The sequence below is a fragment of the Sphingobacterium detergens genome, assembly GCF_003610355.1.
In the GTDB taxonomy this organism is placed as follows: domain Bacteria; phylum Bacteroidota; class Bacteroidia; order Sphingobacteriales; family Sphingobacteriaceae; genus Sphingobacterium; species Sphingobacterium detergens.
The window spans coordinates 57,672-115,342 of sequence record NZ_RAPY01000006.1 but is presented as its reverse complement, the minus strand read 5'-3'; the positions used below and the strand labels follow the sequence as shown (position 1 = coordinate 115,342).

The 57,671-nt window shown below is 40.9% G+C and carries 45 protein-coding genes (2 of these 45 cut by a window edge); 20 read left to right on the top strand and 25 right to left on the bottom strand.

Annotated elements, in window-relative coordinates:
- Positions 1 to 420, bottom strand: partial view of a polysaccharide lyase 8 family protein gene (locus DFQ12_RS23255; RefSeq protein ID WP_120261450.1) — the beginning only. It extends 1,680 nt beyond the left edge of the window; only the first 420 of its 2,100 coding nucleotides appear in the window; the start codon lies at positions 418 to 420; the stop codon falls past the left edge of the window.
- 20 nt (positions 421 to 440) lie between these two features.
- The gene (locus DFQ12_RS23250) at positions 441 to 1,850 is read right to left on the bottom strand and encodes a sulfatase-like hydrolase/transferase (protein ID WP_120261449.1); all 1,410 of its coding nucleotides are present in this window, start codon (positions 1,848 to 1,850) and stop codon (positions 441 to 443) included.
- 123 nt (positions 1,851 to 1,973) lie between these two features.
- On the opposite strand from DFQ12_RS23250, the gene DFQ12_RS23245 reads away from it, so the two are divergent.
- Both DFQ12_RS23245 and DFQ12_RS23240 read left to right on the top strand, forming a co-directional pair.
- The gene (locus DFQ12_RS23245; RefSeq protein WP_244211831.1) at positions 1,974 to 2,594 is read left to right on the top strand and encodes a barstar family protein; all 621 of its coding nucleotides are present in this window, start codon (positions 1,974 to 1,976) and stop codon (positions 2,592 to 2,594) included.
- A 42-nt stretch (positions 2,595 to 2,636) separates the two neighbouring features.
- Positions 2,637 to 3,722, top strand: a complete 1,086-nt coding sequence (locus DFQ12_RS23240) for a Gfo/Idh/MocA family protein (RefSeq protein ID WP_120261448.1) — start codon at positions 2,637 to 2,639, stop codon at positions 3,720 to 3,722.
- A gap of 125 nt (positions 3,723 to 3,847) precedes the next feature.
- On the opposite strand, the gene DFQ12_RS23235 is transcribed toward DFQ12_RS23240, so the two are convergent.
- The 7 genes from DFQ12_RS23235 to DFQ12_RS23210 form a co-directional block, all read right to left on the bottom strand.
- Positions 3,848 to 5,092 (bottom strand): YdcF family protein, encoded by a 1,245-nt coding sequence (locus DFQ12_RS23235; RefSeq protein WP_120261447.1) that lies wholly within the window; start codon positions 5,090 to 5,092, stop codon positions 3,848 to 3,850.
- A gap of 11 nt (positions 5,093 to 5,103) precedes the next feature.
- Positions 5,104 to 6,624, bottom strand: a complete 1,521-nt coding sequence (locus DFQ12_RS23230) for a RagB/SusD family nutrient uptake outer membrane protein (protein WP_120261446.1) — start codon at positions 6,622 to 6,624, stop codon at positions 5,104 to 5,106.
- Between the two features lie 136 nt (positions 6,625 to 6,760).
- The gene (locus DFQ12_RS23225; RefSeq protein WP_120261445.1) at positions 6,761 to 10,012 is read right to left on the bottom strand and encodes a SusC/RagA family TonB-linked outer membrane protein; all 3,252 of its coding nucleotides are present in this window, start codon (positions 10,010 to 10,012) and stop codon (positions 6,761 to 6,763) included.
- A gap of 138 nt (positions 10,013 to 10,150) precedes the next feature.
- Complete coding sequence (locus DFQ12_RS23220) at positions 10,151 to 10,468, bottom strand: hypothetical protein (protein ID WP_120261444.1); 318 nt, start codon at positions 10,466 to 10,468, stop codon at positions 10,151 to 10,153.
- 29 nt (positions 10,469 to 10,497) lie between these two features.
- Complete coding sequence (locus DFQ12_RS23215) at positions 10,498 to 11,208, bottom strand: hypothetical protein (RefSeq protein ID WP_120261443.1); 711 nt, start codon at positions 11,206 to 11,208, stop codon at positions 10,498 to 10,500.
- 19 nt (positions 11,209 to 11,227) lie between these two features.
- Entirely contained in the window at positions 11,228 to 11,380 is a 153-nt protein-coding gene (locus DFQ12_RS28225) for a hypothetical protein (RefSeq protein ID WP_167457341.1), read from the bottom strand.
- A 44-nt stretch (positions 11,381 to 11,424) separates the two neighbouring features.
- Positions 11,425 to 13,209 (bottom strand): hypothetical protein, encoded by a 1,785-nt coding sequence (locus DFQ12_RS23210; RefSeq protein WP_120261442.1) that lies wholly within the window; start codon positions 13,207 to 13,209, stop codon positions 11,425 to 11,427.
- Between the two features lie 845 nt (positions 13,210 to 14,054).
- Here DFQ12_RS23210 and DFQ12_RS23205 point away from each other — a divergent pair.
- Positions 14,055 to 15,149 carry a DKNYY domain-containing protein gene (locus DFQ12_RS23205; protein ID WP_120261441.1) on the top strand — a complete coding sequence of 365 codons (1,095 nt, stop codon included), beginning with the start codon at positions 14,055 to 14,057 and terminating at the stop codon, positions 15,147 to 15,149.
- A gap of 37 nt (positions 15,150 to 15,186) precedes the next feature.
- Here the strand turns inward: DFQ12_RS23205 and DFQ12_RS28690 are convergent, their stop codons facing one another.
- Positions 15,187 to 15,309 (bottom strand): hypothetical protein, encoded by a 123-nt coding sequence (locus DFQ12_RS28690; protein WP_425275604.1) that lies wholly within the window; start codon positions 15,307 to 15,309, stop codon positions 15,187 to 15,189.
- 290 nt (positions 15,310 to 15,599) lie between these two features.
- On the opposite strand from DFQ12_RS28690, the gene DFQ12_RS23200 reads away from it, so the two are divergent.
- Complete coding sequence (locus tag DFQ12_RS23200) at positions 15,600 to 17,063, top strand: hypothetical protein (RefSeq protein WP_147420467.1); 1,464 nt, start codon at positions 15,600 to 15,602, stop codon at positions 17,061 to 17,063.
- A 105-nt stretch (positions 17,064 to 17,168) separates the two neighbouring features.
- On the opposite strand, the gene DFQ12_RS23195 is transcribed toward DFQ12_RS23200, so the two are convergent.
- From DFQ12_RS23195 to DFQ12_RS23185, 3 genes are all read right to left on the bottom strand, one after another.
- The gene (locus DFQ12_RS23195) at positions 17,169 to 19,061 is read right to left on the bottom strand and encodes an alkaline phosphatase (RefSeq protein ID WP_120261439.1); all 1,893 of its coding nucleotides are present in this window, start codon (positions 19,059 to 19,061) and stop codon (positions 17,169 to 17,171) included.
- On the bottom strand, positions 19,055 to 20,608 hold the full coding sequence (locus DFQ12_RS23190; RefSeq protein ID WP_120261438.1) for a RagB/SusD family nutrient uptake outer membrane protein: 1,554 nt from the start codon (positions 20,606 to 20,608) through the stop codon (positions 19,055 to 19,057). The genes DFQ12_RS23195 and DFQ12_RS23190 overlap by 7 nt, the downstream gene beginning before the upstream one ends.
- Before the next feature lie 85 nt (positions 20,609 to 20,693).
- Positions 20,694 to 23,780, bottom strand: a complete 3,087-nt coding sequence (locus DFQ12_RS23185; protein WP_120261437.1) for a SusC/RagA family TonB-linked outer membrane protein — start codon at positions 23,778 to 23,780, stop codon at positions 20,694 to 20,696.
- Positions 23,781 to 24,053: 273 nt separating this feature from the next.
- On the opposite strand from DFQ12_RS23185, the gene DFQ12_RS23180 reads away from it, so the two are divergent.
- The 3 genes from DFQ12_RS23180 (at position 24,054) to DFQ12_RS23170 (ending at position 28,493) form a co-directional block, all read left to right on the top strand.
- On the top strand, positions 24,054 to 25,847 hold the full coding sequence (locus DFQ12_RS23180) for an alpha-L-fucosidase (RefSeq protein WP_120261436.1): 1,794 nt from the start codon (positions 24,054 to 24,056) through the stop codon (positions 25,845 to 25,847).
- A gap of 364 nt (positions 25,848 to 26,211) precedes the next feature.
- A complete protein-coding gene (locus DFQ12_RS23175; protein ID WP_120261435.1) occupies positions 26,212 to 28,086 on the top strand; it encodes a PAS domain-containing sensor histidine kinase in 1,875 nt (624 codons plus the stop codon).
- Entirely contained in the window at positions 28,086 to 28,493 is a 408-nt protein-coding gene (locus DFQ12_RS23170) for a response regulator (protein ID WP_120261434.1), read from the top strand. The genes DFQ12_RS23175 and DFQ12_RS23170 overlap by 1 nt, the downstream gene beginning before the upstream one ends.
- Before the next feature lie 167 nt (positions 28,494 to 28,660).
- Here the strand turns inward: DFQ12_RS23170 and DFQ12_RS23165 are convergent, their stop codons facing one another.
- Positions 28,661 to 30,436, bottom strand: a complete 1,776-nt coding sequence (locus DFQ12_RS23165) for an aminopeptidase P family protein (RefSeq protein ID WP_120261433.1) — start codon at positions 30,434 to 30,436, stop codon at positions 28,661 to 28,663.
- A gap of 315 nt (positions 30,437 to 30,751) precedes the next feature.
- Between DFQ12_RS23165 and dacB the strand changes: the two genes are divergently transcribed.
- The 8 genes from dacB (at position 30,752) to DFQ12_RS23125 (ending at position 42,695) form a co-directional block, all read left to right on the top strand.
- Positions 30,752 to 32,176, top strand: a complete 1,425-nt coding sequence (gene dacB / locus DFQ12_RS23160; protein WP_244211830.1) for a D-alanyl-D-alanine carboxypeptidase/D-alanyl-D-alanine endopeptidase — start codon at positions 30,752 to 30,754, stop codon at positions 32,174 to 32,176.
- A gap of 93 nt (positions 32,177 to 32,269) precedes the next feature.
- On the top strand, positions 32,270 to 34,552 hold the full coding sequence (locus DFQ12_RS23155; RefSeq protein ID WP_120261432.1) for an NADP-dependent malic enzyme: 2,283 nt from the start codon (positions 32,270 to 32,272) through the stop codon (positions 34,550 to 34,552).
- A 33-nt stretch (positions 34,553 to 34,585) separates the two neighbouring features.
- A complete protein-coding gene (gene ruvA / locus DFQ12_RS23150) occupies positions 34,586 to 35,167 on the top strand; it encodes a Holliday junction branch migration protein RuvA (RefSeq protein WP_120261431.1) in 582 nt (193 codons plus the stop codon).
- A gap of 660 nt (positions 35,168 to 35,827) precedes the next feature.
- Positions 35,828 to 37,684: a beta-N-acetylhexosaminidase gene (locus DFQ12_RS23145; RefSeq protein ID WP_120261430.1), complete on the top strand. Its 1,857-nt coding sequence runs from the start codon at positions 35,828 to 35,830 to the stop codon at positions 37,682 to 37,684.
- Between the two features lie 193 nt (positions 37,685 to 37,877).
- Positions 37,878 to 38,354, top strand: a complete 477-nt coding sequence (locus DFQ12_RS23140) for a GAF domain-containing protein (RefSeq protein ID WP_120261429.1) — start codon at positions 37,878 to 37,880, stop codon at positions 38,352 to 38,354.
- Between the two features lie 275 nt (positions 38,355 to 38,629).
- A complete protein-coding gene (locus DFQ12_RS23135) occupies positions 38,630 to 40,501 on the top strand; it encodes a type VI secretion system Vgr family protein (protein ID WP_120261428.1) in 1,872 nt (623 codons plus the stop codon).
- A 16-nt stretch (positions 40,502 to 40,517) separates the two neighbouring features.
- Positions 40,518 to 42,101, top strand: a complete 1,584-nt coding sequence (locus DFQ12_RS23130) for a polymorphic toxin-type HINT domain-containing protein (protein WP_120261427.1) — start codon at positions 40,518 to 40,520, stop codon at positions 42,099 to 42,101.
- Positions 42,102 to 42,104: 3 nt separating this feature from the next.
- Positions 42,105 to 42,695, top strand: coding sequence for a hypothetical protein (locus tag DFQ12_RS23125; RefSeq protein WP_120261426.1), 591 nt, complete (start codon positions 42,105 to 42,107; stop codon positions 42,693 to 42,695).
- Between the two features lie 108 nt (positions 42,696 to 42,803).
- On the opposite strand, the gene DFQ12_RS23120 is transcribed toward DFQ12_RS23125, so the two are convergent.
- The 11 genes from DFQ12_RS23120 to DFQ12_RS23070 form a co-directional block, all read right to left on the bottom strand.
- On the bottom strand, positions 42,804 to 43,703 hold the full coding sequence (locus DFQ12_RS23120) for a WD40 repeat domain-containing protein (RefSeq protein WP_120261641.1): 900 nt from the start codon (positions 43,701 to 43,703) through the stop codon (positions 42,804 to 42,806).
- 424 nt (positions 43,704 to 44,127) lie between these two features.
- Entirely contained in the window at positions 44,128 to 44,712 is a 585-nt protein-coding gene (hisIE, locus tag DFQ12_RS23115; protein WP_120261425.1) for a bifunctional phosphoribosyl-AMP cyclohydrolase/phosphoribosyl-ATP diphosphatase HisIE, read from the bottom strand.
- Between the two features lie 112 nt (positions 44,713 to 44,824).
- Entirely contained in the window at positions 44,825 to 45,577 is a 753-nt protein-coding gene (gene hisF / locus DFQ12_RS23110) for an imidazole glycerol phosphate synthase subunit HisF (protein ID WP_120261424.1), read from the bottom strand.
- 1 nt (position 45,578) lies between these two features.
- Positions 45,579 to 46,331 (bottom strand): 1-(5-phosphoribosyl)-5-[(5-phosphoribosylamino)methylideneamino]imidazole-4-carboxamide isomerase, encoded by a 753-nt coding sequence (locus tag DFQ12_RS23105; RefSeq protein WP_120261423.1) that lies wholly within the window; start codon positions 46,329 to 46,331, stop codon positions 45,579 to 45,581.
- A 12-nt stretch (positions 46,332 to 46,343) separates the two neighbouring features.
- Positions 46,344 to 46,943, bottom strand: coding sequence for an imidazole glycerol phosphate synthase subunit HisH (gene hisH / locus DFQ12_RS23100; protein WP_120261422.1), 600 nt, complete (start codon positions 46,941 to 46,943; stop codon positions 46,344 to 46,346).
- A 123-nt stretch (positions 46,944 to 47,066) separates the two neighbouring features.
- Positions 47,067 to 48,206, bottom strand: coding sequence for a bifunctional histidinol-phosphatase/imidazoleglycerol-phosphate dehydratase HisB (gene hisB, locus DFQ12_RS23095; protein WP_120261421.1), 1,140 nt, complete (start codon positions 48,204 to 48,206; stop codon positions 47,067 to 47,069).
- A 4-nt stretch (positions 48,207 to 48,210) separates the two neighbouring features.
- Positions 48,211 to 49,269 carry a histidinol-phosphate transaminase gene (gene hisC / locus DFQ12_RS23090; RefSeq protein ID WP_120261420.1) on the bottom strand — a complete coding sequence of 353 codons (1,059 nt, stop codon included), beginning with the start codon at positions 49,267 to 49,269 and terminating at the stop codon, positions 48,211 to 48,213.
- 110 nt (positions 49,270 to 49,379) lie between these two features.
- A complete protein-coding gene (locus DFQ12_RS23085) occupies positions 49,380 to 50,291 on the bottom strand; it encodes a ribonuclease Z (RefSeq protein WP_120261419.1) in 912 nt (303 codons plus the stop codon).
- A 1-nt stretch (position 50,292) separates the two neighbouring features.
- Complete coding sequence (locus DFQ12_RS23080) at positions 50,293 to 50,673, bottom strand: STAS domain-containing protein (RefSeq protein ID WP_104385068.1); 381 nt, start codon at positions 50,671 to 50,673, stop codon at positions 50,293 to 50,295.
- Positions 50,674 to 50,706: 33 nt separating this feature from the next.
- A complete protein-coding gene (locus DFQ12_RS23075) occupies positions 50,707 to 51,657 on the bottom strand; it encodes a phosphoribosylaminoimidazolesuccinocarboxamide synthase (protein WP_120261418.1) in 951 nt (316 codons plus the stop codon).
- A gap of 35 nt (positions 51,658 to 51,692) precedes the next feature.
- The gene (locus tag DFQ12_RS23070; RefSeq protein WP_120261417.1) at positions 51,693 to 52,658 is read right to left on the bottom strand and encodes a PhoH family protein; all 966 of its coding nucleotides are present in this window, start codon (positions 52,656 to 52,658) and stop codon (positions 51,693 to 51,695) included.
- Positions 52,659 to 53,081: 423 nt separating this feature from the next.
- Here DFQ12_RS23070 and DFQ12_RS23065 point away from each other — a divergent pair, with 423 nt between their 5' ends.
- The 5 genes from DFQ12_RS23065 to DFQ12_RS23045 all read left to right on the top strand — a co-directional run.
- On the top strand, positions 53,082 to 53,870 hold the full coding sequence (locus DFQ12_RS23065; RefSeq protein ID WP_120261416.1) for an SAM hydrolase/SAM-dependent halogenase family protein: 789 nt from the start codon (positions 53,082 to 53,084) through the stop codon (positions 53,868 to 53,870).
- Between the two features lie 176 nt (positions 53,871 to 54,046).
- On the top strand, positions 54,047 to 54,598 hold the full coding sequence (locus tag DFQ12_RS23060; RefSeq protein WP_120261415.1) for a hypothetical protein: 552 nt from the start codon (positions 54,047 to 54,049) through the stop codon (positions 54,596 to 54,598).
- Between the two features lie 171 nt (positions 54,599 to 54,769).
- On the top strand, positions 54,770 to 56,605 hold the full coding sequence (locus DFQ12_RS23055) for an ABC transporter ATP-binding protein (RefSeq protein WP_120261414.1): 1,836 nt from the start codon (positions 54,770 to 54,772) through the stop codon (positions 56,603 to 56,605).
- Positions 56,606 to 56,708: 103 nt separating this feature from the next.
- Positions 56,709 to 57,104, top strand: coding sequence for a hypothetical protein (locus DFQ12_RS23050; protein WP_120261413.1), 396 nt, complete (start codon positions 56,709 to 56,711; stop codon positions 57,102 to 57,104).
- Between the two features lie 77 nt (positions 57,105 to 57,181).
- Positions 57,182 to 57,671, top strand: partial view of a heme exporter protein CcmB gene (locus tag DFQ12_RS23045; RefSeq protein WP_120261412.1) — the 5' portion only. The gene runs 170 nt beyond the window's last position; 490 of the gene's 660 nt are visible here — the first part of the coding sequence; its start codon is at positions 57,182 to 57,184; the stop codon falls past the right edge of the window.

The following is a 57,671-nucleotide window of genomic DNA, read 5'->3' as shown; positions in this document are numbered from 1 at the left end:
CATCAGGATCAGGCAGACACCTATTGCTTTGGGAGAAGCGATTTCATTGTGCCACCAGTTGGCTGATTCAAATCGGTTATTTGCCCAGTACTGAGCTGCCCGTACAATCTTGTCATACAGCAACTTTTGCTGATAAGATTTACTCTTGGGCGATACATAAGCTACGATCAAAGCTTTCAAGCGATCCAAGTGTTCTCCTGGAGGCCAGAGTGAAATTGATTTACTCGTGTAATCTATATCAGACCAAGTACCAGCTTCAGTCAGCTGATTACTCCAGATTATGGTTTTATCACCGTGCGTGGCCGAACTTTGCAATTCGTCCTCGTACACATGTTTTTTGATGCGATCAAATGTATGTTTGTCCTGTGCCCTTGTCATGACCAGTCCAAATGATAATAAAAATATAAGTATAGCTTTCATTCTTTTCCAATTAAATCCGATTAAGGGTATTTCTTTTCTGCTGCCCGTCCAATGACATCCATTCGATGTTTCATTATTTGGTTCTGATCATTATCCAAGACTCCACTCAACCATTTGGGAGCAGCCATCTTTTTTTCCCACTCAGCCAATTGACCCAACATTTCCTTCACGTTATCGGGATATTTTTCAGCGAGATTATGTTGTTCTTTCAGATCGTTTTTCAAGTTAAATAACAATATCGGATCATCCTTGACAACAATCAGTTTCCATTCGGCATGACGGACCGCTTTAGCGACTCCCCGTCGCCAAAATAAATATTCATGCCCATTCTTCGCCGCCTTATAGGATGATAACAGGCTTAGCCCATCGATCGCTTGTCCGGGGATGTTTTTCCCTTGTATGGCATCTATACTTGTTGGCAAGATATCCATACCCGATACCATGGCATTGACTACTTTTCCTTTCGGGAGCTTTGCTGGCCATTGCATAATCATCGGCACCCGTATCCCGCCTTCCCATTTCGACCCTTTCAGACCGCGCAGCTGGCCATTATCGGCACCATTATTTGTGGCCGCACCATTATCATTCATAAAGATAATCAGCGTATTATCATAAAGTCCATCGCTTTTCAGTTGTTCTATCAAACGGCCGATATTACTGTCCATATTCTCCAGCATTGCCAGATAAGCGCGGCGCAAAGGATCTGCAACATGATTATATTTACTATTCTGCGTCAGCGGAGCCTCCACAGGAGTATGTATAGCATTAAAAGCCAGATACATAAAAAAAGGCTGTTGGCGATAACGATGAACATAGGAGATTGCCTTATCGGTCAATGTCTCTGTCAGATAGCGAATGGAATCTTCGGGAAAAATGCGCCCATCATCGACCAACATTTGTGTTGGTTTTACCTTTCCGGGGATTGGAAAATAAGAGCGATCTCCGCCGATAAAACCAAAGAAATGATCAAAGCCACGCTTAAGCGGATGAAATTGGGGACCGTCCCCCTGATGCCACTTGCCGATGCCAACGGTTTTATAGCCGTTGTATTTCATAAAATCAGCTATGGTTGCCACCGAGGTATCCATCCCAATATCTTCCAGTGCCGTTCCATTGGTCGGCCGTTTGGAAATATTGTGTTCGAAGCCAAAGCGTTGTTGGTACCGACCCGTCAGCAGACCGGCACGTGAGGGTGCACAAACCGATGCAGATGCATAAGCACACTGAAAACGAATACCCTGTTTAGCCAGCTCGTCGATATGCGGTGTATACACCTCTTTACCACCATAGCAACCAAAATCATCGTAACCGCCATCATCGCTCAAAATCACAATGACATTGGGCCGCTGCTGTGCAAAAACAGAAATTTCAACTAGAGAAAGTACACTCAGCAAAGTAAGTATACGATAGAACGTTATCCGGTAGATCATCGCATTAGATTTATCCCTAAATGTAAACCTAAATGTATTGGATTTTTTGTAAAAAAACCGAAAACGATTTCGTTAAGTCAATTTTTTTTAGTCCTTTAGCGGGGAAAATCCAATCCGAAGCAGATGGAAATAAACGAGAGAAATCAACTAGCAGCTATTGCTAAAATTTTGGTCAGGAATGATTATGATAAGGCATTAGATGAACCCCTGATGCGGCTCCTCCAAAGTGGGCAAAATACTGTTCGATCCGACCTTTTTAGCTTTGCAGAAAAATGGTCAAAAGCGACGTCTCCAGGAGCATTAGCCGAACTCTGGGAAGAGTTCAAAATCCTCCTAGCCCTTCACCCTGATCTTGGCTTTGTTGTTATTGAAGGCGCACGTATTGCGGATATCCCGAGCTTTTATGCTGAAATCAATCGAGTCTATATGGCTGATGAGAGTTGGCAAATTGGGAGTCTGGATGGTTTTGATGATCTACTTTATGGTGGCTTTGGAAAAGTACAGGATGCAAAAAAACAGACGATCATTTGGAAAGACATCGCCCATAGTAGAGCGGCGTTAGGAGTAACAACCACCCTCGCCTACTATCAGGAAAAACTTGCCGCCAATTCACCATTCAATCATGCCTATTTCCAACAAAAGTTAGCCGATTTACAGGCTGGAAAAGGACAGACTTATTTCGATATCGTAGCGGAAATAATACAATCGCATCCAAAGATTGACTGGATTTACGAAAGGATTTAAAGATTTCAAAATGGTATCTTTATCGAACCTAAACAGAATACCATGAAACATATAGTAAAGATATTTTTTTTGTTGACGATGCTATTTCAGCATGTTGCTTATGCGAATAGTCCACTTAAAGTCGCTGTTGCGGGACTCAATCACGACCATGTATACCTCTTATTAAATTTATACAAAGAGAAGAAGGTTGAGATCATTGGAATAGCAGAAGGCAATAGTATCCTCGCGGACAGGATTCAGACACAATACAACCTTCCGAAATCCGCTTTTTACCCAGATCTCCCTTCGTTATTGAAAAGAGTAAAACCCGATGTTGTTCTCGCTTACAACCCCACCAATGAGCATATCAATGTAGCGGAAATCTGTCTACCGCTCAAAATACCTGTCATGGTAGAGAAGCCGATGGCAACCACATTGGCCGATGCCAAACGCATAGCAACTTTATCCAGGGAAAACAAAACGGCTTTTTTGGTCAATTATGAAACGACCTGGTACAAGAGCAACCAGCAGCTCAAGCAATTGATTGATCAAAATGCAGTGGGCCGTGTGACGCGGATGATTGTAAAAGATGGACATGAAGGGCCCAAAGAGATCGGCTGCAGCAGCTATTTTCTCGATTGGCTAACAGATCCACAGAAAAATGGCGGTGGTGCATTAATGGATTTCGGCTGTTATGGGGCCAATCTCATGACCTGGCTCAAGAATGGTGAACGGCCTATTTCTGTCAGCGCAATTACACATCGACTGAAGCCAGAAACCTATCCAAAGGTTGAGGATGACGCGACGATTATCTTAAATTACCGCGATGGCAGCACAGGTATTATCCAGGCATCTTGGGCTTGGCCTTACAGTGTGAAAGACCTACAGGTATTTGGAACGAAGGCTCAACTCTATGCACAAAACGATAAAACATTGTTAAAATACGTCCAGCATAACGATAAGCCAACAGTCATTCCAACAGATCAACCTTATTTTGAAAATCACATCCAATATTTAGCGCATGTTTTAAGCGGAAATCAGCTGATGGAGGGTGATCTAGGCTCCATTAGCAACAATGTGACTGTCGTTGAGATTTTGGAGGCAGCCAAGCGTTCCGCAAAGGAAGGAAAGACGATTGTATTAAATTGATATTTCACAGAAAAAGGTAGGTGGATAACCATTTCCACCTACCTTTTTCAATATATACCAACATTATTGACAAGGACATGTCGGATTTGTTTCATATTGTTCAATCGGAGTTCTGAGGCAAACCGTTAGGGATCCAGCGGTTCGTCCGGATCGATTGTGAATGCTTCATCTTTCGCCTGAAATTCGATGATAACATCCGAAATTCGTTTTCCAAGGCTATAGGGTACATAACCCAATTCGCGAATACAACGGTCGGCCATTTTTTCTACCGCATCGATATGTGCCTTACTGCTGTTGACAATGGCAAATTTATCTTTGGGAAATCCATAGTTCAATAGTATACGGGCAGTATTACGCAGATTTGTTGTTGTATGGCGGGCATGCGGATCGATCAAGATCGCCTGTTCAGGGACTCCCATGACATTGATCAAGTACTTTTTCATCTCGATTGCCTCGATATACGTCGTTTTATAAGGGTGTACCTTTCCACCGGAAAGTACAATAAAAGGGGCCAATTTTTCAAAATAACTACGGGCAGCCATACGTGCTCGCAACATACCGCCGGGACTGATCGGTTGTCCATAGATTTCAGGGCCCGCACCGAGGGTCAACAACAGGCTGTAAGGGTAGGCTGAAAAATTCGTTTTTTTCACTTGTTCAAACGCCTTTTTATTTTCCAGTGCTATTAGTGGCTCCAATTGTGCAGCGTCCCAACGCTCATTGATCTCAAGCAGTCTTACCGCTGTCATCATTGTCATAAAAAGCGCCTCCTTGCCAGTCGGAATATCTATTAGCACATCCTGACGTACATCATCTAAAAGCTGAAAATAAGCCTTACGATTCACATCAAAAGAAATTGAATCAATCTTGGGATAGTTGGGCCTCTTGCCGCCACCATAGACATTAACAACATAGTTCATTGCGCCAAAGTCCTGTAACAGTGCTTTCTTAAGATACACTTTTGCGGTCTCATCCCTTGGTATACCATAAGTCTTTGATGGCATCAACGTTGATTCAACCAGTTCTGCCAATTTCCTGTTGCCCTTGATCTGACTTGAAATTTGTTCAGCCATGAGTTCGATCTCAGAATCTTTCCATTTAAAAGCTTCCAGAAAACAGCCGAGATTCGCGCAATGATCACTACCCTTGAACCGGTCAAATCGCTGTTTCAACAATGTTGAAACAGTTTGGGATGCACAAAGCTGCTGTGTTAAGGCAGGATCCTTTAGCAACAGATAAGTCGCGTAATAATTCTTGCGAATTACCCAATCCTGCGGACCGGCAGGATTGGGTTGGGGTTGGCCTTTGGAAATGTACATTACGCATATTCCCAAAGTCAACAAAATGATCTTTTTAATGATACCGCTCATATCCGATTCTATTAATAGCCAGGATTTTGATACATACGCTGTGGATCCAATTTATATTCATCAAAAGGAATTGGATAGTACCGATCCTTTGTAGTTATATTGGAGATTTTAGCATTCCCATAATCCGCCTGGTTTTTAGTTTTAAAGTACGTCACCAATTCCTGTGGATTATAGTTCCGGATTAAGTCAAACCAACGTTGATTTTCGAAAGCCAGTTCCACTCGACGCTCGTGCAAGATCGCTAACTTTAATGTTGGGTATTTTGTACGATAGTCATTGTTTAACATTGAGACTGCATAAGAAGGCAAGCCTGCACGTTCGCGCACCTGATCCAATAGCGCAATTGCTTCCGCGTCTTTACCTAAACGATATTTCGCCTCGGCCAGTAATAACATGACATCTGCGTAACGGATCAAGATCCAGTCGTTTCCACCCCAGCCATTGGTACCCGCAGCGTCACTATTATCCCTAAATTTGGTTACAAACCAATCGTTAACTTGCGTATTGGTGGCAAACTTTACGGAGAAACCTTTTCGGATATCGTCTTGCTCGTAATCTTTAATCAAATCTAGTTTTGCTACTTCACCAGCACCTGTCGAATTGTAACGTGAGTTGATAGTTTCTCCTCGCGCCTGGTAATTACGGGCGATACTCGAGCTATAGTTTTGGTCTCCCTGTTTGTACTGAATCTGAAAAACGAGTTCTTTACAGCTATTTTTCTTAGTCACATCGAAAACATCCGCATAGGGGATTTCGTTTAGCTTGCCAAAAGTTCGCATTTGGTAAGCCGCATTGAGGTACTGTTCTGCCTTCGCAAAATTTTCTGCACTCCCCGACGTCTGCGTTGCACCCAACGTTAAGTATACTTGCCCCAAAATCGCATTAATGGCCGATTTAGACGCTCTACCAATGACGTAATCTTTCTGTGTATTGGGAAGATTGCTGGACAATGCCTCCGTCAAATCCTTAATGATCTGTTCGTACACAACCGACTCTTTTTGCCGAAAAGCCAATTCATTTGCTTGCTCTTTACTTGTCACCTGTACCGTAGACAATGGAATATCTCCAAATTTGCGTACCATATGGAAATATAGCAATGCACGAACGAATTTCGCTTCCGCAATATAACGGCCTTTTAATTCTGCACTTGTAAAGGTCACATTATCGACATGTGAAAGAACCACATTACAACGGCTGATGGCAGCATACATGGCAGACCAATGTGTCTTGAGATAAGTATTACTCGGCAGCAACGAGAAGTCATTGAACTGGAATGGTTCCCCGGCATTGGATTGGTTATCATTACGTCCTGAGTTGTCCGAACGTTCTTCATTGTATAAAGTGCTCGATTCGCCGAGTGTACTTCCCGAGCGAAGGGACTGATAGAGCCCGTTGACAGCCAAGAGCACATCGTTTTCTGATTTGAAATAATCATCGATCGTGACGGCATTGGGATTTTTCTGATTTAAAAAGTCTTTGGTACATGAAGACAATGCCAACAAAACAAAGGGTAATATATATCTTTTTTTCATCCTGTTATTTTTTATTTTTTCCTGCCTACCTCCTTTTAAAGCGAGGTTTGCAAGGCTATTATTTATAAACACGAAGCTACTGATAGGGGTTTTTTCCTAATATGCCTATATGCACAATAGCTCCTTGGTCAAACCATTAGAACGTTACTTTCACACCAAGGTTATACGATCTCACCAATGGATAGAGCCCATAATCCACACCTGGTGTCAGGTTGCCGCGTTGATTATAATCCGGTTCCGGATTGTAGCCTTTGTATTTAGAAATCGTAAATGGATTGTCCACTGTAGCATAGACCCTTACCCCAGAAAGTGTTAACTTTTCTGCAATGCTTTTGGAAAGATTATACCCCAGAGCAATATTTGTCATACGCAAGAATGAACCGTCCTGCAGATAAAAATCGGAGAGACGCGTACTGTTACTTTGCGTACCGCCACGCGATGCACGGTACACTTTTCCATTTCCTGGATTTTGAGCCGAACGATAGCGTTGTGCGACATCCGCATATTGATTGCCGGAGCCCTCCATATTGTAGAGGTAATAATCATAGCCATCCAGCACTTTATTCCCTTGGGAGCCATTAAATGATGCGCGTAGATCGAATGCCTTATAGCGTGCGTTGACTGCAAAGCCATAGGTAAAATTAGGATGCGGATTGCCGATCACCCGTTTATCGGCATCATTGACTACACCATTGCCATCTACATCTTCAAAATAAAGGTCTCCGGGTTGTAGCGGAGTTGTTGAAGCCGCTGAAGGTGCGACAGCTTTATAGTTTTCCTCAGTTGCAACACCGAGAACTTTAAAACCATAGAACATACCAATCGGACTTCCTTCTTGTGTAATATGCGTTAGGTATGAGCGTTCAGCGCCATTCGTTAAGATTGTAGAAGCACCTCCTAGATCAAGCACCTTATTTCTGTTGACATTAATGTTTCCGCTGAATCCCAATTCAAATTCATTTTTTCGAATCAGTGTTGCATCAATCTGTACATCAAAACCTTTATTCTGCACCTTTGAATTTGGCAGATTGGTCAAGATCGCTGTTGATCCAGATACAGCGGAGAGTGGCTGGTTGAATAATAAATTAAAGGAACGGCTCAGGTAGAAGTTGGTCATAATGTTGAGTCGGCCTTTTAATAAACCGAGGTCCAGACCGGCGTTGTATTGCGAAGTTGTTTCCCAGCTCAATTTTGGATCGAGTAGATCACCTGCGGTATAAGAAGTCTCCACTTTATCGCCAAGAATAACTCCGGCCGACGAGTTGATAATGGATATCGCGCGATAATCACCAATATTATTATTTCCACTACGTCCCCAGCTCGCTCTTAGTTTGACTGTCGATTGTTGTCCTAACCAATCCGTATAAAACTCCTCTTTGGAGACCGTCCATCCAGCTGAAACCGATGGGAAAGTTCCCCATTTGTTATTTGGCCCGAAGCGCGATGAACCATCTGTACGAATGGATGCCGAAAGGAAATATTTCGAATCAAAACTGTAGTTTACGCGGCTAAAATAAGACTGGAGCGTTGTCGTACGTTTGAAAGTATCGTCTTTTAACAATTGGAAATTAGAAGGATCGGCTCCCTTATCGGTAATTTCGCCAATCGCATTGTTATTAAAGCCGTTGGCCCGCACACCTTGATAATCGTAATCTGTTCGTTGAGCCGAATAACCCAATAATGCAGATACCTGATGTTTCTCACCGAAAGTCTTGTTATAGTTTAATGTTGTTTCTAGCAATTTATCCAGTTCATTTTTTGTCTTGGCATCTGCGTAGGCTGCAGAAATTGCCTGCGGTGAAAACGGTTTGTTGTTTCCATCGGATATACTTGTCGGACGGAAATAATCATACTTCTCGTCATAAGTAGACAATCCACCGTTTACTTTCAGATTTAGGCCATCAATAATGGAAAAATCAGCAAAGACATTATATATCCCCCTCTTTCCACGGCGGTTGTTTTTAATCTCAGTAACATAGGCCAGTGGGTTTTCTGGATTCTGGATACCAAAGTTATTTGCCGACAGATCAGCCATCAGGTATTTGGCATAGGTTCCATCTTCGTTATAAACAGGGAGGGTCGGCAAATAAATTAATGCGGCCATTGATGGGCTTCTGTCGTAACGCCCTGTCGTCACCTCGTTGTTGTCATTATATGTAAAGGAAACATTTGCGCCGACGGTCAATCTTTTGCTTACCTTGCTATCAATATTGGCGCGGAAATTAAAGACTTTTTGATCCGTCCCAAGCATGATCCCTTGCTGATTCTGATACGAGCCACTCAGGAAGTAGCGATTTTTTTCGTTACCGCCATAGGTAGAGAGATTATGACGTTGGAAAGGTGCATTACGGTATAAGGCATCCTGCCAATCCGTATCATATTTCGCTTTTTTTGCGGTGCCGGAGGCAAAGTCATAATAGTCTTCAGGAATACTCACCGAGCCTGCATTTCCGACATTGGCGATACGCGTTTTATTATCATCAAAGCGCCGACTATCACTCCAAGCGATCCCTTTCGCGGCCAGAAGGTCTTTATAGGAATTATTACGGCCATCAATCAGGAGATCAATAAACTGTTCTGAATTTAAGACGTCTATTTTCTTGGAAAGCTGACCAAAGCCTCCCAATACTTCATAATCCACATTACTTTTACCTTCCTTGCCACGTTTGGTTGTAATCAATACGACCCCGCCAGCACCACGGGATCCATAGATCGCAGCAGAAGCAGCGTCCTTTAAAACATCGAAAGATTCTATATCATTAGGATTGATATTTAAATTGTTTCCAGATGGGTAACCATCGATTACGTACAAGGGATCCGAACCTGCGTTGATCGATCCCATACCTCGGACACGCATTTTGGTTCCATCGTACGGAGCCCCGCTTGTTTGCATCACTTGCACACCTGCTACTTTACCAACTAAAGCCTGAGATAGTTTCGGCGCACTGAGATTTAGTTCTTCGGCTTTTACACTGGCGATTGCACCGGTAACATCGGACTTCCGTATTTTCTGATAGCCGATGGAAACCGTCACTTCCTCAAGCGTATTTTCATTGGGCTGTAAGACAAAGATCTGTCCATTGGATTGCGCTATAGGCTGGACAAGATTGTTAAATCCAACATAGGAGATACTGAGTCTATCACCGACCTCCGCATCGATATGGAAATTTCCTTTTTCATCGGATTGAACGGACTTTTTACTTTTTAAATTTTGAATTGTTGCTCCTGAAACTGCATTGCCCTGCGCATCGACCACACGGCCGCTAACGGGATGCTGTACCTGTAAGAAATGCGGTTTGGTTAGCGATAGAGGTTTAGCTTGAACAGCCGATGAGCTCGCTGCAATGGCACATAACAACCAAAAGACATTGTTGGCTTTAATTTTCATAAGTAGTGCATTTGATTTATGGGTACAAGGTTACAAATGCAATATGAAGGTAGTATCAATAAAAGGTTAATAGTTTTTAACTAAACCGCGTTAGCATATAAAATAGTCTTAACAAAAGGCTAACAATAACGACAGAAATTAGCGCTTATTTTTTCCAAAAAGAGGGCGAAGAGACAGGTGTAAAACAAGGTATATAGCTAGTGCGATAAGGAAATTACCGATCAGTTTAAGTGGTTCAAAATTTTCGAAACTGGCGTATTCATCACGTTCAAGATTATAGCCTGTACCCTCTGAATAGAACTCCCAGGGAAATCCAATCACCAATTTACCATCCACGGGTAGATCATTTTGATAAGAAATGGCCGTCAAAAAAGCAAAAATAAAAATGGTACCAGCCAATCCTTTGAAAATGGCTGGTACCATTGATGTTCTATTTGTAGGAATCATTTTATTCATTGGGATAAATATAATGATTGTTTTTTTACTCAACGCCAGCCATTTAATAAATACTGTTTGCGACTAGCTTGCTGAAAAGCCGTTAAGAAAAATGAAAAGCTATTTTCTATATTTCTGACAACGAGTTTGTTTTGTTGAATAAGGCTATACAAGACATTTTTAAGATGTCGAGGAAAAATCTGTAAATGAACAAGACCGGTAGGTGCGACTTTACGAAACATTTGCAACGCCGTAGCACCGTTTTCAAAGTAATTACTGTCCAATAATACGTCCAGTTTTTGCCGAACATGGAGCATAGCATCCGATTCAAGTTGAAGATCTTTCTCGGCCTTCCATTCCTCAAATTGCAATTCTGGTGCAGGAGGAAGTTCCTCTCCCTTCTCAAACTGCCAGGGTAGTTCAATAGTATAGTTCCATTTCACCTCATCTTCTTCAATTTTAAGACGCACCAGACGCTCCTCGGAAACCTCATATTTTTCCCGGTGGAATTCCATCGCCTCGATCCGAGAACTCGTATATATCCGATCCAATAAAATAGATTCTTGCGTTAAAAACTTTTGGACTTGAAACATCCGCTCAAAATCGAGATAGGCATGATCGGGCTTGCCTAGTAAGAACGAAAGCTCCTCGGGGCGCCACTCTTTTTCTATCCGTCGCTTGAGATAGGTATACCAAAGTTGGAAATCACGTGAATACATCATTCCAGCGTGAGAAGTTTTTATTGTAGATTCGGTATTCATACGTTAAGTTTATAATTGGTTACTCGAATAATTTAAGTAGTTCTTCTTTACTAATGGATTTCATCAGATTGGCTTCGTCCAAGATTATACCCTCAGCCATTCTTTTTTTACTGGCCTGAAGTCCTAGGATTCGCTCTTCGACAGAGTCTCGGCAAACAATCTTATAGGCCATAGTCTACCCTACTTAAGTGAGAACCTAGCATTTCATAGCAAGCTTCAATTTATTTTAATCCCCGATTTCGCTTCCAAATATTTCAAACTCTGCTGGCAGAGATCCAAGAAAATATTGCCGATATCACTTGCTTTCGCACTAAAAACGCTCATGTCCAACTGGGTCAATTCAGGAGGTAACTCATAGATCCGTGATTTGGTCTGCCGCATTAGTTCTGCATTTAATATCCCATCAATATCGTTTTTAGCGATAAAAAATTCTTTCAACCTATTATCGCAGATACAAGTCCAATCAATCAGTTCTTCCAAATTCGCATTAAGTGGCGCATGGCCGATACGCAGATAGAGATAAGTATATACCCCAATCGATAGCAACTGATTAAGCAATGAAACTGCCAATAATCTGCTTGAAATACGCTCATCTGTAAAAAGCTCTACCGTATCCTGCATAAGCTTTGAATTACGCTCACAACAATTTACGGTTTTCAATAAGGTATCGGACCAAGCTATTGGCCTTACAAAGTAACATGGTTTATACTGCGGATCACGGAAGAGAACGATGGAGTCAGTCCAAATCGTATTCGAAAAGCGACTTCCTTTGTTCAATTTTGTTTCGATAAAATTGCTGCTTAAAAAAGAAATAACTGCCGTAACCCGTCCAAAAGAAACTTTACGAAAATGCACTGGTCCAATCCGTTTTTTAATGACAACTAAATAGAGAGTCGCATTGCCTATTTCTTTGGGTGGAAAGTCGAACAATCCGCCCCCATTGGCGTTACTCACATAGTAGTTGAGCAACATAATCTGTTCGGGTTGATTGTCCTGGCAGATCTGTTTGAGCAGCTGCTGTATATCGGACTGATACCGATCCGGCCAAGGGAAAGATTGGAGAATAGGATTATTTGAAACAGCCGGCTGTGCTGTGGTTACAATCTTCTTGTCAGCGGGCGAAGCAGCATTCTTTTTCATTATTTCCGGAACCTTCGTAACGGTGGTAACCGTCGGTTCGGTCTCTGCTTGCGGAATATCGATCTGTGTGGCCGTGATCTGCTCATATTCAGAGCGAAGAGCCCCTATAAAATAGTGAAATAATTGATCGATCGCATCCAACATTAACCGACTATGATCATATAGGCTAGAGGCTTCAAAAGCCGAAATTTCCAATTCCTTATTTTGCTTTACTGCATCAAAGGCTCCATCTAACAATTTAAAGCGCTCTCTTGCCAGTTCATTATCGCCTATAAAATGCGTATCCAGTGTCTCAAAATGCTCGCTTAGATTTCTAATTCTATTATTTAACCGGTGTACATTATTCGCTCTCCCTTCGACCATAACCTGTAACAACCGTAAGTGATTTTCTAGTCCCTGATGTAGCATAAATACCGCTTTAAGGTAGTTTCCTGCAGCAGCAAAAGCTTCCGCTCCCTTTAGGAAATCGGCTGATAAAGGCAGTATTTTCTTATAATATTCCTCAGCGAGTTCCAATGCACTTCGCAATTCTTTATGTCCCTGCAGCTTATTATTTTTGCCATCAGCAAGAAAAATGATGTGCTTAGGCAACGAAGCATAGGCATAATATATGCTACCGATCTTTATCTTACTCTTCAAATCCCCAATTAGAACGATCTCATAGGTAATATTCTCCTGATCCATCAGACATAACTCCACAATAGGCTTCAGGGCCTTGGTGGAAAGCCCGCTCACTGGCTTAAGCGCTAAAAGTAAGTGGTGGTGTTCCTGATTTAAGAACTGATATTTGAAGAAATAAATACGATCGAGATCCATACGCAGGGATAAACGTTCAATAATCAACTGACTATTAATTTCCATAATAAATGATTGAATGGTTAAAAAATCCCGCAAAAGATAGTCTTCAGTACAACAAATCGTTAAAGACTATTATTGCAAATAATAAACAGTTTTTTTGTAAAAAACACAGAAAGACAACCAAGATGACTAAATAGATAATCAACAGGTAAAATGCATATACGTTTGCACCTTGGTTTATTAAGAAAAGGCCGGCAATGAAAACAATTGTATCGAAGTTTCAGCTTGACTGCGAAAAAATACCTACCTGCTTGCCGACTAAGATACAGGTAAGGCATTTGTGTTATTTACACAAAAACACCATTACGATACAATAGTATAGTTTATATATACAAACGTAATAATTAATAATATAAAAAACAAATATTATTAAGAATAATAGTCTTTCAGTTATACAAAAAGATAACCATCCTTTATTACAGGTAATCATAGTAGACCAGTAGGCCAACTACAGCACGGAAATAACACTGGCTAGCTATCCAAAATCTATATTGTACAAATACTATAGCAATACTTAATCTATACTTTATCAATACTTAAACAATACTGTAAGGGTGCCTAATCCGACCTTAACAGCGCCCATATTCCTTCCCCTTGGACAGGCAACTGTTTTCTAAATTATTACTAAATTTAAGTCCCAATTGCGCCGAACAAATCTGATAAATAGGATCAGTCCTTCCCGCTCCACAATTGGATGTAAACGAATCATAAATAGCCATAAGCGAATCGTAAATTCCCTCCGCACACATGGTTGATGTATTGTATTTTTAAAATACAGTGGATTATGCAGTTCATTATATTCAGGAATAGCAAAACTTCATCAGGGCACAAATCATAGAAATGAAAGCATGAAACATATTTTTAAAATGGGAATTATCGGCACATGTATAGGTTTGTTCTTTTCCTGCAAAGAGCAGCTCAGTCCTTTGTCTGAAGACTACTATAAAAAAAGTGGGGCGATCTATTTTATCCCCGGAGGCAATGGTTTTGAACGTGGTTCAAGAAAAATGGACGCAGATGTAAATAGTTTTTCTGTGATCAGAGGTGTCTATGGACGTGATAAAGACAATATCTATGTTATGGGCTGTCCACAACAATTTGTAGACACAAAAACTTTTCGATTGAAAGGAAATATTCCCGTCGATCAGTCTCATGTATTCGTTTTCGATGGTTCGACGACTTCAACTACACGAAAATGTAGCGAGCAACAACTCATCGCCATTACGGGTGCTGATCCCGAAACGTATATTACCTTGTATGATACGATCGCATCCCTAGCGAAAGATAAATCACATTATTTCTACAATGCCCAACCATTACTGGTTGACTATGCTTCATTTAAAATTTTGAATGAAAATTTTGTAAAAGACAAAAATAGACTCTATGTGGTCACACAGAAAAGTATCAATCCGCTCAATTACACAACGGACAAGATTGATGTGCTCAATGACGAATACATCATTTTGGATGGCAAAAAATTACTTTATTACCAACCCTATCAGGGTATGGGTGTGCTCGAAACGACTTTGCCTTCAACCAATAACATCAAATTACTTGACAGAAAAACGGTAATCATTGATCAACTGGTGCTGATCGAAGGAAAGAAATTTGAATTCATGGATGTCGATGCCGCCAGTTTTAAACTATTGGAAGGCATTGGTGGAAACTCTTTTTGGTCCGGTGACAAGAATCACATCTATTATAACCAACAGCTATTTGCGGAAGCGGATCCAAAAACTTTTGAAGTCCTTAGACGCGCTGTCGCCAAAGATGCCAGACATATTTTCGTCGGCAATAAAATCTTTGAAGGGCCCGATGTAAAAAGTTTTAGAAATGTAGATAAAGCAAAAACAAATCATGATTTTGAAGATGATCTGGGCCACAAGTACTGGTACCGGCCCAACGAGGGAGGCGCAGAACTTATTCCGGTAGACAAGAAATAATGATATCGCTTGAATCTATTATTTTAAAATCGGTCGTTTAACTAAGTATAAGTTCATAATGTACGGATCTTCCAAGCCCAATTTGTTCAAATATACCCTGCTCTTGCAGGTATTGCAGGCACCTTGTTGCAGTAGCTTTTGAGGTCTCCGCAATGGACATATACTTTTTTGCGGTCATGCATTTGAGCTGCTCCTAAACTCTAATCGGCTCATCGAAAAAAATAATGCAGGAACAAACGGGCTTAATATGGCTATCCAGCAACCAATCAAGTCGCTTCATAATCACTGAATTCGGCTATTTTTCCAAAGGCAATTTTCGTCTACTTTAGCCTCAGGATCCCTGTATTTAACATGAATCCTGTCATAAAGCGTTGCATTGGCATAATGAGCATATACGTAACTTTTCGTTGCTCTTTTAACAGCGAACGCTTTCAATTAAAAAGAAAAAAGATGATCAAATCAATATTATTAGGTTTAATAACCATTCTTTGTATGACAGCCTGTGCACAAGAGTCTACCATAAATTCATCGTTAAAATCTATCCATTGGATTCCGATGCAGACCCAGGACAAACAATTCGTCTATGTGGACAGCTTGCTCCGGAAGCAGCTGACACAAAAATTCTATGGAGCCGAACCTTTTACCCACACTGGGTACGCTATCGTCTCAAACGAGAAAAACCAGCAGGCTTTAATTAATTCAAAGGGAGATTTTATCGAAAATTATTCTGATACTGATCTTGGGTTACAACCACTAGGTTCAGTGACACTACTGATGAAACGTCTGGAGCATGAGAAAAAACTGCCCTTCTGGAATTGGGACTGGAATATCATGGGTGGTGGCGTAAAGAAAACAGCGACCTATGTTAAGGTAGAAATCCGTGTGCTTGAAACCGACCAGATCCTCTTGGACAAAGATGTTCCCTACGACGAAAACGAATACAGTTCGGCTGCATACGATCTGGATGATAAACATTTCGTCCTAAATGGGAATCTTTATGAACTAAAAAACCAGCATCTAAAAAAGCTTAGTACAAAAATTGATATGCTTTTGGAAAATGGCCGATACATTCCTCCTGCTGAAAATCGTTTTGAGATCTACGATATTCAACATAAGCGGCCTATTTTTTCCAATTTGGTTGGTGTCGATAAAATAGACTTGCTTTGGAACGGCCAGCCCTTACAGTTGGATTCCATCAATCAGGATCGCTACAAACCAACAGTGCCCAAATTGTTAAAAGACAACAGTACAGGGGCCATCTATGTTTTCCCGCAATATGAGAAAGCTTTGCCAAAACAGATCAAACAGGCTACTGCAGCACAACTGGCTTTCCTGAAAGAAGTTTCTCTCGTGTATTCTGTCAACAATTCACCTTACTTTATTTTGGGAAGATTTAATTATGACCACGAGGTATGGGCTTATGATTGGCTGTATCTTGACAAGGATGGCAATTTATTGGATAAAATCAACGTTAAGGATTTCTTTATTTTGGATCAGGTAGGTTATCTGGTCTGGCCGGATAAGCATATGTTGTTTACAAAGAACACCCTTGAAAAAGATTGGAAAACGGGAAAAATAAAATACGTCTATCAAACCGAAGCATTATACCTCATCAACGTCAAAAAAGGTGAGCAGGATCCCACCATGGGCCTCTGGAATGCCGAAACCAAAACATGGGATCTACCGCCAAGTTTTCGGTATATTGATATCTTGAATGGCCAACAACAGATCTTTGCCTTACAGACGCAAAAAGATGGCCCTTTTACGTTGTACAATAATAAAACGAAACAGCAGATCGGGACCAAAAGCTATGACACGATCAACCCAAATGGTCTGGTACGGGTAAAAGGCGAGGAAAATAAAGATAATTACTATTACATAGACATCTATACCGGAAAAGAGTACAAGGAGTAATCTCAGGTGGAGGAGCAGAATCGGGCTATTACTTAAGGGATAAAAAATGCCCCGTTGTGATTTGATACACAAACGGGGCGAAAAGTGTAAAGGAAATTAAAATTTTTACTTCGCAGCTTCCAGTAGTTTATGGAAAATAGCTGTATTATCATATACCCCCCTGAATAAAAACGAGCGGGCTCCGTAAGCAAATACGGGAACGAAAGCATTCGTATGATCGTTGCTGCTAAAATTAACCATCACACGTCCTGATTTACGGTCAGAATCGAGTAATGTAAGTCCGCCAGTTTCATGATCTGCAGTTACAACAACAAGCATCTCTGGATCCTGATCGGCCAACTTTAAGGCTTCTTCGATCGTTTTGTCAAAATCCAATGTTTCCATGACCGAATATTTAAGGTCATTCGCATGACCAGCATAGTCAATCTGCGCAGACTCTGCCATCAGAAAGAATGGTTTATCATCACGGGACAGAAACTTTATGCCATCCAGCATAGACTGTTTTAAAATCGTTGATCGACCATCTTTCACAGGCTTAAGAAGCTCGTCTGACAGGAACACAATCTGCTTACCACCGGATTGATTGATCTGATCTTTTACAATCGAAACACCGGCATATCCTTTCCAGTCACTTTTCTTCTGCAACCATCCGGGTTTTCCGCCCAGAATAAAATCCATTGTGGAATGTTGGAACTGTCCTAAAATGGATTCGCTCTCATTCCGTTCCTGCTGATGGGCATAGAATACTGCGGGAGTGGCGTCAGTCACATCACCGATGCTGATCACCCCTGTTTTCCACCCCTGATCGGCCAGTACCGCAGCTACGCTGGGCAATGGCTTACCGTTTGCATCGACAGCAATTGCGCGGTTATTTACTTTCTGTCCTACAGCGATAGCAGAACCTCCAGCGGCGGAGTCGGTATTGTCCGAATTCAATGCCTCGGTCTGCGAAAGTCCGACTGTTTTGATCTGTGTCATATTGAGCGCGCCCCCATTGGCCAATGTCGCTGCTTTTACAGCGGCCAGCCCCATACCGTCTCCAATCAAAAGCAGAATCCGCTTCACCTTACGGTCCTGACCGTCATATTGAAAACTCGGTGTATAGATCGCCTGTGGTTTTGCCGACTGGAAAGATGACCGTTCACGCTGCTCAAGAAATAACTCTAAGGTCTTGGGATGATCGGTATTGATCCAGTAAACGCCGAGATTGATAAGCTGCTGCCAGGCATTGGGACTGTCGTGTGTTCCGTAAAAACGAAAACGAAGTCCCAGCGAATCTGCCTTGGCGACCGCCTTTTTGATGGCTGGAATATTTTCAGGTAATCCCTTACCATTCCAATCCGTATAGTCCTTTAGATCAGCACTGATCAATCCGGTCTGTGCCAGGCTTGCTGCATCGTAGTTCCAATTGACTTCGCCGTCAAAAAACATCCATTTGGGATAATCCTTAAATCCATCTGGTTTAGGTCTCCCACCTGTTACGATTACTTTAATGGCATTGGCATTTTTAAGTGGATTGAACAGATCACCATATTGTTCAAGCGCCTTGATAAGAACGGGCAATACCTGTTTATAGTTTTCTTTGACGTCAATCAGCAACTGTAGTTTTTTTGCTTTGTCAGCAAAGGCTGTTCCGCCATTTTTGCGGTATTGCTTAGCAACAGGATCCAGATAAAGCGCATTGAGCGTATTCTCCGTTTTCATTTCCTTTGCGTCATGCGCAACCATCAATTTACCATTGCGCAGGAAAATATCTGCTTCAATGGATTGCATTCCCGCGTAATAGGCCGTATAGAAAGGCTGACTCTGCCAGTAATCATTATGACTATGTCCAGCATAGTTGATCGCCCCTACCTGTCCTTTTTCACGGTTGAACATCAGCTGCTCAAATTTCTCATTGAGTGTTTGTGCGGAAGACCCTAAAGGTCCTCCGCACAAGCCAGCGATTATCAATAAGCCGCCCAATTTATTTCGGGAGACTTTTGGAACTTTTACCATCCTTGATTCTGTTTAATCAGACCTGCACTATTATCCACTTCCTGTTGAGGTACTGCCCACACATGGTGAATTTTTGGGTCAAACTTACGACCGGCGAACTCTATTGGCATGCCTGAACCATTCTTCATCGCATAGGTATGAAGCGGCTTGGCATACGTTGCCTCGGCATCACCCCAACGTACTAAGTCACGATGACGGTCTGAAAATTCGCCCGCCAACTCATTACGGCGTTCGCGTTTCAGATCAGTCAATGTCATCCCTGTCTTTTCGATAAGGTTGGCACGTTTACGTATCATATTCAATTCTTTATCTCCTGCACCAGCACCATTCAGCATAATCTGAGATTCGGCTTTGATTAACAAGATCTCCGCAAAACGGATCAAAGGTACATTTAGATCCGTAGCCATGTGATTTCCATTTGGACTCACATGAGTACCGATCGGAGATGGATGCGAGAACGGCTCCATATATTTGTTGAACTGCATATCACAAGTCGCCGAACCTGCTGGAGCAAATATCCGCTCGCTTCCAAAGAACATAAACTTATCCCCAGGCTTCAAGATCGTTGCTTCCCTACGGGCATCACCTGTTTCATAAGAATCATAAAGTTCTTTGGTTGGCATATAGTACCCCCAGCCATTGTATAATCCCCAGGCACCATTGGTCAACATCACACCTGGTAAAATAGATCCCCAGCCATCGGTACCAGCAGGGGTACTTGTAACAGACCAGATGTACTCAGGTCCCCAGTTATTCGCAGCTTTAAAGACATCCGTAAAAGATTTTTCTAAGCCACGTTTACCCTGATTGATCACCATATCGGCATAAAGGATCGCATTTTTATAATCTTTCTTATACAGGTACATTTTGGAAAGAACTGCCCATGCGGCTACTTTATGTGCACGGCCATAATCGGCCACATCTAGCTCATCAAAAAAGGGCAATTGATCAGCAGCCGACTTGAGCAACTTTTCAATATGAAGATAATTTTCTTCGACATTAGCCGCTCTTGGTGTTGCCTTTTCGTTGTCCATATTTTCAACGGTAACAATAGGGACCCCAGCGCGTTCGTCCGCATAATTCGCCGCCAGTTGGAAATACATATAACCTGCATTAAAATTTGCTTCGCCCAAAATGCGGTTCTTAAGCTTCTCATCCATAGCAATGGAAGGGACGTAACGTAGGATTTCATTGGCCTGTTTGATAATCGCATAGCGCATTTGCCATTGTGATTCGGTATAGCCACCACCGATATAATTGCGATTAAATGTGCGAATATTTTCTGCTTGCGCATTATTTCTTCCAGTGACCATATCATCACTTGCGTTTAGAAACCAGGCAAATCCACGACCATAGAAATCCTCATCATCATAAAGATTGTAGAGTCCATTAGCCCCTTTTACGGCATCTTCTTTGGTTTTCCAATAGCTAGCCTTAGATGGTGCTCCTTCCGGCAGGATATCTAATTTATTCGTACAAGATTGAAAAGACACCCCCATGCTTCCTAAAAGCAGGGCAAAACATATATTTCGAGTTATTTTTTTCATTGGAGTATTTTTTTTACAGGATAATCAAGTTGAACCATTCGATTATAAAATCCCATACAGTTTCCTATTTTATCCAAGTTTGAAATTAAAAAGTAACAGCCGCTCCAAACAAGAATGTACGTGATTGTGGATAACGACCCGCATCCACACCATAATTGTTTATTCCTACCTCAGGATCCATTCCCGTATATTTCGTCACAGTAAACAGGTTGGTTGCCGAAGCAAAGAACCGCAGCTTCTGTATCTTATACCTTTGTGTTAATTCCCGTGGTAGCGTATATCCAACGATCAGATTTTTTAAACGTAGATACGAACCATTTTCAATGTAGAAGTCTGAAACGTTAGAGAAATTACCATTTAGATCTTTTACAGAAACACGTGGTATATCCGAATTCGGATTGGACTCTGAATATGCATTTTTTATTTCCTCAAACATATTATAAGGTTGTCCTGATGCTGCATTTAAACCTGTATATTTCAATGCATTGAACAGCTTATTACCTTGCACACCCTGAAAAAAGATATTGACGTCAAAGTTCTTATAGCTACCATTGAAAGTCACACCATAGTTAAAGTCAGGGTAAGCACTTCCTAAAAATACACGGTCCTTTGCGTCTATAATACCATCACCATTCTGATCCACAAACTTCATATCCCCTGCCTGCGCATTTGGTTGTATTTTCGTTCCGGCACTGTTTTTATATTGCTCAGCTTCTTGATTAGATCTAAAAAGACCTGCGGTCTCCAAACCATAATATGAATAGAGTGCTTGTCCAGGTTCTGTTCGTAAAGGTTTTAGTATTCCGCGATAATCGACTTGAGAAGGAATACTTGGATACTGATCAATCAAAGATTCCACATTGTTCGTGATCTTGTTGACGGATGCCCTGACATCATATTGGAATGCCGCGTCGGCTTTACTACTGTAGTTCAAGGCGATCTCTAATCCCTTATCTCTTACAAGACCACCATTTACATATTTATTTTTCACACCTGTCGTACCTGGAAGTGTGATTTGCATAATCATATTGCTTGTATTCTTAACAAAATAATCCGCATTTAAGGTTAGGCGGTTGTTCAAAATACCCAGATCCAAACCAATATTGGTTTGTTTGGATTCCGCCCAGGTTAAATTCGGATTACCCATTGCCTCTTGAATATATCCAGGTAATAGAGCTGGTGTTTTTCCAAACCAAGCGTCCACTCGTTTCAGCAAAGGACTAACTGCTGTAGAAGGTAATGTGGCCAAATCACCCAAAATACCGTAGCTCACCCTCAATTTTAAGGTATTAATTACTTCTGAATCCGAGAGAAATGCTTCCCGATGGATCGCCCAGGCTCCAGAAACCGATCCATAGTTTTGGAACTGATTCTCTTTAGCGACCAAGGAAGTACCATCGCGACGACCAATCAACGTCAACATATAACGGTTGTCATAATTGTAATTTGCACGCAATAAGTAAGACAACAAGGCCGTTTTTCCCAAACCATCATCAACAGGCTGGATACGACCTGCATTGACCAAGTAACGGTAGTTTTTAGCTTCATCATCAAAGTTTTCACCAATGACATATTGATAATTCATTTTGGTCTGTTGATACATAAATCCGGCCAAGCCCTCAATATGATGTTTGCCAAAATCCTTCTCATAAGTCAATGTTTGCTCCGCCAAGATATCTGTTGACCGCTCGGTCCTTATCGTAAGGGAATTGGACATATTGGGTTTTCCAATTTCTGGAATGCGTGCTGTAAACTCTTTGAAATCGGTGAATTGCTTGGTGTAGGCAAAATTTGATCTAAATTTCAACCCCGGAAGCAATTTGAGTTCTACATATGGATTGATCAACAGGTTATGTACAGGGTTATCCACGTCCAATCGACTTAAATAGGCCACCGGATTAATCACATCTCCATAAGATCCCGGACCATACTTTTCTGGAAGTCCTGAAAATTTGCCTGCATCATCATAAACAGATACATTCCGTGGGTAATGAATTGCGGACAAAACAGCCCCTGTATAACCCGAGCTTGTATTTGCGCCCTGTCCATTGGTAAAGGAATAGGAAATATTTTCGCCCAATTTTAACCATGGTGTCAACTGCGTTTGCGAATTTATACGGAAATTGTAGCGTTTTCCATACGTATTAATCAATATACCTTCAGCATTACGGTAGTTGAAACCTGTATAAAAAGAAGACTTTTCATTGCCTGCACTTGCAGATAGATTATAATCCTGTGTGCGCGCTGTACGAAAAATCTCGTCTACCCAATTGGTACGGGTAATCTGCCCATCGGGATATTTGCTTGCATCAAAAGCGGGGTCGCGTGCTACTCCTGCATTATCTGCCGCCTGATTGGAAATCATGGCACGGTCTGCCGCATTCAACGATTGCAGAAGGTTATGTGCTTTTTGCAATCCATATTTCGCCTCAAAATCGATTTTTAATTCCCCTGCTTTTCCACTCTTTGTTGTCACTAAGATAATACCACCAGAAGCACGGGCTCCATAGACAGCCGCGGATGCATCTTTCAAAACACTGATATCCTGAATATCATTTGGATTCAGATCTGGCACCCCATTAAAAATTACCCCATCAATGACATAAACAGGTTGTTGACCATTCAAACCGCCCATTCCACGGATATTGATACTTGGTTTAGATGTTGGATCCCCGCCTTCAGCTGTTACTGTAACCCCAGGAGTTCTTCCCTGCAATACTTCCCCTATCCCTGCCATTGAACGGCTGTTTGTACCTTTCAAATCTGTTGTAGCAACAGCACCAGAGACTGTACTCTTTCGTTGCGTACCATAACCAACCACCACTACTTCCTCCAATTGACTGGAATCTTCCGTCAGGGTAACTGACAGACTATTCCCTGTCACCTGTTGATCCAGTGACTTGTACCCGACAGAACTAAAGCGAAGGGTCTCGCCTTGTTTGGCTGACAATTGAAATTGTCCCCTTGCATCCGTTACTGCTGTTTTTCCTGATTGAACGTTTTTAACTGTTACTCCTGAAACAGGCACGCCATTGTTCGCGACAACTGTTCCTTTAATCTGGTCCTGAAAGACACTACTTCCAACAATGGAAGAAAAAGGCTTTTTTACGGGGAATGCTTGTCCCTGATAGGCAATCCCAAGCGCGAGTGGTAGAATTAGAAATTTATTCATATGATTGATAATGTGTGGCGAAAGTAGAAATTAAGGGTTATTAAAATTTTAACATCATGTTAACAAAATGTAAACCCGTCCTCAGTTCGTTTAATTGGTATATTTTTTTGGTTTTCATAAAAATATAATTTTTTTTCATATCTTCAAATGTATGTACATAGATAAAAATTCGATTTAGCAGACTATTTTTCCAACCCTTTTGTATTCCAATAGAATTGGATATACTATTCCTACTTTTTTACTTATCTTGTAATCCAAACAACAACAACCTTTATGATACCACAACTCAAAAGAATCGCGATCTTATGTTTGTTACTGATCAGCGCTTCCTTACGACTTTTTGCTCAGGACAATGGAAAGGCGGATTGGTTTAAAGATGCCCGTTTTGGCATGTTTATCCACTGGGGCTTATATAGCGCTGCTGAAGGTATGTGGAAAGGTGAACCTTTACGATATATGAATAATTATGCGGAATGGTTACGCTACCGCAACCGTGTATCGAAAGAAGAATATGGTAGCTTGGCCAAACGCTTTGACTGGAACAAGATAGATCCAGAACAATGGGTGCTCCTCGCAAAAGAGGCCGGAATGAAATATATGATCATCACGACCAAACATCATGATGGTGTCGCGCTATGGGATACCAAAGTGGGAACCTACAGTTTACCTAAACTGAGTGGATCCAACCGCGATGTGATCAAAGAAATCGCAGCGGCCTGTAAAAAACATGGCATGAAACTCGGCTTCTACTACTCACACTGGATCGATTGGGAACATCCTTATGGCTGGAATCATCAGCAAGAATTGTCCGGACACGTAACCGATGCCCAATACAATCAGTATTGGCAAGAGAAGGTAATACCACAGCTTCGTGAACTTATGAGTAACTACGGCGATATTTCGCTGATATGGTTCGATATGTGGATCCCTTATCAAAAATCAATCATCAAAAAAGAGCAGTTACTTCAGGTCGTAAAATTAATCCGCGGGCTACAACCGAACTGTCTGATCAATTCACGTCTTGGTCTTCCGACAGATGCCGAAAATGTAGATTTCGAAACCCTTGGTGACAATCAATTTGGCAGCAACTATATTGCCCACCCTTGGGAAACGCCAGGTACCATTGCCCACTCCTGGGGATATAACGGTCAGGAAAACGAATGGAAATCAACAAGCCAGATCTTCCAATCATTGATTTCCAATGTCAGTCTCAATGGTGGATTCACCCTTAATATTGGTCCGCGAGCCGACGGAACTGTTCCTTATGAAAGTGTAAGCCGTTTACATGATGTAGGCTCCTGGCTAAATTCCTATGGCAAAAGCATTTATGGCGCCACTGGTCTTTCTTTAAAAAACAACCATTTTGACTGGGGTTACCTGACCACAAAAACCGAACAAAATAAAACGGTTGTGTATGCGCATGTATTTAACTGGCCTTTGGATCATAAACTTCGTATTACAGGTATCAAATCCAAACCGTCCAACATAGCAGTAGTGAAAGGTAACAGTTCGACTACTTTGAACTATGAGCAGAAACTGAGCTCAATCCATATTGACCTACCTGTGGATCAACCGGATCATTATGTTTCGGAAGTAAAATTAACTTTCGATGGTCCCCTGGAACTGGACAAAAATACCGTCCCTGAATCCACTTTTGGTGGTTTTTCTCTAAAATCAACCAATAGCCTCAACAATGAACTGAAAATCGTACGTTATAATGGCAAAAATCCAACCTATGCTGTCCTCACAGGAAATACGAAGATCGACTGGGAAGTAACAGTTACAGAGGCGGGAACATATGCACTAGATTTCTCTGCGCACAATCCCAATAAAGAAAACATTCCCTTCGAAATTAGTGTAGCTAGTCAACAACTGAACGGAACTTTTGAACCTACAAATAAAATGGTTGTCGAACCAAATGAAAATAACTACACCGAAGAATTTGTAGAAAAACGTATCGGAACATTAAAATTTGATAAACCGGGTAAATATATCTTGACCTACAAAAGTCAACAACAGCTTCCACTCTGGTTTAATTGGTTATGGCTGGAAAAAACAAAAAATTGAGCTGTTTAGATCAATAACTATTAAAAAAAGGGCTTATGATGTTTTGTCTTCATAAGTCCTTTTTTTATAATTGAAAACTGTTTTATATTCTTTTTCATAAAACCTTCCTCAACAGTTTAAATCCCTATTTTCAAATCATTTTTGACTGGATTAATTTTACAAAGGATTTATTTAAAACCTTCCAAAACCATTTGCTCTTTTCCGTGTTACACATAATAACCTACTCAGCAACCCGTTATATAAAAATTACCTATTTTAATATTTTTTTATTATTTTGTGGTAAAAGTTACCAATTTTGTAAATTGAGACCAGACCAGTCTCATATCTTATAAATGAGTAAATTAATCCTAAATATTGTTGGATAATGCATCTGCAACGGGACTCTTTATCTACACCTTCCGCTCAAACGCAACGTTCGGGATTAGAAGGATTGATTACAACTTCGGAAGATGGAACCATGTTACATCTCAACGCACGCGCATGCGAGCTTTTAGCCTTGGACGAGAATGGAGCTAAAGGCAAGAAATTACATGAATTAATCACATTCTATTCACCCGAGGATGCATCCGCTCTCAGCGCGAAACGTTCCCCCTTCCAAATCGCTCTCAACAACAATCAAGTCCATCAGGAAACAATCCTGGGAATCGCAATAGAAGACTCCTTTAGGTGGTTTGTATTTCATATTACGCCATTCACCGAAGAAAATAAGCCCCACCTGCTGCTGTCTTTCATCGATGTCTCCAAGCTTGTCAATCAGAATCAGGCATTAAAAGATAAACAACATGAGCTTCAATTACTGGTTGCCTCGCTCAATGATCTCGTTTTTGAAGTCTCCGACATAGGGGTATTTAAAAATTATTGGACAAACGATCCAAGTTTGCTATTCTATCCACCGGAGGAATTTCTGAATAAAAGCCTGATCGAACTTTTCCCGGCAGATCTAGCCATACCGACAATTCAGCTGATCCAAAATTCATTAAAGCTTGACCGTGAGTTTAAAATGGAGTTTCAGTCTCCTTCGGAAAAACATAAAGACAGGTGGTATAGTTTGCAGATAAAGCCTATTCACCGAACACAAAACCGGGTCGCCTTGGTTATTTCAGATATAACCAAACAGATAGAATCAACAGAAAAAATAAGATTTAACGAGCATAAATTCAATCAGGCATTCCATTTCTCGGGTCTGGGTATTGCATTGACAAACCTCGATGGCTCTTGTATTGAGTCGAACAATACATTGACAAAAATCGTGGGCTATACACAGGAGGAAATGTCGAAAATGAAATTCGCCCAAAAAACACACCCAGATGACATAGAACGCGATATTGAGCTTCGCAAAAAGCTTATTCAGGGTGAAATTGATAGCTTTACCGTACAAAAACGTTTTCGACATAAACTAGGCCATTTTGTATGGTGCTCTGTCACCATGGCTGCTGTCTTCGACAGCGCCAATACGCCATTGTTTCTGATCAGCCAGATCCAGGATATTTCCGAATCCAAGAAAAATATCGAGATATTAAAGCAACAGAAAATAGAATCCGATCTAGTTAAAATTGATCTTGAGACCAAAGTCAGGCAGCTGGAAGAGTTTGCCAATATCCTGGCACATAACCTAAAGGGCCCCTTGAGCAATATGCCAATGCTTATCGATGAACTCAAAATTTCGAAAGATGAAAAGGTGAAGGCTGATTTTTTAGATCTTTTAAAAATTAGTAGTGAGCAACTCACCGAAACCTTACACGACTTAGGCGATATCCTTGAATTACGTTCAAATAAATCGCTCGTATTCGAGAACTGCAATTTCCTCGATGTATATCTGAAAGTAAAACAACAGTATATTCAGGAAATACAATTGAAGAATGCGATGATTTCAGTAGAATTCAATGTAAAACATATTCATTACCCCAAAATCTATCTGGAGAGCATTCTAAGTAATCTCATCAGCAACTCCCTTCGGTTTACAGCGCCAGGCAAAGCACCACATATTGAAATCAGCACTTCCATGGTAGAGGACGGCACATTGCTAACTGTAAAGGACAATGGACTAGGCATCAATCTACCTAAATATAAATCGCAGCTTTTCATGTTCAAGAAAGTTTTCCATCGTGGTTTTGAGAGTAAGGGTATCGGATTATTTCTCACACGCTATCAGGTGGAGTCACTGGGAGGTAAAATAGATGTACAAAGTGAACCAAACGAAGGCAGTATCTTTTCCGTCAAATTTTTAGAAAGAACGTAATGAATCAGGAAAATAAAAGAAAAATCATCCTCATAGACGACAATGCAATATTACGCACTATTTTCGGCTATATGCTTCAAGGATTCTCGGATTACCCTATTGAATTTCACCCTTTTAAGAATGCATTGGATGCATTGGATTTTTTAGACACGCATGATATCAGTACATCTTTGGGGCAACCCATATTATTTGTTGATATCAATATGCCTTTTATGACGGGTTGGGAATTGATGGACGTTTTAGAAGATAAGCCCGATTTCATTAATCAAACCAAGATTTTTATCATCAGCTCTTCCACAAGTAAAAGTGATCAGGAACAACTGGCAAACTACCCTTTTATAAGTGATTTTATCTTGAAGCCTTTTGGTAAGGAATTGTTATATGAAATTCTGAGACAGAGCAATTAAAAAATTCTCATACTCAACAGAAGCAATTGCCTTCAGAGGTTTGTTTAGTTAGGGACATTATTACTTACCCGAATATGCTATTAAACCTTTAATTATGGGCAACCTATCTTAGTTGAAAATAGAAATAGGACCCCGCAAGATACAGGTTCCTATTTCTATTTAAATTGTTATATCGCCTTACATTTGTCGGCCAGCCAATTCTTTTCTTCACTTGAGAGATGCGTTGATAATTGATCAAATACCCATTGATTATAATTATTCAGCCACGAAAGATGTCTTTTTTCCAACAGCGATTTCTCAATCAAGTCTGTCGCAATATAACATATTGTCAATGTCTCAAAATCCAAGAAGTCGCCGAATTCCGAGGAACCTGCCTTACGCGTCAACACCAAATTCTCGATGCGGATACCATGCTTGCCAACACGGTATAGACCAGGTTCAATGGAGGTGATCATACCCGGTTCAACAGCAACATCTATCGCAGCAGCATTAAATGTCTGCGGTCCTTCATGTACATTTAAGAAAAATCCAACGCCATGGCCTGTACCGTGACCATAATTGCGCAAGGTCTCCCACAATGGACGGCGAGTAATCGCATCGATTTGATAACCACGGGTGCCTACAGGAAAAATTGCCTGCGACCCCTCTATTGTACCTTTCAGCACCAAAGTATAGTCCTCCTTTTCCTCCTGGGTAAGTCCGCCGAGCGAAACAACTCGTGTAATATCCGTTGTACCTGTTTTATATTGGCCACCAGAGTCCACTAACAACAAGCCCTTTGGACGTAAAGTATAATTGGATTTCTCATTCGCCGAATAATGTGGCAATGCACCATGGTCCAGGTAGCCTGCAATTGTTGTGAAAGAAACATCAACAAATCCCTCTTGGCTCTCACGAAATCCACGCAATTTATCTGCAATAGAAAGTTCAGACAGCTCTTCGCTGGCAACGTTTTCTTCCAACCATTTAAAAAACTTGGTAAGTGCAACACCGTCTTTTACAAAAGTATGCCTGTTATTTTCAACTTCTACTTTATTCTTAATTGCTTTTAAAGTCGTAGAAGGATTTATTTTTTCGACTATTTTAATGCTTTCTGGAACGCTATCAAACATCGCAAAGCAGGTGCGTTTTGGGTCAATCAAGATAGCCTTTGCCTGCAATGTCTCGATCGTGTGATAGATATTGTCGTATGCAGCGATTTCAACGCCATAGCTTCCTAATTCAGCAACGGTTTCGGCGCTCAATTTCGATGGTTCGATGTAAAGTGTCGCAGTATCAGCAGTGATCAATACGAATCCCAAAACAACTGGATTGCAAGGTACATCCTGACCACGGATATTAAGTAGCCAAGCAAGATCATCTAAAGAAGATATTAAATGTGCATCGGTCCGATTTTTCTTCATTTCAGCCCTTACAGCTTCAATCTTCGCCACGGTAGATTGTCCTGTTGTACTTTCCGGCAACAAGTAGGCCTGCGCTTTTGGCAGCTCTGGTCTACCTTCCCATAAATCAGCGAGTAAATCAACATGACCATCCACCTGAATATCCAAGGGTTCCAAGACTCCTTTGACGGATTGAGCCACCAAGAGTGACGCCAGATTTCCGTCAAAAGCAACCTTCGCTCCTGCATTCAATTTCTCTCCTAACCAATCCGCATACTCCGCCGCTGCCTGGACTTTCAGTTTAACCAATTCAAAACCGGTTCCTTCCAATTGCTCCACTGCCTGGACAAAATAACGGGAATCTGTCCAAAGACCCGCAAAATCTTGTGTGATTGCCAAGGTACCTGCAGATCCTGTAAACCCTGATGCCCAAGCAATACATTTGTAACGTTCTGGTAAATATTCACTGATATGAGGATCTGATGATGGGATAATATATCCATCGATTCCTTGAATCTTCATAGCCTCACGAATAGCAGCTAATTTTTCGATATGCTTCATGTCGTCTATACAATTTTATGCAAGTTAGGATTTTTTAGGGTCGAATGCCTAACTTTAAGCCAAATAAAACAAACAAGTCAACGCGTATATGCATACATTAAAGTTGTACGCCCATCGCACCAAATGTAGAATATCAAATAACCGGACCGTATAAGGTCCGACGAAATTACATGTTAATGAAACCATCATGATTTATTCAAACCGAGCGAAACGAGTTCATGAATGCAATTAAAAAACAAATTATGAATGAATAATCCCATAGGGGAATGAGTAAATCTGATAGCTTCATCGCAAATGAAAAACAAATTAAAACGGATGAAAAAATTTGCATTATATTCCATTGCACTATCGACCTATGCACTGACCGGCATGACAAGTTCTTTATTTGCACAGGATATCCGAGCCAAAATCCAAGACGCATTCAATCAGTTTCAAAATCAGGAAAACGTAAAAAACGGTATCAGTTCTTTAACGGTATTTGACGGAAAGACAGGACAGACTATCTATGCTGTCAATGAAAATATCGGGCTAGCCACAGCTTCCACCATGAAAGTGATTACCGCGGCTACGGCATTAGATTTTCTGGGCAAGAATTATCAATTTAAAACCACCCTATACTATACCGGTACCATAGATGAAACCGGCGTCCTGAATGGCAACATCATTGTAACAGGGACTGGTGATCCTACCTTGGGCAGCGACCGTTACCCGGAGACCAAAGCGGCTATCGTGCTGAACAAATGGATCGCAGCTATTCAAAAAGCTGGGATACGAAGTATCAATGGAGCAGTTATTGCCGATGACCGCCTCTATAACGGCAATCAACTCCCTGGAGGATGGATCTGGACAGATATGGGTAATTATTACGGTGCCGGCATTTCATCACTCAACTGGCATGAAAATGCTTTTGGAATTGATTTTAGTCCAGCAGCCAAAGTTGGTGCAAAAGCTGAAATTATCCAAGACACGACACGAGCTCCTTACCTGAACATTATCAATGAAACCACAACAGGCAGAGCAGGCAGTGGAGACAATGTCTATGCCTATGCAGCGCCTTATTCTACCAAGATATTTGTCCGCGGTACTTATGGTCAGGATTTGAAGAAAACCATCGAGCTCGCTTCTCCCGACCCTGCATACGATCTGGCTTTTCAACTGAATGAAGGTCTCAACAAACAGGGCATCCTTGCAATCCAGCCACCCGCAACAGGGGCGAAGATGGATTCAATAGACGTATCCCAAAAGCAAACACTGGATGTGCACCTATCTCCTACCATGGATAAAATTGTCTATTGGTTTAACCAAAAAAGCATCAACCTCTATGGGGAAGCCCTATTAAAAGCGATTGCCTATACCACTGCAGGAAAAACAGGAACGGATGATGGGGCCAATTACATACAGAAGTATTGGAACGCCAAATTAGGAATCAAGCCAAGTGAACTCAATAGTATGGATGGTTCGGGGCTTTCGCCGCAAAATAGGGTCACCACACTCGCCATGAACAAAATCATGCAGTATGCACAAAAGCAAAATTGGTATCCTGTATTCTACGAAAGTCTGCCGACCTACAACGACATGAAGATGAAGAGTGGAACAATCGGTGGCGTACTGGGCTATACCGGTGTTCACACCAATAAAAATGGGCAATCATTTACTTATACGCTATTGGTCAATAATTATTCGGGATCAGGGTCCAATATGCGCAAGCAAATGTTTAAATTGCTGGACATTTTAAAATAACATATTATTGTCTATTTATAATAAGATATTGGCAAATATTTCCAAATATCAAAAAGAATGATAGATTTGTAGCCTTAAATTAATAAAATCGTAATGAGTAACACTAATCGTAAACAGGCAGCGTTAAATTACCACTCAATGGGTAGACCTGGAAAAATAGCTGTTGTTCCGACAAAACCAACAAATTCGCAAAGAGACTTATCATTAGCATATTCTCCTGGCGTAGCGGAGCCATGTTTGGCTATTGCCGAGAATAAAGAAGATGCTTATAAATATACCGCAAAAGGGAACCTTGTTGCTGTTATCAGTAACGGTACAGCTGTATTGGGCCTAGGTGATATCGGCGCTCAAGCAGGTAAACCGGTCATGGAAGGAAAAGGTTTATTGTTCAAAATTTTTGCTGACATCGATGTATTTGACATTGAAGTGGACACCAAAAATGTTGACGAGTTCGTGAAAATTGTAAAAGCATTGGAGCCAACTTTCGGAGGTATCAACCTGGAAGATATCAAAGCTCCTGAATGTTTTGAAATTGAGCGTCGCCTGAAAGAGGAAATGACGATTCCCGTTATGCACGATGATCAACACGGTACAGCGATCATTTCGGGTGCAGCCTTGATCAATGCCTGTGAAATTATCGGAAAAGATATCTCCAAAGTAAAAATCGTCGTTAATGGTGCCGGTGCTGCTGCAATGTCTTGTACAGCAATGTATATTTCTGTAGGCGCAAGCAAAGAAAACATTGTGATGCTAGACAGTAAAGGTGTTATCCGTACAGATAGAGAAAATCTGGATAGCATGAAAGCACAATACGCTACTGATCGCGATATCCATACCCTAGCAGATGCTGTAAAAGACTCGGATGTATTTATCGGATTGTCGGCTGCGGATGTCATGTCAGCAGAGATGTTGTTATCAATGGCTCCTAATCCAATTGTTTTGGCAATGGCCAATCCAAATCCGGAGATTGCTTACGATTTAGCGATGGCCACCCGCAGTGATATTATCATGGGTACTGGCCGTTCGGATTACCCAAATCAGGTAAACAACGTATTGGGTTTCCCTTACATTTTCCGTGGTGCTTTGGATGTGCGCGCAACAGCAATTAATGAGGAGATGAAAATTGCGGCAGTACGTGCGATTGCTGATCTAGCGAAACAACCAGTTCCGGAAGAAGTCAATCAAGCTTACAATACCAGCAACTTAAAATTCTCTGAAGAATATATTATTCCTAAACCGACCGATCCACGTTTGATCACAGAGGTTTCTATGGCTGTAGCAAAAGCAGCGATCGAATCTGGTGTAGCGAAAACAGCAATCGAAGATTGGGATAAATACCGCGATGCATTGCGTAAACGTCTGGGTAAAGATGATGCGATCATGCGCAATTTAACGATGGCAGCTAAAAGAGATCCAAAACGTGTTGTCTTTGCTGAAGCAGATAATTACAAAACATTACGTGCTGCTCAAATCGTAAAAGAAGAAGGCATTGCGCTTCCAATTCTTTTAGGTAAGAAAGAGAAAATCCAACGTCTGATCCAAGAGTATGCTTTTGAATTAGATGGTGTAGAAATTATCGACCCAGTTGCTGAGGTTGATGGAGAAACAGAGCGTTCAAAAAAATTCATCGAGCACCTTTATAACAAAAGACAACGTAGAGGGATCTCTCGTTACGACGCGCGCAAGCTGATGTTTGACCGCAACTATTTCGGTGCTTCTTTGGTTGAGTTTGGCGAAGCAGATACATTGATTTCTGGTATGACCAAAAATTATGCAAACACCATTCGTCCAGCTTTACACGTTATCGGTGCTAAGCCGGGCAGCCGCGTAGCAGGTATGTATATGATGTTAACCAAAAAAGGACCTATTTTCATGGGCGATACGACCGTGAATGAGGATCCTACTGCACAAGAATTGGCTGATATCACCTTGCTTTTGGACAAAGCTGTTAAACGTATGAATATCCAACCGCGCATTGCATTATTGTCTTACTCTAATTTTGGTTCCAGTGAAGGAAAAACACCAACCAAAGTAAGAGCAGCAGCGCAGATTATTCACGACCAACATCCTGACATCATTGCTGATGGTGATCTACAAGCTAACTTCGCCTTAAACAGCGATATGTTAACTGACAATTTCCCATTCAGTTGTTTAAATGGACAATCGGCAAATACGCTTGTTTTCCCTAACCTGGAATCAGGTAATATCGCCTATAAACTATTACAAGAAGTCGGTGAAGCGGAAGCTGTAGGTCCTATTCTTTTGGGTATGAACAAGCCGATCCATGTACTGCAATTGGATAGCTCTGTACGTGAAATTGTCAACATGGTGACTATTGCCGTAGTTGATGTTCAAGCTCATCTTAAAAATTTATAGAATCGCTTAAAATCTTCCTATATTCGTATTACTATGTACGAATATTTCAATGGAAAATTAGCATATAAAGCCCCCACTCATGTTGTTATCGACGTGAGTGGGATTGGCTACTATGTTCACATCTCTCTTTATACCTTTTCCCAAATCAAGGATCAGGAAAACTGCAAATTATTTATTTCGCTGCAAGTCAGGGAGGATTCCTACACACTGTATGGCTTTGCCACGGAAGGCGAAAAGAAGCTGTTCGAGAATCTGATTTCGGTTTCAGGCATCGGCCCCAATACGGGTCGAATGATACTCTCATCCAATACACCTGATGAAATACAGTCCGCCATTGTCAATGGTCAGGTTGCCTTAATTCAGAAAATTAAAGGAATCGGCCCTAAAACAGCACAGCGTCTGATCCTGGAACTTCAGGATAAATTGAAAAAACAAGGTGTGGAAACGCTCTCGACAACAATTCAATCGCAATCCGTCCCAGACGAAGCTTTGTCTGCATTGGTTATGCTAGGCTTCAACAAAGTGGCAGCTGAAAAGGTATTGAACACCATTTTAAAAACAGAAAGCAACCTTTCTGTAGAGGATATGATCAAATTAGCACTAAAGAGGCTATAAAATGGGATATCATGGTTTGTTTGTTGATCCGCTGACGAACACTCTGTTGATCTGATTCATCGCTACACACAGAACAAAATATATAACTCATACTATAAAAGGAACTTTCGGGTTCCTTTTTTTATTTTCTCAACAGCCGTCTTCATTCGAATCCCGCATAGCTATACTGTGTTTTGAACAGCGAACTTCTAGCTAACAATCTATGAACTGAAAGTAGACTAACAGGGACTTCATAGGGACCTTATACGAACCTCATTCGGATAAACACGCATGAAGTTCGTTTTATCTCCGTCTAAAATAAGTGTTAAAAGCATAGAAAAGACAAAGAAGAATCAAACTTGCCCTCTCCTTAACACGAGCTTATTTGCTTCGATAATTAAGTGATCCGCTTATATCTCTATGTAGAACCGTGGAATAATAGCAATTGAAATAGAGTTTATCGGATTACAAGTACGGTTATGAGCTTAATAATTACAGTACATCTTCGAGAGATAACACAAACGATTGCCCTACAAAAAACAAACACATAATCAGTTAGTTACAAAAACACATAAGAACCTTCCTCCTCGTTGCTACAGCCTATTTGTTACAATCTGGCGTTGCTAAAACGTATTTATTACCTTATTTTTAGCACTTCGTATTTCAGTTATAATCGCACACATGAAAAAACTATTTTCACTTGCGCTCGCTTTAAGTTTAGGAGCAGCAGTATTTGCGCAAGAAAAGAAAGACATCACCTTGAACATCGTGCCTCTACCACAACATGTTCAGATCAAAAACGGGTCATTTAAAGTCAACACAAACACTAAAATTGCATTTGACAGCGATGAGGATAAAAAAGTTGCCACTTTATTCCAGGATTTTCTAAAAAGTAACTACAACCTCAATCTGTCTTTAGTTAAGTCACCTGGTAAGAATAGCATCTATTTTTCGTCCAAAAATGCAAAATCCACAAACACGGAAGCATACGAACTTAACATCGCTGCGGATCAGATTACGGTCAGTGGAAAAGCATCAGGTCTGTTTTATGGTATGCAATCGCTGATCCAGTTACTACCTGTAGACAAAAAAGCAAGCATCGAAATTCCACAGGCATCCATTCAGGATGAGCCACGTTTTGCTTACCGTGGGCTGCATCTGGATGTTTCCCGTCACTTTTTTCCGGTAGAATTTGTTAAGAAGTACATTGACATTCTGGCTTCTTACAAATTGAATACTTTTCACTGGCATCTGACGGATGATCAAGGATGGCGCATTGAAATTAAATCACACCCGAAGCTAACACAGATCGGTGGCTATCGCAATCAAACGCTTTTAGGTAACTATAAAACTGATGGTGACTATGATAACACGCCTTATGGCGGTTTCTACACCCAGGACCAGATCAAAGAAGTCGTGGCTTATGCCAAATCTAAGTATGTTACCGTCATCCCTGAAATCGAGATGCCCGGCCATGCTTTGGCAGCACTTTCAGCTTACCCAGAGCTCGGTTGTGGTGATAAACCGGGACCGTATACTGCAGCACAGACCTGGGGAGTATTTGATGATGTATTCTGTGCCGGAAAAGAAGAAACATTTAAGCTATTGGAAGATGTAATCGACGAAGTGATCCCATTATTCCCTAGCGAATATATTCATATCGGTGGCGATGAATGTCCTAAAACAAGATGGAAGACATGTCCGCATTGTCAAAAAAGAATCAAGGATAACAATCTTAAAGATGAGCATGAATTACAAAGCTATTTTATTCAACGTATGGAAAAATACATTAATAGTAAAGGTAAACGTATCATTGGATGGGATGAGATCTTAGAGGGCGGTTTAGCACCAAATGCGACTGTTATGAGCTGGAGAGGTGACCAAGGAGCTATCGATGCTGCAAACCAAGGCCATGACGTCATCATCACGGCAAATAGCTATGGTCTATACTTTGATCACAAACAAGGAGCTGATCAAAATAGGGAGCCATTGAGTATCGGTGGTCTTTCGACATTGGCTAAGGTATACTCTTCTGATCCTATGCCTAGCAAAATCTCTGAAAACAACAAGAAACATGTCTTGGGTGTTCAAGCAAATATCTGGACGGAATATATCGGTTCTTCCAATAAAGTAGAGTTTACAGTATTACCACGTGTATTGGCGCTGTCTGAGATTGCCTGGACACAACCGGAAAAGAAAAACTGGAAGAATTTCTCCGAGCAACGTGCGGCACGTCAACTGGCAAAGCTAGATCAGACAAATACATTCTACCGTGTACCCGAGGCTTATGGTATCTCTGATACAACGGTATACGCTTCAGAATATACCATCCGTGGTTTGAAACCATCTGTGGAAGGTGCCAAAATCTATTATACCCTAGATAACTACGATCCTTCGGAATTAGATCTAGAGTATACAGGTCCGGTTAAAGTGACTGTTCCAAATAGTAAAGAACGTGTATTCAAAGCGGTCGTTATTACTCCTTCTGGAAAAAGAAGCAATTACATCCGGGTAAACATTATCAATACAAAGAAATAAAATAATATACCCCATGCGAAAGCGCTAATATTCTGTTAACTTTGAGCAGATATTAGCGCTTTTTTTCTGAACCACCTGTTCTTTCGGGTGCAGAAAGAACCGTCAGTTGATTTTCTTTACTGTTGGTGCTTTTAAAAGCGTGAAGGTCTTATTGAAAGTGTGTATTTCTACAAGAATTTAAAAAAGAATTTTTATGGCTGAGGATCTACGAATTGCCAAGGGCAGCAAAGAGGAACAATATCAGAATTTACTTCCGCAGATAGGTGGGTTGTTACAGGGAGAAAATAATCAGGTTGCAAACCTTGCCAATATCGCAGCAGCGCTTAAGGAACAGTTTAATTTCTTTTGGGTGGGTTTTTATCTTGTAGACGGTACTGACGAGCTTGTTCTCGGTCCCTTCCAAGGTCCTATCGCCTGTACGCGCATAAAAAAAGGGCGCGGTGTATGCGGTGGAGCTTGGGCACAGGAGAAAACACTCATTGTACCCGACGTAGAGCTGTTTCCTGGACATATCGCCTGTAGTTCTCTGTCACGCTCTGAAATCGTATTGCCTGTATATAATCAGGGGGAAATTATAGGTGTTCTCGATGTGGACAGCAGTGAATTGGACAGCTTCGATGAAATTGACGAAAAATACCTGGTGCAAATCTTGCAGTTGTTGGATAAATAAAGAAAAGTGGACGCTATCGGAGCGAAAATAGATTCATGAACAGATTTAGAACCTATGTTCCCTACATAGGAGATATTTGAATAGATCAAGTTTACTTATTAACATGTTAGGATTTATCTATTGTTTGTCTTAAATGATGAATGTAGATGGCCTATAAAAAGTTTATTTCTCTCATAAAATAAAAATTGCAATTAGACGTTTTTCTAATATAACGTTTGTTCAATTTTCTAGCATTCCCACATAAGGGGGCTTAACCAATATAAAACATTATACTTATGTTTAGAGAACAAGGACTTATTGTTGATATGTATATCGAGGGCAATCCTCTTACCCATTTCCTATCATTTAGCCTGATACAAGAATTTAATTCCCATCATCATTTTGAGCTAAGGCTTGAACATGGTAGGCTGGGCTTACCTGGCTTGATCAACCTCAATGAGAGCCGGGATTATATTGGGCGTACTTTTTCTGTTTCCTTTGGTTATGATCAGACAACACTGCAAAATTTTAGCGGTCTGATCACCAATGTTGCTCTATCACAATCCAATGGTTATCAAGGGGAATTGGTTATTACAGGCCATAGTCCGACAATCCTGCTTGACAGGGGCGCAGACTTAGGATCCTATCTGGATCGCGACCTCTCTTCTATTGTCAAATTAGCAAGCAATGAATTGGCCTCGAATGACCTTTATTTTGCGATCAACCCCTCCCGAAAAGCGCCGTTAGATTATGTCATTCAATACCGCGAAAGCGACTTTGAATTTCTCAACCGACTGTCTGCCGAATACTACGAATGGTTCTACTATGATGGTGAGTGCCTGCATTTTGGCAAACCTGATGAGCTTGAACATGCTAAATTGACTTATGGACAAGAAATTAGCACTTTGGATTATGGGATTAATATTGCTCCTATTAAACAAAAACGCTTTTTTTACGATGCGAAGTCCGATGAAATGATGGCGAGCGAAAGCGAGGGGAGAGTCAAAGGTAGCGTTGATTTGCTTCATGCGGCAGATCGGTCCAACTTGATGTATAGTAAAGTATTCAATCAGCAAGCAATTCCACGAATAGATAGTTTTGGCGATCTAAGAGATCTTGTTCAATACGAAGAACAGGCCAAGGTGGGGCAATTATTAAAAGTAAATGCAACCTCAGACAGTCCGAAAGTTAAATTGGGGCTAGAGGTCGAAATTGAGACATCGGTTCGCCAGGAGCTGTCCTTTGTTTCCGATACTTTGGGCAAGTTTTTGATCACGAAAGTGGAGCATCATCTTGATGGACTGGAACATTATAGCAATCGATTTGAGGGTATTGTCGGAGGGACTGAAAGGCTTCCCGTAAAAAATTACCGGAAACCGAACGCTGACCTTCAATTGGCCAATGTTGTTGCCAACGATGACCCGGACGGACAGGGGCGTGTAAAAGTGCGTTTTAAGTGGCAATGCCATACGAATGAGGAGACTACATGGTTGCGTGTGTCAACACCAGATGCGGGCGGCAGCGGACAGGTCAAAACGAATCGGGGGCTTGTGAGTATCCCGGAGATTGGGGACCAGGTTATTGTGGCCTTTGAAGAAGGAAATATTGCCAGACCCATTGTTATGGGATCTGTGTTTCATGGTAAGACGGGCACAGGTGGGGGGAATGGAAATCATATAAAAAGCCTGAGCAGCAAATCAGGTAATATGGTCAAGTTGGACGATCGTGATGGAAGTGTGTATATTACGGACAAAGGGGCGGCCAATATGCATTTTGACGGGGCCGGAAACTCGACCACAAATGCGAATAATACCCATGCTGTCAATGCCGGCAGTGCAAACGTGATCAATGTTGGCGCTAAGAAAGACACCCCACCACAATCATTGCTCAAAATGGACGCAGACGGTAATATCGTTCTGGATGGAAAGAAAAAGATTACATTTTGTGTTGGGGAAAACAAAATCGAAATCTCCAAAGAAGGTATCGTGATTACGGCCAGTGAGGGAAAAATCGAAGGCACGGCTTTGACCGGACCTGTTGCTATCGAGAGCAAAGTGGCAGGTGTGGACATTAAGGCATCAACCGCTTTTAATCTAAAAGGTGCTGATGTTGCTGTCAATGGAGATGCTACGATCCGGTTTGGCTCGCCGGATACAGACATTACATAAGATAAGGAGATGATATATGCCACATGAATTAGAATATATTGTCGACAAAGCCATCTGTCAGTGTGACAAAGGGGAAAAACCGAACTACTTTCGAGGTACACATAATCCCAATGTGAAGATAAACGGCTGTATGGCCTGTACTAAAGCGGACAAAATCCAATTGGTCAATATTCCCTCTTTTGGTGTCTGTAGTGTTACGGGATCGGCCTGTACACCTTCGCCTATTGACTGGGAAGATACCTATAAAGTTAAAATAAAGGGGGAACAGACTTTACTGTATAAGTCTAAACTTCCCTGCGGGCAAGGTGGAAAGATAACTTTTTTGACTTCAGGGCAGATTCCGATCAGCGAGGAGGAACTTGCGGAGATGATTGACGAGCATAGTGAAGAGCAGAAGCAGGAAGATGAAGGTTGGGGTTGGTGGGATACGGCCGAATTGATCCCTGTCATCGGAAGTGTCATAGGTATCGTGCGTTCAGCCGCAAAGGGCAACTATTGGATGGCAGCCGCAAATGTCGGTTTTTTGGTGATGGATGTAGCGGGAGTTGTTAGCTTTGGCGCCACCACAGCAGTATCTACCGGATTGAAGACAACAGCTAAAGTGGGCCTCAAAGCGGGGGCCAAAGCAGCCGTAAGAACAGGCTTAGAAGCCGCAGGGAAGATATTGACAAAAACTGGTGCTAAGGCTGTTGCCAAAGCAGCGGCAAAACATGTAGATGACATTGCTGCCGCAACAAAGAAGCTTTGTGTATTTGCCTGTTTCCCTGCCGGCACGTCGGTTCAGGTAGAGGGCGGGGTAAAAAATATCGAAGATATACGGGTCGGTGATTCGGTATGGGCGTATAACGAAGAAACGGGACAAACAGCACTGCGAGCAGTAACGGCAACCCTGCAACGAGAAGTAGATGCTACTGTTTATCTAACCTTAGAGGGCGAAACTATCGAAACTACGGCTGAACATCCATTCTACACACACGACGGCTGGAAAGATGCAGCGGATCTTGATGAAAGAGATCAAATATTGACCAAAGATAATGGATATAAGCCTGTCAAAAGTCAAACTTTTTCGTATACTTCGAAAAAAGTCTTTAATTTCGAGGTAGAGGGATGGCACACTTATTTTGTAGGCATGCTGGCCTGGTTGGTGCATAATGCACGTCCTTGTTTAAGCCAAATAAAGCATTTGCCCGATTGGTTGGCCCGTATGGCGAAAGGCAACTATTTTAATTTTATCCGCGAGCAATTCTATAAACGTTTGGGGGGCTTTAATGAGGTTGTCCTGGAATCCGGAAAACGATTGGACAGCTATTTACCGGGTAAGGAGATCATCTCCAGAAAATTTACCCAATTGGCAAATGTTACTGAAAAGACAGCAAAATCTTATATCGATGAATTGGTGGAAAAATATGGTACTGATCAAGTGATTAAGAAAACCACCCGAAATGCAGAAGCAATTGCGCAAGGAGGGGAAAAACTTAAAGGCAAACTTATTCTAGAGGTGCCGAAGCAAGCAGGAGAAATATCGAAGGAAGTACTAGAGCATGCCTCAGATAATTTTGTAAAAATCAGAGATATTACAGGGAAAATACTTAATCCATAAAAAATGAAAATAATTAAATATATAAATTACTGGACTGAAGACAAAAAAATTAAAAGTGAAAAAGCAACTGTCGGAAAATGGGATATCTGGAACAAAACCAAGTATAAATCAAAAGTAGAAAAAGGAGAACTTACATCCGAACAGGTAGCTCGGGATAACCATCCCAAAGGGTTTGCCTATGAGTTTTGTGCATTTGAACGGGAAGGAGATGAAATCCCCTTTGCTTTGGTCAACTTAGTATTAAGGAGCAATCATGCGGGGGTCGATTTTATTGATCCTGCAGGACGTAATTACTTGAGCTATCTATTTGGAGAATCTAAAAGAAGCCCGGAAGAGCTCTTTCTTCGGGAGGTATGGTATTATAATTTTCCGACAGAAAATACCGAAGAGGAGGATTATCGTATGCATTTTGTCTTTGATGAGGAAGGCAATGTGAACTACCGAAAATACGACGAGGTTAATAAAAAAACGCTGGACTATGAAAGCAATCGACAGTTTAATATGACAGGGTTGTATGAACCTATTCCTACATTTGGCGACTATGAAAGTCTTATCCGATTGGAGCGTGACCTTCCAATTGATGTGATGATATAGCTGTGCTAGGATAAAAGGAAAAGTACCTATTCACCATCCAATTGAACAACACATGTTAAAAAAAAGCCGGAATAATTTGATTTAAATCCCTGTAGCAAAATTTTTATGCTATTGTAATTCCCAAATTTTAACAAGCTTGTCGTCGCTGACACTAAAGAAATACCGACCATCGTCAGACCAGACTCCTGCATTGACAGATAGGTGATGACCATCTTGCATTTTGTCACGACTCATATTCTTCAACAAAGCAAAATCCGAGTTAGACCAAAACTTCACTGACTTATCCCGGCTTACCGTCGCGAATAATGGTTCAACTGGATGTGGATAGATTCCATATACAGTAAACAAGTGTGGGACAAATGAAAAGTTATTACTCAACTGACCGACTTCGGAAATAATGAGCTGAGCATCACGTCCACCGCTTAATAGTCTATTTTGAAGAAAAGCCAACGAAGTTGTGGGCATACTATGGAGCTGCATACGCTCAATGACATGAAAGTCTTCACTATCCAGTAAATATACCCAGCCATCTTTATCACCCAATGCAATTCTGTTTGAGTTTTCATCAACGGCAATACTCCGAACAGTCGTTTGGGATAGCTGTAACTCATAAATACTTTTATATGTTGCGAGATCGATCACATAGAGTCGTCCTTCCTCCCCTACAGCCAGCAGCTCATTTTTTTGTTTGACAAACGCTAGAGCAAAGATGGCTTTTTTACCCAATTGTAAACTCGCGACAAGTTTTTGTTCTTGCACATCCACAAAAAGTAGTTTCCCCTCACGTAGTGCAATCGCTAAGATCGCTGTGCCTGGGATTAGTTTTAAAGCATACACAGAGGAAGTCACTGCACAAAGGATACGTTTAAAGCTATTTTTTTCGATATCCCATTCAACCACGCCCTTGTCATTGCCACCTGTAAAGAATGTATGCGGATCGTATCCTTTTTCTACACAAAAAATAGGATTTTGATGTCCGGGTAATGTCGCTCTTAATTTAATATCCATAGTAATATCTTCAAGTTCTCCAGATGACATTTGGAGAGGTCATTCTTGATCAATCTTCTTCCAATTGACCGTCCACTTCTCATTGAACTGTTCTTTGCTTCGTTTCACTCACTCACAATAAAAGCGCAGAAAATAATAAAACCTTCATGCTTTCAAACAAGCACCAACAGCTATGAAAATAGTCTGAAGGTTCTTTCTCGTCAATAAACCGAATGTAGCGAGCTCATTGATACCTTATGAAAAAATACGGATCAATAAAAAACAGGCAATTCAAAAAAAGAAGTGCAGTATATCTACAAATATACTGCACTTCCAAGACTATTTTGTCATATTAGGTTAAAGCCTCGTTCCGATCCCTAGATCCAATCAAATTTATTCAAGCATATTCAGGGTCGATAGCAGAAGCTTTCTTTGAAAAACAGCGCTATTGGTGTCTGCTTTCAAGATTTTTAGCAATTGTTTCCAACGAAAAGCCTTTTTCACGCAACAATACGATCAAATGGAACAATAGATCGGAAGTCTCATTGATAAAGTCGGTCTCCGTTTCCGTTAATGCTGCGATCACGGTTTCTACTGCTTCTTCACCTACTTTTTGAGCGATCTTATTAATTCCTCTGGAACGCAGACGATTGACATAGGATTCGTCGGAAGGATTTTCGTAACGATGATTTACAATACGTTCCAGCTCCAATATGAAATTTTGATTGAATTCCGTATTGAAACAGCTCCGACTTCCTGTATGACAAGTAGGTCCCATCGGATCAGCCTTGATCAATACGGTATCTTTATCGCAGTCGATATGAATACTCTTTACATTTAAAAAGTTACCACTCTCCTCTCCTTTGGTCCAGAGACGATTTTTGCTACGTGAGAAAAAAGTCACGCGCTTTTCCGTCTGTGTTTTTTGCCAAGCCTCTTCGTTCATGTACCCCAGCATCAACACCTCTAGTGTTTGGGCATCCTGCACGATCACTGGAACAAGTCCGTCACTTTTTGCGAAATCTAACATTGTATTAGTATCTAGTATTTAGTATCTAGTATTGAGACTCTGGTAGCGCAAGCCGAAGGCTTACATACTATCTATTTTCTCCTCTTTTTATTCTTTATTCCTTGATCCACGACTACCGCACAACAATATCATTATGGCGTAAGGTTTGTTTAAGATCTGGAATCAATATTTCCCCATAATGGAATACAGAAGCTGCTAAGGCAGCATCCACATTGGCCTGTTGAAAGACATCGACAAAATGTTGTTGATTTCCAGCGCCACCAGATGCGATTAAAGGGATATGAATGCGATCGTTTACAGCTTTTAAAAATCCGTTATCAAACCCATTCTTCGTACCGTCGTGATCCATTGATGTCAGCAGAATTTCTCCGGCACCACGTTCCTGCGCTTCCAGTATCCAATCCAGGGTATTGATCTCCGTCTTGATACGTCCACCACTCAGATGAACAAAATCTTGCCCTTCGATTGATCTAGTATCTACCGCAACCACAACAAACTGGGCACCAAAAGCCGCAGCCATTTGATTGATCAGTTCAGGATTGCGCACAGCCGCAGAGTTGATGGATATCTTATCTGCCCCAGCATTTAACAAGATGTCGGCATCTTTGATTTCATTGATACCGCCACCGATTGTAAAAGGGATATTCACCTGACGAGCTACTGCCTTTACAAGATCGATTGTCGTCTTGCGCCCTTCATGCGTAGCCGCGATATCTAAAAAAACAAGTTCATCCGCTCCTTGTTGGGAGTATTCGTAGGCTAGCTCAACAGGATCTCCAGCATCGCGCAAGTCTACAAAATTGACTCCTTTTACTGTACGTCCATCTTTAACATCCAAGCAAGGAATTATCCGTTTTGCCAGCATGTTAAAATCTGATTAATGATTTAAGGTTCCAGTCTTTGACTTCATCGATGGTGATTCTATTCTCATAGATTGCCTTTCCTACGACTACTGATTCTACTCCGCCCAGTTCCTGAAGTTTTTGAATATCATCCATCGAACTGATACCACCGGAAGCAATCAGCTTAATGATCGGTGAATGGCTCAACAGTTTTTGATATAATTCTACACCTGCACCACCCAATTTACCATCTTTGCTAATATCGGTACATAGAAACCTAAAGAAACCCAGAACCAAGCATTTATCAATATACTCAATCAATTTAATCGGCGAACTCTCTAACCAACCTGAGTATTTGATCACTTCATCCAATACGTCAATTGCGATCACAATATGATCCGCATATTTCACTTTACCTTCATTTAAAGTCGCTAGTTCTTCCAAAAAAGAAGGATTTGTAATCGCTTGCGTACCCACAATAACACGGTATACACCAGCATCTACCAATTCTTTTACTTTTTCAATGCTCCTTACCCCGCCACCATATTGGATTTTCATATCTGTCTTCTGAATAATATCGAACAAATATGCTTGGTTACTAAAATCACCTTTGGCGCCATTCAGGTCTATGATATGAACCAATTCAGTACCATTCGCACGATAGTTTTCTATCTGCGCTTCCAAACTAATATCATAAGTTGTAACGTCGTTGTAGTTTCCCTCTCTTAAACGGACAACTTTTTTGTCCAAAACGTCTATTGCTGGAATGATATACATAATCGAATATTTTTAGTCTATTTGAATAGTTGAAAAATTGAGCAGCAACTGCTCACCTGCTTTTCCGGACTTCTCCGGGTGAAATTGTACACCAAAGAAATTATCTCTGGAAATGGCTGCTGAAAATGGTAATCCATAGTCGCATTTTGCGGCTGTAAACGCCGTATCATATTCTATATAATACGAATGCACGAAATAAAAATAAGTCTGATCTTCAATATTCGCAAATAAAGGATTATTTGCTTGTACCGAAACGCTATTCCAGCCCATATGAGGCACTTTGCCCGCTACTCCGGCATCAAAATGTAACGTTTTCAAAGGAAATAGCTCCAACATATCGGCATCCCCTTCTTCTGAATATTCAGTCAAAAGCTGCATGCCAACACAGATACCCAAAACAGGTTTACGCAGTTCTTTAATATAGGGTACTAATCCCGACTCACGCAATTTATGCATAGCTGCTCCCGCATGTCCTACTCCTGGAATAATAATACGATCGTAAAGATCGATCTCATCCGCAGTATTGATCATACCATAGGTCACCCCCACCCGATCGAGTGCAGCAGTCAGGGAAAAGATATTCCCAGCGCCATAGTTAATAATTCCTATCATTTTTGAGATTTGAGTATTGAGATTTGAGTATTGAGACTTTGGCCTCACAAGCTTACGCATCATTCGGTCATCGTTAATCTTTACTCATTTATCCCATGGATTCTCTTTATTAATTAAACAAAACTACAAAACACCTTTTGTACTTGGCAGTTGCATATGATCTGCATCTCGTCGTACTGCTTTCTTAATAGATTTAGCAAAAGCCTTAAAAATTGCCTCGATCTTATGGTGCTCGTTATCCCCCTCGGCTTTGATATTTAGATTTGATTTGGAGGCATCAGAAAATGATTTAAAGAAATGGAAGAACATCTCCGTCGGCATGTCACCTATTTTCTCACGTTTAAATTCAGCATCCCAAACAATCCAATTGCGTCCACCGAAATCCAGCGCAACCTGCGCCAGGCAATCATCCATTGGTAAGGTGTACGAGTAGCGTTCAATACCACGCTTGTCTCCCAATACCTTCAAAAACACCTCGCCCAAAGCAATCCCTGTATCTTCGATGGTATGGTGCTCATCTATATGAAGATCGCCTTTAGCTTTGACCGTTAAGTCCAATGCACCATGTCGGGCTATCTGATCCAACATATGGTCAAAGAAGGGCAATCCTGTTTCGATTTCCGATTTACCGGAACCATCCAAGTTCAATTGAATAAAAATATCGGTTTCATTCGTCTTACGATGATGTTCGGCAGTACGTGTTCCCAATTTCAGAAATTCATAAACTGTTTTCCAGTCCATTGTTTCTAAAGCTACGACTGTAGGGTCAATGTCCACATTCTCCAATGCGCCCAATTGATCATTTGCACGCAGCCAGATAGCCTTTGCACCAAGATTTTGAGCAAGCTTAACATCATTTACGCGATCACCAATAACAAACGACTGGCTTAAATCATATTTTGAAGCGTCAAAATATTCACCGAGCATGCCTATACCGGGTTTACGTGTATCCGCATTTTCGTGTGGGAAAGTCTTGTCAATATGTTCTTTGGCAAATACTACACCCTCTGCTGCAAACGTATCAATCACAAAATGATGGACAGGCCAGAAGTTTTCTTCCGGATGGGAAGATGTCCCTAGACCATCTTGGTTGGAAACCAAGATCAATTCAAAATCCAGTTCCTTCGCGATACGTGGCAGGTACTGTAAAGCACCCGGGAAGAATTTTAATTTTGCAAAAGAATCAATTTGCTCATCTTCTGGTTCCAAAATTAATGTTCCGTCACGGTCTATAAACAGTACACGTTTTAAGTTATCAGGCATAGTATTATTTATTGATTTGATTAAGTTTTTCTAATAATGTCCGGTTCTCAGCAGGTGTCCCAACAGTAATTCGCAAGCAGCCTTCACAAAGTTCTACTTTAGAACGATCTCTGACGATGATCCCATATTGAACCAGATAATCGTAAACTTCTCTCGGCTGTTCCATCTTGACCAAGATAAAATTGGCATCAGAAGGAGTGATATACTGTACATAATCCAGTTCGAGGAGCTCGCGTACCAGTTTTTCACGTTCCGAAACAGTTTCTTTGATCCAGTCATTGACTTGATCTACATTATTCAAGGCCTCCAACACGATATCCTGTGTTGCTTGATTAATGTTATAAGGTGGTTTAATTTTATTATAAACTGCTATAATTTCTTTACTTGCAAATGCCATGCCCAACCGCAGCGCCGCAAGTCCCCATGCTTTAGATAAGGTCTGCAATACCACCAAGTTAGGATATTCAGCCAGTTCCTGTGTAAATGACTTCACAGCGGAAAAATTGATATAAGCTTCATCGACAACAACAAGTCCCTGAAAATTATTCAATACCGTTTCTATATCCTGACGACGGATAGAATTTCCCGTTGGATTATTTGGTGAACAGATAAAAATCAATTTGGTATGCGCATCTATCGCATTAGCGATACCATCCAAATCCAATTGATAGTCTGCTGTTAGGTTTACTTTCTTGAAGGCGACATCGTTGATATTTGCAGACACCTCATACATACCATAGGTAGGTGGAACTAAAATCACATTGTCCACACCGGGTGTACAAAATGCACGATATAAAATATCTATAGCCTCATCGCTTCCATTACCCAAAAAAATATTTTCTGCGGGTACACCTTTTATGTTTGAAAGTTTTGCTTTGACTTGATGTTGGAGTGGGTCTGGGTATCGGTTGTAATCATGGTTTAGTGGGGATCCAAAAGGATTTTCATTGGCATCAATCAATATGGATGCCTCCCCTTTAAATTCATCTCTAGCGGACGAATAAGGTACGAGCTTCTTGATATTTTCCCGTAGTAGGTTGTTTAAGTTGAATGGATTATCCATTATAAAAAAATTAGAGCCGTAAACTTAGATAAATTGTTTATCAAAAGCAATATAATAAGCAATTTAAAAAGCATTTGATCGTAGAAATGTGGTATAAAACGCACAAAAAACTAAACTGAAAACCATTTTCCTTCGATAGAAAGTTCGGTATTTGGGAATGCCGTTCGTGCCTCTTCCAATAAAGGGTTCAAATCCCGATATCGGGCGGAGTAATGTCCCAGCAATAATTTCCTTGCATGGGTCTCTTTTGCGATCTCCCCTGCCTCCAATGCTGTTGTATGGAAAGTCTCTTTGGCCCTGTCTACCATATCATGCAGGAACGTAGATTCATGATACATAAGATCAGCATGCTGAACATAAGGCAGATAGTCAGCTGTACGTACCGTGTCCGAACAATATACGTAGCTTCTGGATTTAGGCGCAGGTAAGCTCAATTGGTCGGCCGGATAAACATTCCCATTTTCGTCTACGTAATCCATCCCTTTCTTTATGGCGGGATAATAGACTGTGGGAATATTGAGCGCCTGAACCACATCACCGAGTAGGGTGCGGGCTCGCGGTCCTTCATCGAAGCGAAAACCTGTACAGGCAATACGATGTGTTAAAGGGAATGTGCTTACTTTCATTGTTCGATTTTCAAAAATAACACCGGGCTCGTCGGGTGAAATCGGATGAAAAATAAGATTATAACGTAAGACTGTCTCAGAATGTAGAAATTGTATATCCAAAATCTCTTTTAAGGCAGCAGGACCATATAGATGAAGATCACTTTTACGTCCGACCAGGTGCATCGAAGAAAGCAACCCCACCAAACCTAAGTAGTGATCTCCATGTAAGTGGCTAATAAAAATATGTCCTAAGCGATTGCTTTTAATTCCATATCGGCTGAGTTGCATCTGCGTACCCTCGCCACAGTCTATTAAAAACAATTGCTCATTAAAGTTCAACACTTGGCTAGTCGGATGGCGATCAAACATCGGTGTCGCGGAACTATTTCCTAATATCAGAACTTCAAACTTCATATTAATCTTCAATTGTCCCCCGGTATTCAGATTCCAATTCGTGCGCAAAGATTAAATCTTCAGCAACCTTGAGTGATGGCGCAATCTTTATCGATTTATCCAAGTGCGACACGCGAACCATATCCATTAATTTAGGACAAAGATTGACCAAAATAAATACGCCGCCAACAGATTGACATAAACGGTGTGCCAGTATCCCCAAACGAATACCCACTTCATCCGTCTTTTGGACATGAATCATATCCAAAACAATATTGCGTTGACCAATCGTATTACGCAACAAAAACTCCCCCTTCAGTTTAGCTGCATTATCGGCATCTATCACTTCGACATGAGGCTCTATGACAATATAACGATCGTGCTTATCAATAGTGTACTTCATAAGTCTATTTCATTAGTTTGAGGATACAATGTACTAATAATTTAGCTCTTTTAAGGCTTTTGCCACATTTCTTTCCACACGTTCCAGCACATTTTCCTGATCAGGATAGACAAATTTTTCTCCAACAATATGTTCGTATAGCTCAATATAGCGTTCGGAAATTGAAGCAATAATTTCATCTGTCATCTCCGGAACCACTTGCCCATCCTTACCTTGAAAACCATTATCGATCAACCACTTCCGGACAAACTCTTTTGACAATTGTTTTTGTGCCTCACCATTTTCCTGACGTTCCTGATATCCATCTGCATAGAAGTAACGGGAAGAATCCGGTGTATGGATCTCATCAATCAAGACGATTTTGCCCTCTTTTTTACCAAATTCATATTTGGTATCCACTAGGATCAATCCTCTTTGTGCTGCGATTTCAGTTCCGCGTTGAAACAATGCTTTGGTATATTTCTCCAATTGCACATAATCCTCTTCGCTTACAATACCTTTTTTCAAAATATCTGTTCGAGAAATGTCTTCATCGTGACCTACGGCTGCTTTGGTCGTTGGCGTGATAATTGGCTCTGGCAATTTATCATTCTCTTTCAGTCCCTCAGGAAGAGACTCGCCACAGACTTCACGTTTACCAGCGGCATATTCGCGCCAAGCATGCCCAGATAAATAGCCACGGATTACCATTTCTACTTTAAACGGCTCACACATCTGACCGATAGTTACACTAGGATCTGGTACAGATACAACCCAATTGGGGATAATATCAGCTGTAGCCTTTAAAAATTTAGCTGCAATCTGATTTAACACCTGCCCTTTGTAAGGGATAGGGCGAGGAAGTACCACGTCAAATGCCGAAATACGGTCAGAAGCTACCATCGCCAAGTAAGTATCGGCAATCGTATACACATCACGTACCTTTCCTCTGTAAAAAGCTGTCTGGTTTTCGAAATTGAAATTTGTTTCTTTTATAGCGTTCATGTTCAAAGTAAAATTCTTATATCAGTAGTTATTGATTAAATATCGCCGTATGCTTCCAAAATACGTCGCACCAATTTATGACGAACCACATCGCCGCCACTCAGGTGAATAATATCGATACCTTCAATATTTTCCAGCAAACGGATTGATGTCGAAAGTCCCGATTGATTCTTTTTGGGGAGATCGACCTGCGTCATATCACCTGTAACAATAAATTTTGCGGTAGGTCCCATACGAGTCAAAAACATCTTCAACTGCATATCCGTTGCATTTTGGGCTTCATCCAAAATAACGAAGCAGTTATCAAGGGTACGCCCCCGCATAAATGCCAATGGTGCAACCTCGATGGTACGGTTTTCTAAATATCCTTTTAGTTTTTCTGCTGGGATCATATCGTCAAGCGCATCATAAAGTGGTCTCAAATAAGGATCGACCTTTTCTTTCAGATCCCCAGGTAAAAAACCCAAGTTTTCTCCAGCTTCTACAGCCGGCCTAGTCAAGATGATCCGTTTGATTTCCTTATTGCGAAGCGCTCTGACTGCCAGTGCTACAGCTGTATATGTTTTTCCTGTTCCTGCTGGGCCAATGGCAAATAAGATATCATTTTTGGAAATACTATCAACCATCCGTCGTTGGTTGGCCGTACGGGCCCGAACAATCACACCATTAGGTCCATAAACAATGGGTTCGGAACCAAATGCCGCATTCTTGGCCGCAATTTCCTTTTCCTGCTGTGCGGCTGAGCCTGCGCTCGCCCCTAGGAGATTTTCAAAATCCAACATGGTAATGTTGTTGAATTTCTCTAGATGAGCCATAACTTCCTTAAACGATTGCTCAAATAGTTCCAATTCCTTCGCATCTCCCAGCACTTTCATTTCACTTCCACGAGCTACAATCCGCAATTTTGGGAATTGTTTCTTCAAATAATCAAAGTGCTCATTGTCTGCTCCCCATAATATGGGTAAATTCAGACCATCTAATGCAATTAGTAATTCGTTCAAATTTTATCCTATTTTAGAAATAATTAGATTGTAGCCATTACGCAATAGCTCCTGTACGTAATACCATTCAAAATTAACGTATTCTAATGAGAAAAGAGGCCATCCAGCTGAGATTTTTGCAAAAAGAAAACCAAATTATTTTTTTTACGTTTCATACATAAGTTTCGCTTTTAAAAGTGGATCTTCAAGGTTCACAAACCAATTCTTTACAGTAGAAATAAAAGCTATGTTTGTGTATATCAATTGAAAAAAGTTATATTCAAAATAAGTTCTTCAATTAACTTTACAAATCAGCTGATAAATAGTAATTTTGTCCTCTATTTGAATAGATTTTCAGGAACAGAATATGCAAACGACAGGAGATCTATTTCTATTCATTCAAAAAGGGAATTTGACAGCAATTCGGTCTACTTATAGATTATAATGGCAGTAATTACGTTAACGACAGATCTAGGACATAAAGATTTTTATCAAGCTGCGCTAAAAGGGAGCCTTTTAACGCAGTTGTCTGATGTTAATATTGTCGATATCACCCACGAGATCCCTGCATTTAATATTCCGCGCGCAGCCTTTGTACTTGGTAATGCGTATCATTATTTCCCAAAAGGAACGGTACATATCATCGGCATCAATACCCTCTTTCATGAAGAATCCAAATATATCGGCATGAAATACAGGGATCATTATTTTGTTGGTGCGGACAATGGAATTTTCAGCTTACTGTTGAATGGAAATGAACCACAGGAATTGTACGAACTCAATTTGATGCAGGACCTGAGGTATCTCCATTTCCCGCTTGCAGATATTCTTTCGAAATCTGCCTGTCATATTGCAAAAGGAGGCAAACTGAAAGATGTCGGTACACCCATGCATCAACTGATCGAAAAAGTCACTTTGCAACCGATCTTTGATAAAGACATGATCCGTGGCAATGTTATTTATGTGGACGCTTTTGGCAATGCCATTACCAATATTTCCAAAGACCTGTTCAATAAAGTCCAAAAGGGACGGAATTTCATCTTGTATTTCAAACGCAATGAAACAATCACCAATCTTTCTTGGCATTACAACGAGGTCGGTGAGGGCGAAAAATTGTGTCTTTTTGGTATCAGTAATTACTTAGAAATTGCCATCAACAAAGGCAATGCGAGCCAACTCTTGGGGCTTCACGATGACGATTCTAATGTCATTCGTATCGAATTTAAAGATTAATTTCATAAATTCATTTCTAGAAATAGTTTATTCACTTCAATCTGTCCCTAAATTACCCAACGGGGTTTTGGCAGTTTAACACTGGATTTTGCGGGCTTGTCAGCCCCACTTTGCCGTTTGACAAATTGATGCAATTTCAGTAACGTTAATTTCAGATTGATTGTTCAAATTCAAGTATGAAATCTTTAAAATACACACTACTATCTTTCCTGCTATTGTTTAGTCTCGGGCTTCTAAGTGCACAGGAAAATGCAGATTCCAGTGCTTTTGAGGTACAACGCAAACGTGTCAACAGCCTACTCGATGCACGACAACAGAAGTTTGGCGCCTATGACACGAGCCTTACCCAGAAAACAGGCCTTTTTGGCCTATTCAAATCCAAAGGCGATATGCAAAAAAGCATCGATATCCTGAAGGATGTCGTGATTACAGACAACAACATTTTTTTAGAGACACAGCAACTGTTAAAAATCAAAGATTTCGAAAAGGACAAATTTCGACAGATGGCGACTGAATATGACAAACAGATCTCTGCTTATATGGGTACGATCAATAAGCTTCAAAACGAAAATGAACGACTCCGGACCGAGTTGGACAAAACCGAAGGAAAGGGCCTGGCTGGTAATTTATGGCTTTACATCGCTTTACTTGTCATTATTGTCCTCGCAGCTTTGTTGTACCGTAATCATACACAAAAAACGACACGCATCGGCAAAAATTCAGGCTAGTCCTTTGGATCTCTCCTATCAATCGGTGACATGTACCAAGAAAACAGGTCAAAATATAACTTTAGTTGATTAAAATAGGTAAAAAGCTAAAAAATTGACCAAAGTATGATAGCAAAATATTTTTAATCTCTTTACATTTGTCCTCGCAACAAAACATTGAAGTAGCGGATTATGGCAAGAGGTTTCAATAGTGGTAATAAACAAGAAGAAGATCTACCAAAACCAAAGTTAAATAAGGAGCTCCTATTACGAGCTTCGAAAATAATGACCTATTTAAGGCCTTATCGGGTTAAGTTTGGAATGGGAATGTTATTTCTGGCATTATCCAGTCTTTCTATGCTGACCTTCCCTGCACTATTGGGTGCTATGATTGACGCTGCCCAAGGCAAACAAACCTACTCTTGGTTAACTCCTGAAGTTTATTACATCGGCGGGGTCGCTTTTGTTATCCTATCGTTCACCTCCATTGTTTCATTTTTTCGTATCCGTATCTTTGTCGAGATCGGAGAACGTGCTTTGGCAAAAATACGTAAAGACACCTATCATAAACTCATCTCCTTGCCAATCGAATTTTTCGCCAACCGCCGTGTTGGAGAATTAAACAGCAGGTTATCCGCAGATCTATCTCAGATCCAAGACACCCTGACGACCACATTGGCTGAAATTTTAAGACAATTGATCAGTCTTTGTTTTGGTGTATTTCTGTTGGTCTGGGTATCACCCAAATTGGCCTTGATGAATCTTTGCATATTACCCGTTATTGTGGTTGCAGCCATTGTCTTTGGGAAATTCATTCGCGAATTATCCAGACAGGCTCAGGATAAGATGGCGGAGTCAAATAGTATTGTTCAAGAAACATTATTAGGCATCAGCAATGTAAAAGCTTTTGTGAATGAATACTTTGAATTCAACCGCTACAGTAATCAAATGGACTCTGTTGTCAAATTAGCCGTCAAGGGAGCAACCTTCCGCGGTGCCTTTGCCTCCTTTATCATATTCTGTATTTTCGGAGCTGTTATAGCCGTCATCTGGTATGGTGCGGCATTAGTATCTATCCACGAGATATCTGTTGGAGATTTAACGACCTATATCCTGTATTCTATGTTTGTCGCCGGGTCAATGGGTAGTTTGCCAGAATTATACTCGAATATCCAACGCTCGTTGGGAGCGAGTGAAAGGATCCTGGAAATTCTTGATGAGCCACAGGAAGATATCAAGGTTGAACCGAGCTGCAAAGATATTCGTAAAAAGATCAGTGGAGACCTCAGCTTCAATCATGTGGCCTTTGCCTACCCTAGCCGACCGGACATTGAAATTCTCAAAGACATTAACTTTACGGCTAATGCCGGCGATAAAATTGCCATAGTCGGCCCCAGCGGGACCGGTAAATCAACCATCGCATCTTTAATACTACAATTTTATACAAACAATAAAGGTGAGGTGCTTTATGATGGCAAGCCCGCCTCAGATTTTGACCTCTGTGATATACGGAATCAGGTTGCCATTGTACCACAGGACGTTTTATTATTTGGCGGAACTATCCGCGAGAATATCGCTTATGGTAAATTAGATGCTACCGAAACTGAAATAACTGAGGCCGCCCAACGTGCCAATGCACATCAATTTATATTAGGTTTTCCTGAAGGTTATGATACCATCGTTGGGGAACGCGGAGTAAAACTTTCTGGCGGACAACGTCAACGCATTGCTATCGCCCGTGCGCTACTCAAAGACCCTGCTATTCTGATCTTAGATGAAGCAACATCCTCTTTAGATTCAGAATCTGAACGTCAAGTTCAAGATGCCTTAGAGGAATTAATGCGTGGCCGTACGTCCGTTATTATTGCACACCGGCTTTCTACAATCGTCGATGCAGACAAAATCATTGTGGTCGAAAACGGGGTTGTTTCGGAGAGTGGAACACATTTCGAATTACTACAGAAAGAAACTGGCCTCTATAGACACCTGTACACCTTGCAATCCAAACAGCAAAAGGTAGATATGTAAAATTTTGTTAATTATTGATTCTTTTTAAACAAATTGTCCCAGAGATTGTTCATTTGGTATCATACTTGATTATCATTTGAATACACAATAAAATAGAAGAATTATGAAAAATAAAAATGGATTAGTGGCATTTGCTTTGGTAGGATTGGCTGCGGGAGCTGCTGCATGGTATCTTTTAGGAACCGATGACGGGAAAAAACAATTAGATCGTGCAAATGATGGCATCAAAAGCTTAACTAAGTCATTGAAGGATCTTTCGAAAAAAGAAGCTAGAAAAGCACAAAAGTTAGCAAATAGAGCTTCTGCCGAGTTGGACAACTTAAAATCAAAAGCTCAAGCTGCTTTTAGTAAAGCTTCAGATGATGCCGATGCATTGAAAAACAAAGCAAAAGAAGCCGGTAGAGAGGCTTTGGACCACGCAAACAATGCAGCTCAGAATTTAGCAAGTAAAATCGACAACACAACCGATGCTGCTAAATCAAAAATTTCTAATGCATAAGTAAAAAAAACATTTTTTTAAGAATTGATGGTTTAACCACCTCCTGTGGTTAAAATACATTTGTATCTTTGCGGTATATGACTTTACTGCAACAGGTAAAAACTTTGATTCTTAAAGACATTATTCTAGAATGGCGATCAAAATACGCCATCAACGGAATCCTACTATATGTCGTATCTACTGTATTTGTTTGTTATCAAGCATTCAAATCAGTAGATACTACAGTTTGGAATGCATTGTTTTGGATAATTATGTTATTCGCTTCAATCAATGCAATCAACAAGAGTTTTGTTCAAGAAAATCCCAACCGACAGCTCTATTACTATTCACTAGTTGACCCAAGAGCTATTATACTCGCCAAAGTTATTTACAATATGTTATTGATGACCATCTTGGCGACAATCGCTTATTTCGTCTATTCAATCATATTCAAAAATCCACTGGGGGATCCCACGCTATATTTCATTTCAGTCATTCTTGGTAGTATTAGTTTTGCCAGTGTATTTACCATGATTTCTGGTATAAGTTCCAAAGCTGGAAACAACAGTACGCTCATGGCTATTTTGA

Excerpts from the sequence above, each read along its gene's own strand:
- DFQ12_RS23140 (WP_120261429.1), top strand. The coding sequence starts at position 37,878 with ATGGCTGAGGATCTACGAATTGCCAAGGGCAGCAAAGAGGAACAATAT.
- DFQ12_RS23165 (WP_120261433.1), bottom strand. The coding sequence starts at position 30,436 with ATGAAGCATATCGAAAAATTAGCTGCTATTCGTGAGGCTATGAAGATT.
- DFQ12_RS23250 (WP_120261449.1), bottom strand. The coding sequence starts at position 1,850 with ATGATCTACCGGATAACGTTCTATCGTATACTTACTTTGCTGAGTGTA.
- DFQ12_RS23200 (WP_147420467.1), top strand. The coding sequence starts at position 15,600 with ATGATCAAATCAATATTATTAGGTTTAATAACCATTCTTTGTATGACA.
- DFQ12_RS23220 (WP_120261444.1), bottom strand. The coding sequence starts at position 10,468 with ATGAATAAAATGATTCCTACAAATAGAACATCAATGGTACCAGCCATT.
- DFQ12_RS23135 (WP_120261428.1), top strand. The coding sequence starts at position 38,630 with ATGTTTAGAGAACAAGGACTTATTGTTGATATGTATATCGAGGGCAAT.
- DFQ12_RS23060 (WP_120261415.1), top strand. The coding sequence starts at position 54,047 with ATGAAATCTTTAAAATACACACTACTATCTTTCCTGCTATTGTTTAGT.
- DFQ12_RS23180 (WP_120261436.1), top strand. The coding sequence starts at position 24,054 with ATGATACCACAACTCAAAAGAATCGCGATCTTATGTTTGTTACTGATC.
- DFQ12_RS23085 (WP_120261419.1), bottom strand. The coding sequence starts at position 50,291 with ATGAAGTTTGAAGTTCTGATATTAGGAAATAGTTCCGCGACACCGATG.
- DFQ12_RS23185 (WP_120261437.1), bottom strand. The coding sequence starts at position 23,780 with ATGAATAAATTTCTAATTCTACCACTCGCGCTTGGGATTGCCTATCAG.
- DFQ12_RS23235 (WP_120261447.1), bottom strand. The coding sequence starts at position 5,092 with ATGAGCGGTATCATTAAAAAGATCATTTTGTTGACTTTGGGAATATGC.
- DFQ12_RS23155 (WP_120261432.1), top strand. The coding sequence starts at position 32,270 with ATGAGTAACACTAATCGTAAACAGGCAGCGTTAAATTACCACTCAATG.
- hisB (WP_120261421.1), bottom strand. The coding sequence starts at position 48,206 with ATGCCTGATAACTTAAAACGTGTACTGTTTATAGACCGTGACGGAACA.
- DFQ12_RS23075 (WP_120261418.1), bottom strand. The coding sequence starts at position 51,657 with ATGAACGCTATAAAAGAAACAAATTTCAATTTCGAAAACCAGACAGCT.
- DFQ12_RS23065 (WP_120261416.1), top strand. The coding sequence starts at position 53,082 with ATGGCAGTAATTACGTTAACGACAGATCTAGGACATAAAGATTTTTAT.
- dacB (WP_244211830.1), top strand. The coding sequence starts at position 30,752 with ATGAAAAAATTTGCATTATATTCCATTGCACTATCGACCTATGCACTG.
- DFQ12_RS23210 (WP_120261442.1), bottom strand. The coding sequence starts at position 13,209 with ATGGAAATTAATAGTCAGTTGATTATTGAACGTTTATCCCTGCGTATG.
- DFQ12_RS23050 (WP_120261413.1), top strand. The coding sequence starts at position 56,709 with ATGAAAAATAAAAATGGATTAGTGGCATTTGCTTTGGTAGGATTGGCT.
- DFQ12_RS23205 (WP_120261441.1), top strand. The coding sequence starts at position 14,055 with ATGAAACATATTTTTAAAATGGGAATTATCGGCACATGTATAGGTTTG.
- DFQ12_RS23225 (WP_120261445.1), bottom strand. The coding sequence starts at position 10,012 with ATGAAAATTAAAGCCAACAATGTCTTTTGGTTGTTATGTGCCATTGCA.
- hisC (WP_120261420.1), bottom strand. The coding sequence starts at position 49,269 with ATGGATAATCCATTCAACTTAAACAACCTACTACGGGAAAATATCAAG.
- ruvA (WP_120261431.1), top strand. The coding sequence starts at position 34,586 with ATGTACGAATATTTCAATGGAAAATTAGCATATAAAGCCCCCACTCAT.
- DFQ12_RS28690 (WP_425275604.1), bottom strand. The coding sequence starts at position 15,309 with ATGTCCATTGCGGAGACCTCAAAAGCTACTGCAACAAGGTGCCTGCAA.
- DFQ12_RS23215 (WP_120261443.1), bottom strand. The coding sequence starts at position 11,208 with ATGAATACCGAATCTACAATAAAAACTTCTCACGCTGGAATGATGTAT.
- DFQ12_RS23170 (WP_120261434.1), top strand. The coding sequence starts at position 28,086 with ATGAATCAGGAAAATAAAAGAAAAATCATCCTCATAGACGACAATGCA.
- DFQ12_RS23245 (WP_244211831.1), top strand. The coding sequence starts at position 1,974 with ATGGAAATAAACGAGAGAAATCAACTAGCAGCTATTGCTAAAATTTTG.
- DFQ12_RS28225 (WP_167457341.1), bottom strand. The coding sequence starts at position 11,380 with ATGGCCTATAAGATTGTTTGCCGAGACTCTGTCGAAGAGCGAATCCTA.
- DFQ12_RS23240 (WP_120261448.1), top strand. The coding sequence starts at position 2,637 with ATGAAACATATAGTAAAGATATTTTTTTTGTTGACGATGCTATTTCAG.
- DFQ12_RS23125 (WP_120261426.1), top strand. The coding sequence starts at position 42,105 with ATGAAAATAATTAAATATATAAATTACTGGACTGAAGACAAAAAAATT.
- DFQ12_RS23190 (WP_120261438.1), bottom strand. The coding sequence starts at position 20,608 with ATGAAAAAAATAACTCGAAATATATGTTTTGCCCTGCTTTTAGGAAGC.
- DFQ12_RS23230 (WP_120261446.1), bottom strand. The coding sequence starts at position 6,624 with ATGAAAAAAAGATATATATTACCCTTTGTTTTGTTGGCATTGTCTTCA.
- DFQ12_RS23055 (WP_120261414.1), top strand. The coding sequence starts at position 54,770 with ATGGCAAGAGGTTTCAATAGTGGTAATAAACAAGAAGAAGATCTACCA.
- DFQ12_RS23175 (WP_120261435.1), top strand. The coding sequence starts at position 26,212 with ATGCATCTGCAACGGGACTCTTTATCTACACCTTCCGCTCAAACGCAA.
- DFQ12_RS23145 (WP_120261430.1), top strand. The coding sequence starts at position 35,828 with ATGAAAAAACTATTTTCACTTGCGCTCGCTTTAAGTTTAGGAGCAGCA.
- hisF (WP_120261424.1), bottom strand. The coding sequence starts at position 45,577 with ATGCTGGCAAAACGGATAATTCCTTGCTTGGATGTTAAAGATGGACGT.
- DFQ12_RS23105 (WP_120261423.1), bottom strand. The coding sequence starts at position 46,331 with ATGTATATCATTCCAGCAATAGACGTTTTGGACAAAAAAGTTGTCCGT.
- DFQ12_RS23130 (WP_120261427.1), top strand. The coding sequence starts at position 40,518 with ATGCCACATGAATTAGAATATATTGTCGACAAAGCCATCTGTCAGTGT.
- hisIE (WP_120261425.1), bottom strand. The coding sequence starts at position 44,712 with ATGTTAGATTTCGCAAAAAGTGACGGACTTGTTCCAGTGATCGTGCAG.
- DFQ12_RS23195 (WP_120261439.1), bottom strand. The coding sequence starts at position 19,061 with ATGGTAAAAGTTCCAAAAGTCTCCCGAAATAAATTGGGCGGCTTATTG.
- DFQ12_RS23120 (WP_120261641.1), bottom strand. The coding sequence starts at position 43,703 with ATGGATATTAAATTAAGAGCGACATTACCCGGACATCAAAATCCTATT.
- hisH (WP_120261422.1), bottom strand. The coding sequence starts at position 46,943 with ATGATAGGAATTATTAACTATGGCGCTGGGAATATCTTTTCCCTGACT.
- DFQ12_RS23080 (WP_104385068.1), bottom strand. The coding sequence starts at position 50,673 with ATGAAGTACACTATTGATAAGCACGATCGTTATATTGTCATAGAGCCT.